Below are 41,517 nucleotides of genomic sequence, written 5' to 3'. Positions count from 1 at the left end.
GGCCGCCAGCGCCGCCGATGCCGCCTGCGCCGCGGAGGCGGCCGAGGCGGCTTCCGCGGCCGCCTGGGCGGCGAGCTGCTCGGCGGACGGCTTCGAGGACGGCCACAGCGCCCAGATCGCCAGGATCAGCACCAGCGCCGCCACGCAGCCGGCGACGCCGAGCCGCGCCGGATCCAGCGCGCGCTGGCCCAGCACCCGGTCCCGGCGCCCCACGAGGACGCGCCGGCGGGCCGGGCCCGCATCGAAGGCGGCGCTGAGCAGCACCAATTCCATCGGCCATGCACCAGCCTGGTTCGGATCGCCGGCCAGCGCGCGCTCGTCGATGTCGACGCGGCGCAGCGGCAACTCGTCCGGCGCATGGGTGAAGCCGTGGTCGAGCGCCATCGCGGCGACGGCCGGGCGCTTCAGGCCGGGGATGAAGTCGTCGACCCAGGCTGGCCGGGGGCCGGTGGCCGGGGTCTTGTTCAGCCAGGGCAGCCGTTGCCAGGGCATCCGGCGGGCGGCCGGCGGCGGCGTGGCGGCCGCGGCGTCCGGCGCGGCGCCGGCCTCCAGGCTCGGCTCCTTGGGCAGCGCCTGCGCCATGAAGGGCAGGGCGACGGCACCGACGGTGTGGACATCGGCGATGCCGATGCGCCGCGCCAGCGGGTGCTTGTTGTGCCAGTTCACCAGCAGCCAGGCGACGACGTCCGGCGACGGGCCTTCCCACGGCACGGCGGGCGCGGCGGCGGGGGCCGGCGCGGCGACGGTCGCCTCCGCGTCCGCGGCCGGCGGGGCGTTGAGGTCGATGTCGGGCGAGGCGGGGGTATCGTCCATGGCGCCGGCCATTGTGCGTCAGCCCTCCGGGCCCCGATCGCCGCGCGACCGGGCGGAACGCCCCGGAATTCGCGGCTTCAGGCCGAGCGCCGACGCGCCGCCCGCGCCCATCCGCGGCGCTTGAGAAGCGGGCACGGGACTTGTATGTTGGATCGCATGCCGACCCCGCCGCCCGCCGATCCGTCCGAGCTTCGTCATGACGTCCGTCGTGACGTCGGCCAGGACGTCGACCTCGCCTCGCGCCGCGATGCCCGGCACCCCGCCCGGGCGCGGCTGCTGCTCGTGCAGGCGCTGTCGGTGCAGCCGCTGGCGGCGGTGCTGGAGGAAGCGGGCTACGAACTGCTGCGCGCCGCCGATCCAGTCGCCGCGGTCGACGGCCTGGCCGCGGGGCCGGCGTTGGTGCTGATGGACATGGCCTTGCCCGAGTTGCCCGAACTGCCCGACTCGCCCGGCCTGCCGGGGGGAGGTCCGGTCGCGCTGTTGCGGCGGCTGGCCGGCGCCGGCGTGCCGGTGCTGACGCTGAGCCGGCCCCACGCCTCGCCGCTGCCGGACGAGCTGCGTGCGGCCGGCGCCGCCGAGTGCCTGGTCAAGCCGGTGCGGATGAGCGACCTGCTGGCGCGCGTCGAAAGCCTGCTGCGCCCGGTCCCGGCCGCGAGTCCGGCCGGCCCGCCGCCGGCGCCGACGACCGGCATGACGGTGCGCGAGCGCGACGGCCATTGCAGCTGGCAGACGCCGCAGGCGCGGGCGCTGATGGCGGCCTATGTCGCGCCGCCGTGGTCGGACCATGCCCGGCTGCCGCCGGAGGTGCTGGCCTGGTTGCACCGCGAGGCGCTGCGGCGGCGGGCCGGCGCCCCGTCGTCGACGCTGACGATCGCGCCATCCGCGCGCGCGCCTGTTGGCCCGGCGGGCCCGGCGCGGCGCCGGCTGTGCTTCACGCTGATGCCGGCTGACGCGTCGGTCGTCGGCGAGGGCCACTGGCTGGTCGGCCTGTGCGAGGTGGACTGAGGCGCGACCTGCGACCTGCGACCTGCGACCTGCGACCTGCGACCGGTGGTCGGTGGTCGGTGGTCGGTGGCCGGGGGCCGTGGCTGGCAACTGGTGACTGGTGACTGGTGACTGGTGGCCGGTGGCCGGTGGCTGGTGGCTGGTGGCCGGTGGCTGGTGGCCGGTGGCTGGTGGCATATCCCGCCCACTGTGGTCCTGGACGCTTTGGCGGGACAATCGCGGATTCGCCGCAGGACTCCCGATGTTCAGTTCCCTCGTTGATCCCGACACCCCGGCCGCGCCGCCGGACGACCGCCAGCGCTTCCTGCGCCTGCTGCGCACCGCGCTGGCCGAGCGCCGTTTCCAGCGCCTGTTGCTGAACCGTCATGAGGGCGAGGACACGTCGATCGAGCGCCTGACGGTGCGCGACATCGAGTTGCGCGGCGAGCGCGCGCTGAGCTTCCTGTGGCGGCACAAGACCAAGGACGTCACCAAGAACCATTCGCTGGACGAGGGCCTCGCGCTGGTCGAGGCGCTGCTGGGCCGCGACTTCCAGCAGGCCCACCTGGACACGCTGGGTGAGGAGGTGCAACTGCGCTTCAGCCGCAAGGGCAAGCCGCTGCTGCAGGTCGGCCGCAAGGGCGCGGCTGCCGGTGCCGCCGGTGCCGCGGGTGCCGGCGCGAAGGACGCGGACGGTGCCCCGGACGGCCAGGCCGGCGGGGCGGGTGACGCCGATGTCGCCGGTGGCGCCGGCAATGCCGGCCCGAGGCCCCCCGCCGGTCACGACCGCGCCAAGCCGCGCGAGCTGGCGATGGACCGCCCGTTCTGGCGCGACCTCGGCGTCACGCATGAGCTCAAGGGCCAGGCCGCGCTGGTGCCGGCGATGGCGCGCAAGTGGAAGCAGATCAACAAGTTCATCGAGATCTTCGGCGCGGCCGTGCGCAAGGCCGGGCTGGACGCGCCGGGCACGCCGGTGCGGCTGGCCGACTTCGGCTCCGGCAAGGGCTACCTGACCTTCGCGATGCATGACTGGCTGCGCGCGCAAGGCCTGGCGCCGCGGGTGCAGGGCGTGGAGCTCAAGCAGGACATGGTGGCGCTGGGCAACGCGGCGGCCGCGCGGCACGGGCTGGACGGGCTGAGCTTCGAGCACGGCGACGTGCGCGAGCGCGGCGACCAGCCGCTGGACGTGATGGTCGCGCTGCATGCCTGCGACATCGCCACCGACCACGCGATGCACTTCGGCCTGCGCAGCGGCGCGCGGATCATCATGTGCGCGCCCTGCTGCCACAAGGAGATCCGGCCGCAGATGACGACGCCGGCGGCGCTGCGGCCGCTGCTGCAGCACGGCATCCACCTGGGCCAGGAGGCGGAGATGGTGACCGACTCGCTGCGCGCGTTGCTGCTGGAGCTGATGGGCTACGACACGCAGGTGATCGAGTTCATCGCGCTGGAGCACACCAGCAAGAACAAGATGGTGCTGGCGGTGAAGCGGGCGCAGGACCTGACCGCGGCGCGCCGGGCCGAGCTGCTCGCGCAGCTCGAGGAGATCAAGCGCTTCTACGGCCTGCGCAGCCAGGCGCTGGAGACGCTGTTGCGCGTGGAAGGGCGGCTGGAAGCCGCCTGAGCGGCGCCTGCGCCTGCGCCCGCGCCTCAAGCGGGCAGCAAGCCTGCCGCCACCGCCTTGGCCACTTCGTTCCGGTGACGCTCGCGCGCGTCCGCGATGTGTCGCGGCACCGCCTTGGCTTCGCCGCGAGGCGCCTTCGGCATCGCCGGCTGCAGGATCCGCCGCAGCGCGGGGGCGTCCAGCAGGCCGTCGCGGTGCATGCCGGCGGCCCAGGCGAACACCGCGCCGATCACGGCCGGACGTCCCTTCAGCAACGCTGCGGCGACCAGCGGGACCGGCTCCGGCGCGCGATCCGGGCTCTCGACGCGCAGCATCATCTCGATGTCCTCGCTCCCGAGCGCCAGGGCCTCGGCCAGGCGCCGTATCAGCGCCAACTCCGCGGCCATCCCGCGCTCGCTGCCGACGAACAGGGACGACTCCAGCGCGCCGGCCAGCCCGCCGTCCTCGCTCAACAGCGGCACGGCCAGCTTGCCGCCGATCGCCTTGCGCAACCCGTCCAGCGATCCGATGACAGCACCGAGGGACCGTTCGTCGATCGCGTCGCGCGCCCGCCCCAGCGGATGCCGCCCGGCGAAGGCCCGCAGCGCCTGGCGGCAAGGCGTCATCGGCACCGGCGGCTTCGCGCTGGCGAGCATGCCCTCGATGCGATCGAGCAGCTCGCGCTGCGCGTTGCGCCTCACGCGCGCGGGATCGCCGTCCTTGTCGATGCCCTTGACGCGGCGATCCTGGTTCATCGCGGCTCCGATGCCGGCCTGGCGGACCACCTGGCGCGACCAGCTGGACGGGAAGCCCGGGGTCCGCCAGTCGCGCAGCAGCACGCCGAGCGCCTCGGCCGCGCGCCGGCGCAGGATCGCGTCGAAGGCACGGTCGAGCACCTCCGCCGACCACTGGCCCGGCAGGTCGCGCATCCAACCCGCCAGCGTGTCGTCGTCCAGTCCGAGGCGGTCGATGACGTGCTCGACGGCGTTCGGCGTCGGCAGTTCCGCCGCGATGGTGCGGACCTTCGACGGCGATGCCATCGAGACCATGTGGTCGACGAGCACCTCCTGCAAGGCCGCATCCATCGGCGCCTCGTCCGGCCGGACCGGTCCGAGCTGCAGGCGCTCGATCTGGCGACCGACCTCCGCCGGCGTCGGCGGGCGCAGGCGGGGTATCGCGCCACCGGCCGCGGCCTCCGTGCGCACGTACAGGCGGCGGTCCTCGAAACGTCCGAGTCGGTGGCGAAGCCCGTCGCTCTCCCAGGTCTCGAGGAGCTGGTCGCGCGGCGGCGGCGCGGCATTCAGGCGCGTCATGTTGTGCCGCAGGTCGATGGCCAGCATGCGGGCGTCGTCGGCCAGGCGCAGCGGCGTCCAGCTGTCCGCCTTCAGGCAGGTCGCGCTGATCGGGTTCAAGGGGCCGAAGCGCGAGCCCAGCGCCAGTGTGGCTTCCTGCAGCGCCTCCAGGTGGCCTTCGCCGCCGACGAGGTCCGGCGTCATGCCGCCGAGGCGTTCCGATACCGCGGCTTTCAGCGACGCCAGGCAGCGGTCCGCCAGGAGGTCGGCGATCGCCAGGCTGTCGATGCGCCGGCCCAGCGCCTGCGCGCAGCGGTCGACGATGTCCTGATGGGCGCGGATGTCGACGGTGAAATGGTCCGCCGGCGTCCCGGGATGGACCAGGCCGGGGAGTCGCAGCGCCTTGGCGAAGGGCAGCAGCACGTGCGGCGTGGCGGCCTCGTGATCGCCCAGCCCGGGCTCGGTCTGCAAGAGGTCCCGCAGGTGCGCCTCCCCCAACTCCGAAAGGGCCTTGCCCAGTTCGGCGGTCAGCGAGCTGCGATGGGCACCGAGCTCCAGCGCGACCCGTCGGCACTCCGCGAGCTGGCGCTCCAGGCACAGGTCGAGCTCGTCCAGGCTGTTCAGGATCTCCTGCCGGACCCCCAGCGGGATGCGCTCATCGCGCAGGTGGCCCGCGATCGCTTCCAACGACTGCTTGTAGTCTGCGCGCAGGTAGTTCATCACCCCCCCGGGGCCGCTGTTCGGGTTCTTGTTGTGGCGCCCGGCGAGCATCGCCATCAGTTCGCGTTCGGCCTTCCCGAGGCGATGCTCTCGTGCGAACGCGAGGATGTCCTGGAAGGTCTCGTCCCATTCGGCCAGGGCCGCCTCGCCTTCCTTGCTCGTCAGGAAGGCGTGACGGACCCTGCCGGTCTCCGCATGAGGGTCCAGCGAGCGGTCCGGCGCGTAATGGCGCGCCTGCCCGTCCGGTCGCACCGGTTTGTCGGGGCCGGCGGCGGCTTGCGCCTCGGCCTCCATCCGGTCGAAGAACGCCGGCTCGAAGCCGTACGTATGGCGGGCGGTCAGGGGCAGGGTCATGGGCATGGGTAGGCCCCCGCCCGGGACGGTTCCCGCGGACGCGGAACGAATCTTGCCGTCCCAGGGGTTCCTCCGCTTCGTTCCTCCGGCGCATGTCCTCCGTCCTCGCTCCGATTCCCGCCCCGGTGCCCTGGCTCGCCCGCCTGCTCGGCGCGGCGCTGCTGATCCTTGGCTTCGTCATGCTGGCCGCCGGGGGCTGGCTCGCTTCGCTGGGCGGCAGCTGGTACTACGCGCTGTCGGGCCTGGCCTGGGTTGTCATCGGCGCCTTGATGTGGGGCCGGCTGCGCGAGGCGGTGCTGGCCTACGCGCTTTACTTCCTCGCCACGCTGGCGTGGAGCCTGTGGGAAGCGGGCCTGGACTGGTGGCCGCTGGGCGCGCGGCTGGGCGTGCCCTTCGCGATCGGCGCGGTGCTGCTGGCGCTGGTGCCGACGATGCGCCGGCACCTGCCGCCGGACGACCCGCGGCGCGTCGCGTGGCGCAGCCCGCCGGCGCTGGCGCTGGCCGCGGCGCTGGGCGCCTTCGTCGTGGTGGCGGTGCTGTCGTGGACGCACGACCGACATGCGCTCGAGGGCACGATGCCCGCCAACGGCCCGGCGCGGCCGCCGGGGGGCGCCGCGTCGGGCGCCGCGGCGATCCCGGACGGCGAGTGGCAGGCCTACGGCCGGACCGGCCTCGGCCAGCGCTGGTCGCCGCTGGCGCAGATCACGCCGGCCAACGTCGGCGAACTGAAGCTGGCCTGGGAGTTCCGCACCGGCGACGTCCGCGGCCGGCCCGGCGATCCGAAGGAGACCACCTTCGAGGTCACCCCGCTGAAGGTGGGCGAACGCCTGTTCCTGTGCACGCCCCACCAGACGGTGCTGGCGCTGGACGCGACGACCGGCCGGGAGCTCTGGCGCTACGACCCGCAGGTGCGCGGCGCACTGGCGCTGCAGCACCTGACCTGCCGCGGCCTGTCCTACCAGCCGCCGCCCGGCCCGATGGCCGCGGCCGGCGCGCAGCCGGCGCCCTGCGCGTCCAAGCTGTTCATGCCGACCTCCGACGCGCGGCTGATCGCGCTGGATCCGGTCTCGGGCAAGGTCTGTCCCGCCTTCGGCAAGGCGGGCGCGGTGGACCTGTGGGCCGGCATGCCCAACGCGAAGCCGGGCGCGTACTACTCGACCTCGCCGCCGGTGGTGACGCGGCGCCTGGTCATCGTCGGCGGCACGGTGCTGGACAACGCGTCGACGAAGGAGCAGTCCGGCGTGATCCGGGCCTACGACATCGACACCGGCGCGCTGGTGTGGAACTGGGATTCGGCGAATCCGGAGGCGACCGCGCCGCTGGCCGCCGGGCAGGCCTACACCGCCAACTCGCCCAACAGCTGGTCGGTCGGCAGCGTCGACGAGGACCTCGGCCTGGTCTACCTGCCGATGGGCAACCAGCCGCCGGACCAGTGGGGCGGCAAGCGCTCGGCCAGCGTCGAGAAGCACTCGTCGTCGGTGGTCGCGCTGGACCTGGCGACGGGCCGCGCGCGCTGGGTCTTCCAGACGGTGCACCACGACCTGTGGGACTACGACGTGCCGGCGCAGCCGGTGCTCGTCGACCTGACGGTGCGCGGCGAGCGCGTGCCGGCGCTGGTGCAGTCGACCAAGCAGGGCGAGCTGTTCGTGCTGGACCGGCGCGACGGCAAGCCGGTGTTCCCGGTCACCGAGAAGCCGGCGCCGCAGGGCGCGGCGGCGGGCGACTTCACCGCGCCGACGCAGCCGGTGTCGGCGATCTCGTTCAATCCGCCGGTGCTGCGCGAGCGCGACCTCTGGGGCGTGACGATGTTCGACCAGCTCTGGTGCCGCATCGCCTTCCACCAGCTGCGCTACGAGGGGCGCTTCACGCCGCCGTCGACGCAGGGCTCGCTGATCAATCCCGGCAACTTCGGCGTCTTCAACTGGGGCAGCATCGCCGTGGACCCGGTGCGCGGCATCGCGTTCACGACGCCGGCGGTGCTGGCCTTCACCTCGCAACTGGTGCCGCGGCGCGACGCGACCTCGCTGCTGGTGCAGGACGACGGGCCGCCCAGCGGCTCGCTGCCGGCGCTCAACGAGAACTTCGGCGCGCCCTTCGCGTCGAAGATGAAGCCCTTCACCTCGCCGCTGGGCGTGCCCTGCCAGGCGCCGCCCTGGGGCACGGTCGCGGGCGTGGACCTCAACGAGGGCAAGGTGGTCTGGCGCCATCGCAACGGCACGGTGCGCGACCTGTCGCCGCTGCCGCTGCCCTTGCGGCTGGGCGTGCCCAGCCTGGGCGGTCCGCTGATGACCGCGGGGGGCGTCGCATTCCTGTCGGGGAGCATGGACAACTACGTGCGCGCCTATGACGTCAACGATGGCCGGACGCTGTGGGAAAGCCGGCTGCCCGCGGGCGGCCAGGCCACGCCGATGACCTACCTCGGCGCCGATGGGCGGCAGTACGTGTTGGTGGTGGCCGGCGGGCACGGGTCGACGGGCACGAAGCCCGGCGACCATGTGCGCGCCTATGCGTTGGAGAAACGCTGAGCGCGCAAGGCGCCGCGGCGTGGCGTGGCCGGGCCCGCCGGTCGCATGAGGCGCGTCAGGCGTCAGGCGCCCGTGTCAGGGCGCCGGTGCGGACCGGCGTGTCGCCAGCGCGCGGCACGAACTGCAGGAGATGGTCCGCCGTGGCCGTGCTGATCCGGCCGTCCTCGACCGCCATGCCCAACGCATCGCGGACGACCTTGGCCTGGGCCGGACTGCATCGCGTCAGCGCGGGGTGGCCGTCGTCGCCCAGGGCCAGCATCAGCTTCAGCAGCTTGCCCGGGGTCATGCTGTTCGCGCCTCCCAGGGTCGCGACAAGCAAGCTGTTCAGATAGGCCGCCAGGGCTTGCGGCGGCGCATCGGCGCGGCACAGCGTCGCCAGCAGCGGTCGGGTGCCTCGGCCCGCCGACAGCAGGTTCAGATAGTCCTCGTCGTTTGGCAGCGCGCCCCCGCGTCGCGCCGCGTGGACGGCGTGGATGTAGGCCGAGACGCCTCGCGGGTCGCTGTCCTGCGCCGCGGCGTGCAGGGCCGTGGTGCCGTCGTTGCGCCACCCCATCATCATGTCGCGCAACTGGGACGAGACGACCAGCTTCTCCCGTCCGGCGTGGGCATGGCCCTCGATCACCGCCTGGAAAGTCGCCACGTTCAGCCGCTGCGCGACGCGCACCGGGGGACGATCGGGAGCGCCTTCGAGCAGAAGGATCGCGCGCTCCCTGGAGATCAGGTCCGCCTTGGCGGCCGCGACGACGCTCCGGATCCAGCCGGCCGTCCGTTCCGCGCCGTCACGGGTGAGCGTCACGTCGTTGATGCCGCCTCCGAAGGGCTGCATCGACTGCAACAGGCCGGGCAACTGCGCCCGGGCCAGCCGCTTCACGCCGTCGTTGCGGCACATCGCCTTCACGCAGGCCTCGAGCGCCGGCGCGCTCCTGGACGTCGCCGCCAGCATGCCGTCGCGCAGCAGGTCGAAATGCGTGTCGGCGTCGAAGCGCTGCCTCCCCCAGCCGTCCCGGCGGTCAGCGATGGCGTCGACGAGCACGCGCGTCATGTCGACGTCGCCGTCGGCGACCGCATGGGCGAGTGGCGTGAGATGGGGACCGTCCGCGTGTCGCGGCGTCAGCGCGACGCGGAAGGCCTGGGTGGGATCGTCCGGGAGCGGCCGCCGCGACAGCACGTCCTTGACCCGCGCCGCCTGGCCCTTCTCGACGGCCTGGGCGAATCGTTCGAGCGCGCTCGGCGGTTCGTGCACGACACGAACGGGATCATCCTCGGGGCCGTCGCCTTCGACGACAACGACATCGGTGTTCAGGAACGGAACGGTGTGCACCGGCATGCGGGCTCCGGAAATGGAAAGGGTGTCAGTCGGGCACCCCCGGGGCCGGTTCAGGAAAAGAGGCCCGGCCCTCGGGAAGGGCCGGGCCGGGCTCAGGCGCGGAGCAAGCCGAGGATCCTCCGCGCCGCGGTCTCGGACATGCGCCACTCCGGCGCCGCCGCCACCACGCGCCGGATCGCCGCGGCGTGCGCGGGACCGGCGCGTTCGATGGGGAACTTCCCGGTGTCGTCCCGCTCCAGCAGGACGCCGGCCAGCGTGTCGTGCGGGACGCGGCCCGTTCGCTCCGCCTCTTCCAGCGCGAGGAGATAGGCGCTCAGGCGCGCGGCGTCTTGCCGGGGCTGCTGGCAGAGATGGGGCAGCACGGGATGGCCGGACGCGGTCTTCGTGACCAGGTCCAGGTACTCCCTCTCGGTCAGCGCATCGGCCAGGCGCGCGCCGAACGCCATGTCGAGGAAGGCCTGGAGGTGCCGGAGGTTTCCCTGTCTGTACACGACGTCCGGCAGGCTCAAGCCCTCATCGGTGGTGGACAGCAGCCTGAGGAAGTCCGGCCCCTTCAGGGCGCCGACGGCGGCGCAGTCCTTGAAGCCGGCCATGACGGCCGCGAACTCCCGGCCTGTCGGATCGCCCTGCTTCAGCGCCCGATGCGGGAGCGGCGCCGCGGAAGGGGCGCCCAGCAGCATGCGGACGCAGGCGTGCGGACTGATCAACCCGGCGGCGGCGAAGGCGCTCACCCGGCCCATCCATCGCGCCGTGGCGGCAGGGCGCCGGCTGTCGACGGCCCAGGTCTTGTGACGCAGGGCGTCGGGACAGGTCAATGCCAACGCGGAGCCGACGTTCGCCTCCGACCACTTCGCGGCGCCCCGGACCAGCAGTCCCGAGCGCTTGGTCTTGATCCGCGACAAGGCATGCAGATAGGGGGCGGCCGCCGGGTTGTCGGGCCGCAGGTCGCAGTCGCCCATCGCGCCGAGCAGCCGGGTGAGGTGGGTGGCGGGATCGATCTCGCGCCGGTCGGCGGCCTGCCGCAGGTCGGCGATCAGGCGTTCCAGCGTGACGGCGTCGCCGACGCGCAGCGCCGCTCGCAGTTCGGTGTCGGCCCGCGCGTCGGCGCCGTCGAGTGGGTCGAGCTGGTCGAGGTCCTCGACCATGTCGTAGCCGGGCTCGACGGGAACGGGCGAGGGGGTGGGGGAAACAGGGAAGACCGGCGGCATGGGCATCTCGGCAAGTGACTGAAGCCAGTCAGTTGACGAGCTCGTCCGCCGCGGTTCGCGACGTGGCGCAAGGTCGACGCGGGAACAAAAAAGCCCGACCCATCGTCGACGGGTCGGGCAAGAGCGCTGCGGACGCCGCCTGGACGCCCCGGACTGCGTGGGACGTGGTGCTGCGGCGTGGGCACGTGTGAGCGCGTGGAGCGCCGGCCATCGGGCGACCCCGGGGGGACGCGGCCTGGGCGCTTCAAGGAGCGGCGACGCTCAGGACCGGTGCGGTCCCGAGGCCGGTGAGGGCTGCCTGGGGCAGGGACGCCAGGGCGTGGTCTGCGCGGGAGGAGCGGTTCGGCGTGTCGTCATGCTTCGCATCATCGCCGTCCGGCGGCTGGACCAGCCGTGGAGAACAGGCCCGAAATCCGGCCAAACAACTGGCCGGATTTCACGGCCATTTCCCGGTGCCCGCCGCGGCGGTGCGCCGCCGGCGCGATCTGGACGTGAAAAGGCCCGGCGCGTCGGGGACGGGCCGGGCCTCGGGGGACGCGCCGCGCGGGGCGGCGACGTGCCGCCCGCGATTACTTGACGTCCATGCCGAAGGTGTTGGCGATGAAGGCCAGGATGTCGGCGCGCTCCTCGATGATCTTGGAGGTGGGCTTGCCGGCGCCGTGGCCGGCCTGCGTCTCGATGCGGATCAGCTTGGGCGCCGGGCCGGTGTCGGCGGCCTGCAGCGTCGCGGTGTACTTGAAGCTGTGGGCCGGCACGACGCGGTCGTCATGGTCGCCGGTGGTGACCAGGATCGCCGGGTAGCGCACGCCCGGGCCGCTCTTGATCGTGTGCAGCGGCGAGTAGGCGCGCAGCCACTTGAAGTCCTCCGCGTTCTCGGCGCTGCCGTAGTCCGAGGTCCACGCCCAGCCGATGGTGAACTTGTGGAAGCGCAGCATGTCCATCACGCCGACCTGCGGCACCGCGGCGCCGAACAGGTCGGGGCGCTGGTTGACGACCGCGCCGACCAGCAGACCGCCGTTGGAGCCGCCGTTGATGGCGAGCTTCGCGGGTTGGGTGTACTTGTTGGCGACCAGGTACTCGCCGGCGGCGATGAAGTCGTCGAAGACGTTCTGCTTCTTGGCCTTGGTGCCGGCCTCGTGCCAGGCGGCGCCGTACTCGCCGCCGCCGCGCAGCACGGCCAGCACGTAGACGCCGCCCATCTTCATCCAGGTCGCGGCGGTGACGCCGTAGCCGGGGGTCATCGGCACGTTGAAGCCGCCGTAGCCGTAGAGCAGCGTCGGGTTGTTGCCGTCGAGCTTCAGGCCCTTGCGGTGCGCGATGAAGATCGGCAGCTTGGTGCCGTCCTTGCTGGTGACGAAGACGCGCTTGCTCTCGAACTGGCTGGCGTCGAACGCGGTCTGCGTGCGCTTGAACAGCTCGGTCTTGCCGGTCTTGGCATCCAGGCGCCAGATCTCGCCCGGGGTGGTCAGGCTGGTGTAGCCGAAGAAGGTCTCGGGGTCGTTCCACTTGCCGCCGAAGCCGGAGGCGGTGCCGACGCCGGGCAGCTTGATGTCGCGGACGTGCTTGCCGCTGGGGGCGTGCACGCGCACCAGCGTGGAGGCGTCCTGCAGGTAGCTCAGCACCAGCTGGCCGCCGACGCCGCTGGCGGCGTTCAGGGCGTCCTGGGTCTCGGGGACGAGGGTGGTCCAGGTCTTGGGATCCTTGGCCTGCCAGTCCTTGTCCAGGTCGATGGCGATCAGGCGGCCGCGCGGCGCGTCCTTGTCGGTCTTGACGATCAGGCGCTGGCCGTCGAGCACGACGGGGCTGTACTCGGCGTCGAAGGCGGTGGTCAGCGGGATCGCCTTGGCGCCGGCGTAGCCGCCCTGGCCGTCCAGCGGCAGGACCATCAGGCCGTTCTTGCGGGCGGAGCCCTTCCAGACGTTGATCAGCGCGAGGCGGCCGTCGTCGGTGACCTCGACGTTGAAGCCCCATTCCTTCTCGGCGGGGTTCTCCAGGACCAGCGCGTCGGCGGACTGCGGCGTGCCCAGGCGGTGGTAGTAGACCTTCTGGAAGTAGTTGGCGCCGGTGAGGGCCGCGCCTTCCTTGGGCGCGTCGTAGCGCGAGTAGAAGAAGCCCTTGCCGTCCGGGGTCCAGGAGGCGTTGGAGAACTTCACCCACTCGATGGTGTCGGGCAGGTCCTTGCCGGCGTCGAGGTCGCGGACCTTCCAGGTCTGCCAGTCGGAGCCGGCGCCGGCGGTGCCGTAGGCCATCAGCTTGCCGTCGCGCGAGACCGCGCCGCCGGTGAGGGCGACGGTGCCGTCCTTGGACAGCGTGTTGGGGTCGAGCGCGACCTGCGGCGTGTCGGCCAGGCCGCGGGCGGTGTAGAGCACCGCCTGCTGCTGCAGGCCGTCGTTGCGGGTCCAGAAGTAGCGGCCGCCTTCCTTGTAGGGGACGCCGAACTTCTCGAAGTTGTAGAGGTCGGTGTAGAGCTTGCGCGCGGGCAGGCGCTGGGGCATCGCGGCGAGGAACTTGTCGGTGACGGCGTTCTCGGCCTGGACCCAGGCCTTGGTGTCGGCGGCGTTGTCGTCCTCGAGCCAGCGGTAGGGGTCGGCGACCTTGGTGCCGTGGTAGTCGTCGGTCTGGTCGACCTTGCGGGTGGCGGGGTAGGCCAGGCCCTGCGAGGCGGTGCTGGTGGCGGCGGCGGCGGTCGCGGGGACCGCGGCGGTCTGCGCGGTCGCGGCGGCGCCGGCGCCGAGCCCGACCACCAGGGCGGCGGTCAACGAAAGACGGGATTGCATGCGGTGTGCTCCTGAGAGTCGGGGAGCCGCCCCGGGGCTCGTGGCCGCCGGGGCGGTGGGCGGGGATTGTGCCGCGCGGCTCCTGGGGTGCCTTTGGTCAGTCAGGGGAAGTACCGAGGCGCCGGCTCAGTAGTCCCACCTCGCTTCCACCTGGAATGTCCGTCCCGGGTAGGGATGGAAGTTCCAGTACTGGTAGTCGTTGAGGTTGTCGATGCCGGCGGCCAGCGTCCATTGCCGGTCGACGCGCCATTGCGCGCGGGCGTCGACGGTGAAGTACTTGCTCGACGCCATGTAGGCGAGGCCGTTCACGTCGCTGTTGTCCAGCGTGCCGAACTGCTTGCCGCTGTAGCGCGCCCCCAAGCTCAGGCTCAAGTCGTCCCGCGCTTGCCACTGCGCCAGCAGCGTCGCCCGCCAGCGCGGCACCCGCGGTTGCCACTTGCCGACCGTGTCGCCCGGCACCGTCGCGTAACCGCTGTTGGCCAGGATGACCGAGTCCGCGAAGGTGACGCTCCCCGTCAGCGTGATCCGACGCGGCAGCGAGGCGGTGCCGCTCAGCTCCACGCCGCGCGTGCGCACGTGGTCGATGTTCTGCACCGTGCTCGTGGACGTGCTCACCCCCGGGTTGATCTGCGAATACAGCGCATCCCGGCTGTCCTCGTGGAACAGGGTGACGCGCAGGTTGTCGCGGCCGGCGCCGGTCCATTCGGCGCTGAGCTCGCTGGTCCAGCTGCGCTCGGGCTTGAGCGACGGGTTGTTGTTGATGAAGTTGCCGGCGGTGTCGAAGCCGCCCTGGAACAGCTCGCTGACCGTCGGGAAACGCACCGCGCGGCCGGTGCTGGCCTTGAGCACCCAGTGCTCGCCGACGCCGTAGGACAGCGCCGCCTTCGGCGACCAGGCGGTCTTCGCGCGATCGGCGTGCGGGTACGGCGTCGCGTCGGACGCCGTCTGCGTGACGCCGTCGAAGGCCTGCCAGCGTTCTCCGCGCAGGCCCAGTACCGCCGTCCAGTCCGGCGCGAAGGTCCACGCGTCCTGCGCGAAGACGGCCCGCACCCGCGTGTCGCCTTCGAAGCGCGAGGTCTGCGCGCCGGCCGCGCCCGAGCGCCAGTCGCTCAGGCCGAAGACGCGGTTGCGCAACTGGTAGCGCTCCTGCGACACGCCCGCGTCGATCGCGTGATCGCTGCCCTCGGGCGTCCAGGTGAGCTTGGCCGACAGCGTGTGCCAGCCGGTGCCGGACTGGTCCGTCAACCGGCCGCCGTCCGTCGCCTTCGCCGTCGGGGCATAGGCGCGCGAGCGGTCCGCGAGGTAGTCGTAGACGCTGCCCGACAGCTCCCAGCCGAGGCCCTCGCGCACGCGCCGCTTCAGCGACAGCGCGTGCATGCGGTGCTCCAGCTCGTCGCGGGTCTGCGGGAAGTCGCTGCCGGCCAGCGTGTAGAGCTTGCCGTCGATGGCGACCGGCTGCGTGATGCCGCCACCGGACCGGTTGTCGATGGGGCGTCCGGCCGCATCGCTCAGGAAGCTCCGCGAGCGTCCGTCCGAGCGGTTGCTCCACAACCCGAAGACGTACAGCGCGCGCAACCCCGGATCGAGGTCGTAGGCCAGCTTGACCTTGGCCTGATCCTGCACCGTGTCGTACTGCGTGCCGCTGCCGATCAGCAGCCAGGGCTGGTTGTTGCGGTTCAGCCCCGGGACCGCGCCGGTCACCGGCACGGTCCCGGCGGGCGCCGGCGCGCTGGCCGGCGACCGGTTGGCGAAGGTCTGCGGCTGTCCCTCGCTGTCGGTGCGGCCGGCGTGGATCCACCACGAGAAGGCCCCCTCGGCGCTGCCGATCGAGGCGCTGGCCTGCTTCGCGTCGTAGTTCCGCCGGCGGCCGTAGAGGTCGTTGGGCTGGTGGCTGTAGCCGACGCGCGCATGCGCCTCGAAGCGGGTCGGCATCCGGGTCTGGTAGTCCACGACCGCGCCGACCGCATTGCCGGAATACGCCGCCGAGAACGGCCCGTACATCACGTCGACGCGGGCGATCTCCTCGGGCGAGACCAGGCCCCAGCGCGGCGCGAAGGTCGCGCCGTTGCCCAGCAGGTTGGACAGCAGGATGCCGTCGGCATAGACCAGCGAGCGCGCGCTGTTGCCGGTGCCCGAGGCGCGAGTGGACAGCACCGCGTGGTTGTAGTCGCCGATGTAGCGCTTGCGCACCAGCAGGCTGGGCAGGTACTTCAGCGCGTCCTCGGCGTCGGTGGCGTTGATGTCGCGGGCGATGGCCTCGCCGCTGACGCCCTCCATCGTCGTGGGGATGCGGCTGGGCAGCGAGGTGGGGGCGGCGCCGTCGACGCGGACGATGCCCAGCGAATGGGCGCGGGAGGCGGCGTCGTCATCGGCGGCCAGGACGGGGAGGCAGGCGGCGGCGCAGGCGGACGCCAGCGCCGTCAGCGCGCCGACTCGCAGTCGACGCGCACGGGAAATGGAATGCATGGAAGGACAGCTCCAACGGAATGAAGGAGCACCGGACGTGCCGGTGCGGCGGCTTCAGACCGGCAGGGGCGGGGCCCGGGCGGGCGCGGCGCGCCAGGCATGGGCGGTGACCGGGGCGCTGTAGAAGCGCTCGGGCAGGCCGTGGCGCAACTCGGTGCGCAGCGGCAGCACTGCGGGGACGGGCGGCATCGGCAGCGCGTCCTGGTGCAGGTGGCAGAACGCGCAGTGCTGGAACAGCGCATGGTCCTGGTCGTCGACGCCGTTGTCCGACAGCCCCTCGCGCAGTTCCGCCGCGCGCGGTCCGACGACGCTGGAGCGGCAGATCTGCGTCCAGGGCGCGAGGTCGCCGTTGAGCGCCTGCGCCGCCATCGACATCGCCGGCAACAGCGCCGCCAGCAGGAAGACCAGGACGGTCATCCAGCGGGCGAGGGCGGTGGGGGCGGGCAGTCGCATGACGCCGCGGATTCTAGGCGTTGGCGTGTCGGTGCCGAGCCCCGACGCCGAGGCCGAGGCTTGGACATCGACACGTCGATAGGTCGATACGTCGACGCGTCGGCGCGGGGCTCAGGCGGCGAGCAGGTCCCGCAGCGTGCGGGCGACGACCTTGGTGGCGCGGCGCAGGTCCTCGAGCTCGACGCGCTCGTCCGAGCGCTTGGCGTGGGACTCGAGCACGGTGCGGGGACCGGCGCCGTAGATCGCGGCCGGGATGCCGTGCTCGCCGTAGAGCCGCACGTCGGTGTAGAGCGGCGTGCCGGAGGTCGGAATCGGCTCGCCGAAGACCGCCTCGCCGTGGCGCTGCAGCGCCTCCACCAGCGGCCGGTTGCCGGGCAGCGGCTTCAGCGAGCGCGCCAGCAGCAGCCGCTTCACGTCCACGGCGATCCCGGGGAACGACGCCGCGGCCCGCGCGATGGTGTCGCGGATCTCGGCCTCGACGACGACCGGGTCCTCCTCGGGAATCATCCGGCGGTCCAGCTTGAACGCGACCTTGCCCGGCACGACGTTGGTGTTGGTGCCGCCCTCGATGCGGCCGACGTTCAGGTAGGGATGCCGGATGCCCTCGACCGTCGAGGTCACCTGGCGATACGCGAGGTTGCGGGCGTACAGCGCGTTGAGCAGCACGACCGCACCCTGCAGCGCGTCGATGCCGGTGTCGGGGATGGCGGCGTGCGCCATCTTGCCGTGGACCGTCACCTCCATCTGCAGGCAGCCGTTGTGCGCGGTGACGACCTGGTAGCTGAAGCCCGCGGCGAGCAGGAAATCAGGCTTCGTCAGCCCCTGCTCCAGCAGCCAGCCCGGGCCGAGTTCGCCGCCGAATTCTTCGTCGTAGGTGAAGTGCAGCTCGATGCCGCCGCGGAGCGCCGCGCCCCGGGCCTGCAGCGCCTCCAGCGCCCGCAACGCGAAGGTGTAGGTCGCGAAGTCGCTCTTGCTGACCGCCGACGCGCGGCCGTAGAGCTTGCCGTCGACGACCTCGCCGCCGTAGGGATCGTGGGTCCAGCCCTCGCCGGGCGGGACGACGTCGCCATGCGCGTTCAGCGCGATCACCGGGCCGCCCGCGGCGGCATCGCCGAACCGACGCCGCACGATCAGGTTGGTCAGCGATTCGAGGCCGTACGCGCGCACCTGCGCTTGCGGCACCGGATGCCGTTCGGTGTCGAAGCCCATGGCGGCGAGCAGCTCGGCGGTCCGCTCGGCATGCGGCGCGTTGTTGCCGGGCGGCGTGTCGGTGGGCACGCGCACCAGCGCCTGCAGGTAGCGGACCTGTTCGTCGAAGTGGGCGTCGATCCAGGCGTCCAGGGCCGCGTGCTCCGCGCCGGCGTCATGCGCGGCGCCGACGGTGGTGTCGTTGGCGTTGGCGTTGGCGGCGGCGGCGCCGGCATCGGTGGAGGCCGCGGCGGCGGCAGGGCGGGCATCGGTGGTCATGGCGGGTCCGGAGAGGAAGTCAGAGGCCGTCGAGCAGCGCCTGGAAGGCGCGCACGCACAGCTCGGTGTCGTCGTTGCTGATCGCTTCGAGCGGGTTGTGGCTGATGCCCAGGTTCAGCCCGCGCTGGAACAGCATGGCCTGCGGCATCGCCTGGTGGAGCTTCATCGCGTCGTGGCCGGCGCCCGAGGGCATGCGGTGCACCGGCAGGCCGAGCGCGCCCACCGCCGCCTCCCAGCGCGTTTGCCAGGCCGGCGCGCTGGGCGCGGCGGCGGCGGCCTCGGTGCGCTCGAGCGTGAAGCTCAGGCCGCGGCGCTCGCAGATCTCGGCCAGCCGCTGGCGCACGTCGACGTCGAGCGCGTCGCGCGCCGCGTCGGTGGTCGCGCGCAGGTCGAGGCTGAATCGGCAGCGGCCCGGGATCACGTTGATCGAGCCGTTGGGCACCTGCAGCTGGCCGACGGTGCCGACGACCTCGGGGACCGCGCCGGCGCGTTCCTCGACGTACAGGATCAGCTCCGCCACCGCGGCGGCGGCGTCGCGGCGGCTGCCCATCGGCGTGGTGCCGGCGTGGGAGGCGAGGCCGCGCACCTCGCCGACGTAGCGCAGGCTGCCGTTGATCGAGGTGACCACGCCCAGCGGCAGGTCCAGCGCGTTGAGCACCGGGCCCTGCTCGATGTGGACCTCGACGACGCCGAGGTAACGCGCCGGATCGCGCTCGAGGGCGCGGATCGCGTCCATCGTCCCGGGCAGGCCGGCCTCGCGCATCAGCTCGCGCAGCACGACGCCGTCGGCATCGGCCTGGTCGAGCCACGCGGGATCGAAGCGCCCGACCAGCGCGCTGGAGCCGAGGAAGGTCGCCTTGTAGCGCTGGCCTTCCTCCTCGGAGAAGCCGACCACCTCCAGCCCGTGGCGCAGGCGCCGGCCCTGGCGCTTGAGCTCGCGCACGCAGGCCATCGGCACCAGGATGCCGAGCCGGCCGTCGTACTTGCCGCCATTGCGCACGGTGTCGTAGTGGCTGCCGGTCAGCAGGCGCGGCGCGTCGCGGTCCTGGCCGTGATAGACGCCGACGACGTTGCCGACGGCGTCGAGCGACACCTCGTCGAAACCGCACTCGCGCATCCAGTCGGCGAGCTGCGCGGCGGCGGCGCGGTGCGCCTCGGTCAGGTAGAGGACGGTCAACTGCCCGTGCTCGGCGAAGCCGGGATCGGAGAAGCGCGCCAGCGATTCCGCCCAGTCCCAGACCTGGTTGCCGAGCGTGGGCGTGACGCCGAACTTGTCGTTGAGCCGGATCTCCGCGATCCGGTGGATGTTGCGCAGGCACTCGGCGCGCTCGATGTCCGGATGGGCGTTCAGCCGCCGCGCGAAGGTCTCGATGATCTGCCCGCGCGAGAGGCCGTCGCCGCGCGGACCGCGCACCGCCAGGATGAAGGGCCAGCCGAAGCGCGCGTTGTAGTCGGCATTGAGCTGCTGCAGGCGCGCGAACTCCTCGGGCGTGCAGTCGGTGAGGCCGGCCTTGCCTTGCTCGTTCGTCGACTCGGCGGTCAGCGTGCGCGCGACCATCGCCTTGCCGGCGAGTTCCGGGTGGGCGCGGATCAGGCCGAGCTGCTCGTCGAGCGCGGCCTCGCGCACCACCGTCGCCATCGCGTGCTTGAGCGCGGCGAGGCTGGCGAAGCCCGCCGCCGGGCGCGCCGCGAAGGCGCGCCGCGCGATCCACGGCGAGTGTTCATAGATCCCGTCGAGCAGCGCGACGAAGCGCGTCTCGTCGGCGGCGTTGAGCAGGTCGAGGGTGAGGGCGGGAGCGGGCGTGGTCATCGGAAGCTCGTGGGGCGGAAGCTCGTGGGGGACGCTCGAAGGACTCGTCGGCGCTCAGCCCCAGACGAAGGCGGTGTCCGCATCGAACGGATGCGTGGCGCGCCAGTGACGGGCGATGTCGACGCGGCGGGCGACCCAGACGCGGTCGTGTTTCTCGACATGGTCGAGGAATCGCTGCAGCGCCCGCATCCGGCCCGGCCGGCCGAGCAGCCGGCAATGCATGCCGATGCTCATCATCTTGGGCGTCTCCGCGCCCTCGGCGTAGAGCACGTCGAAGGTGTCGCGCAGGTACTCGAAGAACTCGTCGCCGTGGCTGAAACCCTGCGGCAGCGCGAAGCGCATGTCGTTGCAGTCCAGCGTGTAGGGCACCACCAGGTGCGGCGCGAGCACGCCGTCGGTCTTGCGCACGTTGAGCCAGAACGGCAGGTCGTCGCCGTAGTAGTCGCTGTCGTACTCGAAGCCGCCGAAGTCGGCGACCAGGCGGCGCGTGTGGGGACTGTCGCGGCCGGTGTACCAGCCCGACGGGCGCTCGCCGGTCAGCCGCTGGACGATGTCCATGCCGATGTCCATGTGCTGGCGCTCGGTGGCCTCGTCGACGTTCTGGTAATGGATCCAGCGCCAGCCGTGACAGGCGATCTCATGGTTCAGCTCGACGAAGGCCCGCGTCAGCTCCGGATGCCGCTCCAGCGCCATCGACACGCCGAAGACGGTGAGCGGCAGCGCGCGTTTCTCGAATTCGCGCAGCAGGCGCCAGACGCCGGCGCGCGAGCCGTATTCGTAGATGCCTTCCATGCTCAGGTGGCGCGCGGGGTAGGCGGCCGGGTTGAACATCTCGGACAGGAACTGCTCGCTGCCGGCGTCGCCGTGCAGCACGGAGTGCTCGCCGCCTTCCTCGTAGTTGAGGACGAACTGCACGGCGATGCGCGCCTGGCCCGGCCAGCGCGCCTGCGGCGGGTGTTCGCCGTAGCCGATCAGGTCGCGGGGGTAGCCGGGGGAGACGACGGGTTTCATGGTCGTGGGGCGAGGGCGGTCGGGGTCAGAGTTGCAGGACCGACTTCAGGTCCTGCACGCGCGGGTCGAGCCGGAGGTTGGCCTCGACGTTGCCGAGGTGCGCGTCCAGCAGCTTCAGCGCCGCGCGCTTGTCGCGGGCTTCCAGCGCGTCGACGATGGCTTCGTGCTCGGCCTGGGATTCGGCGGCGGAATGGGAGCTCTGGTACATCAGCGCGATCAGCGAGCTGCGCGACAGCAGGTCGGTCAGCAGCTGGGCCAGCACCTCGTTGCCCTGCATGCGGGCGAGCACCACGTGGAAGTCCGCCAGCAACCGCGTGCGGCCGGGCACGTCGGTGCGGGCGACGGCTTCGCGTTCCTGCTTCAAATGGGTGCGCAGCTGCCGGACCTGCGCCGGCGTGATGCGCTGGCAGAGGTCGGCCAGCATCGCGGCCTCGAGCATCTTGCGCACCTCGAAGACCTGGCGCGCTTCCTCGACGCTGGGCTGCGCGACGAAGGCGCCCCGGGCCGGTTCCAGCCGCACCAGGCGGTCGCGGCTGAGCTGGTTGAGCGCCTGCCGGACCAGCGTGCGCGAGCAGTCGAAGATGTCGGCCAGCTGCTGCTCGACCAGCTTGGTGCCGGGCATCAGGCGGCGCTCCACGATCGCCTGCGTGATGGCGGTGGTGATGCGCTCGGTGACGGAGGCGCTGGCGTCGGGATCGCGGGCGTTCATGGCAGGAGCGTTTTTGTGTCCGGGAGTGTATACACTTTGCGATTTCACCCGAACCGAATCCCGATGGGCAAGCTCACCACCCACGTCCTGGACACGATGCATGGCAGCCCGGCGGCCGGCATGGCGGTGCGGCTGTACCGCCTCGAGGCCGGCGAGCCTCGCTTGCTGCAGGTGCTGACGCTCAATGCCGACGGACGCGCCGACGGGCCGCTGCTCGAAGGCGCGAGCTTCCAGCCAGGGCGCTACCGGCTGGTGTTCGAGGTGGCGGACTACTTCCGCGCCCGGCGCGTGACGCTGCCGGAGCCGGCCTTCCTGGACGAGGTGCCGCTGGATTTCGGCATCGCCGATCCGCAGGCGCATTACCACGTGCCGCTGCTGGCGAGCCCGTGGTCGTACTCCACCTACCGCGGGAGCTGAGGGCCTGGCGATGCGCGCGTGGCAGACCCTGGCGCTGAGGCTCGCGCGCGAGCCGGCCGTGCTGGTGCGCGTGGACGAGCTGCAGGGCAGCGGGCCGCGCGAGGTCGGGGCCTGGATGGCGGTGACCGCGTCGGACGTGGTCGGCACGATCGGCGGCGGGCAGCTCGAGTTCGACGCGATCGCCAAGGCCCGCGCGGCGCTGGCCGCGGGCCGGGTGCTGGAGGCGCGGCAGCGTTTCGCGCTCGGGCCCTCGCTGGGGCAGTGCTGCGGCGGGGTCGTGTGGCTGACCTTCGACTGGCTGGACGCGCAGTCGATCGCGGGATTGGCGGATCGGCTCGGCGATCAACGCGACTGGCGGCGTATCGCGCTGTTCGGCGGCGGCCACGTGGGACGCGCGATCGTGGACCTGCTGGCGAAGCTGCCGGCGCGGGTGCACTGGATCGACAGCCGCGAAGGGATGTTCCCGGAGCCGCTGCCGGACAACGTCCGCGCGGAGCAGTCGGAGCCGGTGCAGGGCGCGGTGCCGACGCTGGCGCCGGGCTCGCATGTGCTGATCATGAGCTTCAGCCATGCCGAGGACCTCGACATCCTGGCCGCCTGCCTGAAGCGGCAGCGCGAGGCGAAGGACCTCCCGTACATCGGCCTGATCGGCAGCAAGAGCAAGTGGGCGACCTTCCGACATCGCCTGGAAGCGCGGGGCTTCGGGCCCGACGAGCTCGCTCACGTGACTTGCCCGATCGGCATTCCCGGCATTCCTGGCAAGCAGCCGGAGATGGTGGCGCTGTCGGTGGTGGCGCAGGCGATGCAGGAGTTGCCGGAGGCGCGTTGATCCTGTCGCGAGGCGGCGGTGCGCGCCGGACTGTATACACTTCGCGCCTTGACGTCGCCGCGGCGCCCCGATTCTTCAGCGCGACGCTTGCCGGTTCACAGCGCCCGCAGTGGTGGTCCGGACCTTGCATTCCCTTCGTTGATGGACAGCTACCTGCTCGACTGGGCCAATCTGCTGCTGCGCTGGCTGCACGTGATCGTGGCCATCGCCTGGATCGGCGCCTCCTTCTATTTCGTCTGGCTGGACAACCACCTGGTCAAGCCGCGGGCCGAGGACCTGACCGCCAAGGGTGTCGATGGCGAGTTGTGGGCGGTGCATGGCGGCGGCTTCTACAACCCGCAGAAGTACATGGTCGCGCCGGGCAACCTGCCGCGTGACCTGCACTGGTTCTATTGGGAGAGCTACTGGACGTGGATGAGCGGCTTCGCGCTCTTCGCGCTGCTGTACCTCTTCAATGCCGACACCTACCTGATCGACAAGCGCGTGCATGACTGGAGCGCGCCGGCGGCGGTGGCGGGGGCGCTGGGGTTCCTCGCGGGCGGCTGGATCGTGTATGACCAGATCTGCCGGCGCTTCGGGCGCAAGGCCGATGGCTCGATCGGCAACGACGGCGTCGTGCTCGGCCTGATTGCGGTCGTGATCGTGGCGGCGGCGTGGGGCGCGAGCCAGCTCTTCGCGGGGCGGGCGGCCTTCCTGATCACCGGCGCGATGATCGCCACGATGATGAGCGCGAACGTGTTCTTCTGGATCATCCCGGGCCAGAAGCAGGTGATCGCCGACATGCGGGCGGGGCGGCCGGTGGATCCGGTCCATGGCCAGCGCGGCAAGCAGCGCAGCGTGCACAACACCTACTTCACGCTGCCGGTGCTGATCGCGATGCTGTCCAACCACTACGGCATGCTGTACAGCCACCCGCGCAACTGGCTGGTGCTGGTGGTGCTGATGCTGGTCGGGGCGCTGGTGCGCACCTGGTTCGTGAAGCGCCACAAGGGCTTCGACGCGTGGCCGCTGCTGGTGGCGGTGGCGATGCTGCTGGCCGGCCTGATCACGGCGCTGGCGCCGTCGCCGGCGATGGTGCCGGTGACCGCGCCGCCGGCGGCGGGGACGACAGTGGGGAGCGCGGGATCGGCCGCGCCGGCTGCTACGGCGGGCGAGGGCCCGGTGAGCGTCGAGCAGGTCCGCCAGATCGTCAACGCGCGCTGCCTGGCCTGCCACAACGCGGCGCTGGCGCCCAAGCGCATCCAGTTCCACGAGCCGCAGATGATCGAGCAGCACGCGGCCGAGATCTACCAGCAGGTGGTGGTGCAGAAGACGATGCCGCTGAACAACGCGACCGGCATCACCGACGAGGAGCGGGCGACGTTGGGGCGGTGGTTCAAGGAGCGCTAGCCGGGCGTGAGGACGCTACGATGCGCAGCCCGCGACGCGGGGAACGGCCGGGGAGGTCGTTCGAACCACTCCGACAACGAACGAGGACCCCTCGCATGAAACGAGCACTGATCCGATCCGTGGCCTTGGCCGCGCTGACGACGACCTTGCCGCTGGCCGCATGGGCCGGGAATGCCTACGGCAAGATCCTGATGACCGAATCGCAGGCGCACGGCCTGTTCCTCTACCTCGACGTCGCGTCCAGCGGCACGCCGACGTGCGGGACGGAGACCGTCGGCTCCCGCCGCTACGTCATCCGGATCACGACCCCCGAGGGCAAGGCCATGGCAGCCAACGCGTTGATGGCGTCCGCCACCGGCAGGCAGGTGCTCATCACGGGGACCGGGAGCTGCCCTGACTGGGGAGACACCGAATCGATCCAGTGGCTGCGCGTCTACCAGCAGTGAGCCAACGAGCAACCCCGCCGTCCCCGCCCTAGTTCTTGGGGATGACGCCCGACACCCCGCGCGCCAGACTCGCGCGGGGTCTGCTGTCCACGGACCCGGGAGGGTCCCATGGCTAACAGCAACGCACCGTTCCATCCCATCATCTACGTCCGCGGCTTCGCGATGACCCGCGGCGAGATCGACGAGACCAGCGCCGATCCGTTCTGCGGCTTCAACCTCGGCTCGACCACCATGCGCGCCTCGGCCAGCGACAAGAGCCGGCCCCGGAAGTTCGTCTTCGAATCGCCCGTCGTGCGTCTCGCCTCGGACTTCGGCTACGCCGATGTCTATGAGGACGGCCTCGACATCGTCGACCCCGGCTGGGAAGTCGACGCCGCCGGCAAGCCCACCGACAACGCGCTCGGCAGCCGCGCCATCGTCATCTACCGCTACTACGACCCCGCCTCCACGCTCTTCGGCACCGGCGAGACGCCCTCGATCGAGGCCTTCGCGAAGGGGCTGTCCGAGCTCGTCGCCAAGGTCCGCCAGCTCGTCGTCGCCAATCCGCGCAGCGGTGTCGACACCGCGGCCGACTTCCGCTGCCACCTGGTCGCGCACTCGATGGGCGGCCTCGTGTGCCGCGCCTTCCTGCAGAACCCGGCCCTCGACCCGCAGGGCGTCGCCGGCAGCGTCGACAAGTTCTTCACCTACGCCACGCCGCACAACGGCATCGACATGCTCGGCGTCAACGTGCCGACCTGGTTCTCGGCGATGGACATCAGCAACTTCAATCGCGGCGCGCGGATGGCCGACTACCTCGACCTGAAGGCCGCCTTCAAGCGGCATGGCGCCGTCGACCTGCTGCCCGAGGCGCGCTTCCCCTCGCAACGCGTGTTCACCATGGTCGGCACCAACCGGATGGACTACGAGGCCGGCGCCGGCCTGTCGCGCACCTTCGTCGGCAACGGCAGCGACGGCCTGGTGAAGATCGAGAACGCCACGCTGCGCGGGCTCAACGCCGACGGCAGCATCGGCGCGCCGTGCGCCAAGGCCTTCGCCTACCGCTCGCACTCGGGCTTCTACGGCATCGTCAATAGCGAGGAGGCGTTCCAGAACCTCACCCGCTTCCTCTTCGGCGACGTCCGCGTCGACGTGTGGATGGACATCGACGAGATCCGCCTGCCCCAGGACGTGCTCAAGGCCGCCGACGACGCGCCGAAACGGATCAACGCGCTGTACCAGATCGAGATGCAGGCCGCGCCGCGCGGCAAGCTCTGGTACCTGACGCGGCGCATGGCGGAGGAGGACTCCGTCGCGGTGGTCGCGCACGCGGACTGGCTCCAGCGCAAGGGGCCGTGCACCAACTACCTGTCGACGGTGTTCCTGGCCAATCGGGCCAAGGTCAACCCCAGACGGCGCTCGCTCGCCTACGGGCTGACGCTGGGCGTGCGCGTGCCCGACTACGAGATCGACCAGCGCCTGTGGCTCAACCAGCACTTCGAGGGCGGCTACCTGTTCCGCAACGCGCTGATCCTCGAGCTGGAGCCACCGCGCGCCGACGGCACGCCGTGGAAGGTGAAGTACGCGTGGCAGGACGCAGGTGTCGCCTCGGCCAGCACGGGGCTGACGCCGCAGCAGATCGCCGACCAGGCGGTGGAGGTCGCGGTCGACTTCGACAGCACCACCATCGCCCCCGATGGCTCGCGGCATCCGACCAGTCCCGGCATCAAGGGCAAGCTGCGGTTCGTGATCCGCGGATGGAACCAGGGGGCCGATGCCGGTTGACGGCGACGGACCGACCTCGACCGACCTCGACCGACCTCGACCGATGTTGATCGACGTCGACCGAGACCCGCCACGGGTCGCTGCCGCTCAGAGCAGATCGTTCATCGCCTCCGCCGGGATGATCGCGCCGGGATGGCGGATCACGCGGGCCGCGACGCGATTGCCGTGCAGCGCGGCGCTCACCGCGTCGTCGCCGCTCAGCCGGCGCGCCAGGTAGCCCCCGGCGAAGGCGTCGCCCGCCGCCGTCGTGTCGACGACGCGATCCACCGCCTGCGTCGGTGCCTCCGCCCATCGGTCCGGCGCCTGTGCCGACCGGACGAGCGTCGACGCCGCGCCGCGCTTGATCAGCAGCTCCGGCGACGGCAGCGAGCAGGCAAGGGCGAGCGCCGCCTCCAGGCTGTCGAGGCCCATCAGCGCCTGGTGATCGTCCGCCGTGACCAGCGCGATCGTGGCGAGCGAGAACGCGCGCTCGAAGGCCGCGCGCGCCCCGGCGCGGTCCGGCCACAGGCGGGGCCGGAAGTTGTTGTCGAAGATCACCTGACCGCCGCGCTCGCGCACCGCCGCCATCAGCGCGAAGAGCCGCTCGCGTCCGGGCGGCGGCAGGATGGCCAGGCTGATCCCGCTGAGGTACAGCGCGTCGAAGTCGGCGGCCTGCGCCTCGAGCGGCGTCGAGGGCTCGTCGAAGTAGGCCTTCGCCGCGGCCGTGTCGCGCCAGTAATGGAAGCTGCGTTCCCCGCCGGCGTCGAGCTCGATCATGTAGAGGCCAGGCATGCGTCCCGGGACGCGCCGCACCAGCCGGGTGTCGAGCCCCTGGGCCTGCCATCGGTCCAGCAGGCCGGTGCTCAGGCCGTCCTCGCCGAGCGCGGTCGCGTAGGCGACCTCGATGCCGGCCGCGGCGCCGCAGCGCCGCAGGTACACGGCGGTGTTGAACGTGTCCCCGCCGTGACCCAGCGTCATCGCGCCGAAGGCTTCGCCCTTGAGCTCCAGCATGCATTCGCCGATCACGGCCACGCGTCGTGTCATCGAGGTCTTTCCTGTCCGGGTCCGGGTCCGGGTTTGGGTCTGGGTCGGTCTCAGCGCATCCAGCGGCTGAGCTCGGGCATCGCGACGGTCAACTGCCCGGCCACCATCGACGAGAACACCTGCGCGCCCTTGGCGCCCAGATGCGTGCGGTCGAAGACCGGGTTCGCGGCGCCAGCGCGCTCGGGGGCGGAGGCGCCTTGCGCGGGCGCGTTGACGGGCTTGGGCGCCATGGCCAGCGTGTCGGCCTCGGTCTCGCCCATCGCCTGCACCGCGGCGTGGCTGAGCGCGTTCAGGTCGATCACCGGGATCCCGCGTTCGGCGCCGACGCGCAGCGTCGCCTCGGCCCAGGGGCGCAGCGCGTTGTCGAGCGTCCCCTGGGCATCGAAGCCGCGGCGCGTCAGCGGCGTGAGCATCACCAGGCGCGCGCCGGTGGGCGCGACGTCGTCGATGTAGCGGGCGAGGTTGGCGGGGAACTCGGTCCGCAGGTCGGTCGAGCGGCCCGGCTTGCCGGGCTGGTCGTTGTGGCCGAACTGCATCAGCACGAGGTCGAGCCGCCCGGGTTGGCGGTCGCGCAACAGGGCCATGACCTGGTCCCAGAGGCCCTCGGCGCGGAAGCTCTTCGTGCTGCGTCCGCCCTTGGCGAGGTTGAGGCAGGACACCTCGGGCTTGAAGCGCGCGCACAGGGCGTCGCCGTAGCCGCTCTTCGTGGCCGTCGTCGAGTCGCCGACGAGGATCACTCGCAGCGCCGCGGCGGGCGGCGAAACCGGCGCGACTTGTGCGTGGGCGGTGGCGGCCGCGAGGACGAGTGCTGCGAAGGCTGTTCTCATCAGGAAGTCTCCGTGGCGGGCGACGACCCTCACCCCAACCCTCTCCCGCACTGCGGGAGAGGGCGGGGGGTGAGGGTTCTCCCGCTCAGAACTTATAGCTCGCTCCCAGCAGGTATTCGCGACCGGTGACGTGATACACGACCGGGCTGTTCCTGGCCCTGGAGATGAACTGGTCGTTGACCTCGTTGGTCAGGTTGACCCCTTCGAGCGTGATCGTGAGCCGGTCGTTGACCTTGTACGAGATCGACGCGTCCACGTTGAGCGTGGCGTTCTTCCCTTCGACGTCGTTGTTGTTCTGCCCCGGCACCCGCGTCAGGAAGGACGAGCGCTTGGACGCCGAGACCCGCGCGCTGAAGGTGTCGTCGTCGTAGTACAGCGTCGCGTTCCACGACTTCGGCGACATGTTGAGCAGGTCGTCGGTGATGGTGGAGTCGCTGGTGGGCGAGACCAGGTAGGTGATCTTGGACTTCACGTAGGTGTAGTTGAGCACCGTGCCGAAGTTGCGGGCCCAGCCTGACAGGAAGGTGAACGGCTGCTGGTAGTTCAGCTCGATGCCGCGCAGCTTCCCCCCGGGCGTGTTGATCGGCGTGGTGAGCTGGAAGACTTCCTCGCCGGTGAAGTTGGACGGCAGCAGCGACAGCGGCAGCCCCGTCTGGTTGAACGGCGCGTTGGTGCGCAGGCTCTGGATGTAGGTGTCGATGTTCTTCTGGAACACGCCCACGCCGATGAAGGCGTTGCGGCCGAAGTACCACTCCAGGCTGCCGTCGAAGGTCTTGGCGCGGAACGGCTTCAGGTAGGGGTTGCCGGTGGTGATCGACAGCGTGCCGGTGGTGCTGATGGTGCCGCCCGGGTTCAGGTTGCCCAGCTGCGGCCGCGCCATCACCCGGGCCGCGGCGAAGCGCGCGATCAGGTCCTTGGTCAGGTTGGCCGACACGTTCAGCGCCGGCAGCCAGTCCTTGTACTTCTGCCCGATGACGACCTCGGTGCCGCCGCCGGTGGCCAGGTAGCCGGTCGCGTCCTGCTCGGTGACGACGTAGCGCACCCCGACGTTGCCCTGCACCCGCATGCCGGCCAGGCGCGTCTCGAAGTCGGCCTGGACGAAGCCGCCGCGGTCGCGCTCCACGACCGCGCGGTTGTTGCCGCGCGCGTTGCCGTTGGTGGTCGAGGACAGCGTGAAGTCGCCGGGGCCGCCCGCCGGGCCGCTCTTGAGACAGTTGCAGTAGATGTCGTAGGCCGACGCGATCGCGTTGAGGTCGGGGATCACCCACGAGGTCGCCGTCCCCTGCGGCAGGCTCAGCCCGCGGCCGAAGCCGGTCAGCATCTTCGTCAGCACGCCGGCGCCGGCCGCCGGCGAGAAGATCGTGTCGTTCTGGTTGACGCGCCGGAACTCGTAGGTGTCGAACGCGTATTTCTTGTAGTCGTAGCCCGCCTTCAGCGTCAGCGTGTCGGGCAGGACCTCCCAGGCCAGGTCCAGGTGCGCCACGTCGTTGCGGTTGTTGGCGCCTTGCGGACGGATGCGGATCTCGCTGGTGGTCGTGTTGGCCACCGTCGTCGGCTGCGTGCCGGTCGTCACCTGCGGCACGCCGACGACCTGCAGCGCGCCGTTCTGCGCGGTCGGATCGAACGGGTACTTGATCACCGGCAGCCGGTCGTTGCCGCGGAAGTCCAGCGTGTAGCCGTTGACGTTGAGCGCGTCCAGCGTGACCGTCGTCTGCACCGGGTTGCGGAACTTGGAGTCCGCGCGGCCGACCTTCGCATTGAGCTTGAGGTGCTCGGTGAGGTCCTGCTCCAGCGTCAGGCTGGGCTGGCGGAAGGTGGTCGACAGCTCGTCGTAGCGCGACTCGGCGCGGATGTCGACGCCGTTGAACACGCCGTACTGCAGCGCGCCGTTGGGCGCGTACTGCGCCTCCACCACGCTGGTCTGCGGCTTGCCGCCCTGGCTGGCGGTGCGGCTGAAGGAGATGGCCTCGAGGAAGTCCTCGCGCCGCGTCGCGTCGAGCTTCGAGTACAGCATGTCGAAGGTCAGCAGCGTGCGCTCGCTGGGGCGGAACTGGATCGAGCCCGTCAGGCCGAGCCGGTCCTGGTCATGCGTGAGCCGGCCGTAGCGCGGCAGCCGCGGGTGGAAGTTGTCGGCGCTGGCGGCGGCGCTGTAGGCCGCGGTCGCGCCGGCGGAAGCCGGCAGGCGCGGCACGTTCTGCGCGGCCGGGCCGCACATCGTCGCGGTCGTGGCCGGGTTGGCCGGCGTCGTGCCCTGCGGCGAGCACCAGCCGCCCGAGGACGGCCCGTTGTCCCAGCGCACCGTCGAGAAGCCTTCCTCGTTCAGCCGGCGCTTCGAGTAGGCGCCCGAGACCAGCACGCCCAGCGTCTTGTCCAGGAAGACATCGCTCACCAGGAAGGCCATGCGCGGGTCGGTCTCGCGCGACAGGTCGTTGTAGCGGCCCTTCACCGAGCCGGTGATGACGCGCTTGTTGAAGTCGAACGGCCGCGCGGCCTGCAGGTCGACGGTCGCGCCGAGCGAGCCCTCGTCCACCTCGGCCGAGCTGCTCTTGCGCACGGTGATCGTGTTGAACAGCTCCGAGGCAAAGACGTTGAAGTCGAAGCCGCGCGAGCGGTTCGCGCCGCCGGAGCTGTCGGTGCCGCCGGTCGTGGCCAGCGCCTCGATGCCGTTGATCCGCACCCGCGTGAAGTCCGCGCCCAGGCCGCGCACGGTGATGTTGCGGCCCTCGCCGGCGTCGCGGTCGATGACCACGCCGGGCACGCGCTGCAGCGATTCGGCCAGGTTGGTGTCGGGGAACTTGGCGATGTCCTCGGCCTTGATGACGTCGACGATGCCCTTGTCCTGGCGCTTGGCGTTGAGCGCGCTCTCCAGCGACGCGCGGATGCCGGTCACCACGACGGTGTCGAGCGACTTGTCGGCCGCCTTGTCGGCGGCCGATGCGGCGGGGGCTGGCGCGGCGGCGGCCTGGTCCTGGCTCCAGGCGGGCAGCGACAGCGTGGCCGTGCCCAGCAGGCAGGCGGCGAGGCGGGTCAGGCGGGGCGCCGGCGCGGCGCCGTGGCGCGGGCGGTCGGACGCGGACGTCCCGAAGCGAGTCCCATGACGGTGGGGCATGACGTTGTCTCCAAGGGCTGGGGCGGCCGCGGGCGCGGGATCGTGGCCCGTCGCTCTCGCGGCATGGGGTCGCAGGCGCGCGCAGGGCGCCGGCAGGGGAGGGAGCGGAAGCGCTGCAGTGCGACGCCGCCTCGGTACTGCTGGACAACTGCGATCCGCGCGGACGCGGACCCTGGGGATTCAGTTCAGAGGTAGTCCTCGCGCCGCGGCGAGAACTGGTCCAGCAGCGTGCTGCCGGCCTCCAGCGCCACGACGCCATGCGGCGTCAGCCGCGGCGCGACGAAGGCGTCGCCCGCGCGCAGCACCCGCTTCACGCCGCCGACGTCGCACGCGAACGAGCCGCTGATCACCATCGCGATCTGGTCGTGGGCGTCGTGCGCGTGGGGCGTCCCGATGGCGCCCTGGTCGAACTGCACCAGCACCGACATCAGCTCCGGCGTGTGGCCGACGATCTTGCGGCGGATGCCGTCGCCGAGCTCGGTCCACGGCGTCGCGTCGTTCAGGAAATACGGGTTCATCGAGGCGGTCTCCTGGGCAACCCGAGGGCTTTTCCCCCGTCGTTGCGAGCAACTATAGCGACGTCGCGAAAAATTGAAACAGCGGTTCACTAGATGGAAACCATAGTTCCGGGAAAGTCCGCAGGCCCGTACGCTGCGATCCCATCGGAGCTCGCCAGGGCGCCAGGACAGCCAGGAGACGACATGGAAATCCGCCAACCCATCCACAGCGAGCACGCCCGCACGCTGGACACCGACGGCCTGCGCCGGCAGTTCCTCGTCGAGGACCTGTTCCAGCCCGACCAGGCGACGCTGACCTACAGCCAGATCGACCGGATCATCGTCGGCGGCATCATGCCGGTGACCCGACCGGTGACCTTCTCGGCCGAGCTGGGCAAGCACACCGGCACGGACTACTTCCTGCAGCGCCGTGAGCTGGGGCTGATCAACATCGGCGGCGCGGCGCGCGTCTTCGTCGACGACACGCAGTACGAGGTCGGCCCGCGCGAGGCGCTCTACATCGGGCAGGGCGCCAAGATCGTCGAGTTCAAGAGCGTCGACGCGGCCCGGCCTGCCAAGCTGTACTTCAACTGCGCGCCGGCGCACACCGCCTATCCGACGCGCAAGGTCACGCTGGCCGAGGCCTCGCCGGAGACGCTGGGCTCGCCCGAGACCAGCAACCGCCGCACGATCCACAAGTTCCTGGTGCCCGACGTGCTGCCGACCTGCCAGCTGCTGATGGGCATGACGCAGCTCGAGCCGGGCAGCCTGTGGAACACCATGCCCTGCCACCAGCACGACCGCCGCATGGAGGTCTATTTCTACTTCGACATGAAGGACGACGCGGTCGTCTTCCACATGCTGGGCGAGCCGACGCAGACCCGCCACCTGGTGGTGCGCAACGAGCAGGCGGTCATCAGCCCGAGCTGGTCCATCCATTCCGGCGTGGGCACGCAGGCCTACACCTTCATCTGGGGCATGGTCGGCGAGAACCAGGTGTTCAAGGACATGGACCACGTGCCGATGACGACGCTGCGCTGAGGCGCGGACGGCTGCTCGCCCGGGCGCGCCGCGCCGGGGCCCTCAAGGGAACGAACGACATGATCCTGGACAACTTCCAACTCGACGGCCGCGTGGCCATCGTCTCGGGCTGCAACACCGGCCTGGGGCAGGGCATGGCGGTGGCGCTGGCGCAGGCCGGCGCGCACGTCGTCGGCGTCAACGTCTCCGATCCGGCCGAGACCCGGGCCGAGGTCGAGCGGCTGGGCCGGCGCTTCCTGGACCTGCGCGCCAACCTGGGCGACATCAGCTGCATCGAGGGCCTGGTCGCCGAGGCCAAGTCCCTGACCGGTCGCGTCGACATCCTGGTCAACAACGCCGGCATCATCCGCCGCGAGGATGCGATCCGCTTCAGCGAGAAGGACTGGGACGACGTGGTCGACCTCAACCTGAAGACGGTCTTCTTCTTCTCGCAGGCGGTGGCGCGGCAGTACCTGGCGCAGGGCGGCGGCGGCAAGATCATCAACGTCGCGTCGATGCTGTCCTTCCAGGGCGGCGTGCGGGTGCCGTCGTACACGGCCAGCAAGAGCGGCGTCATGGGCATCACCCGGCTGATGGCCAACGAATGGGCCGCGCACGGCATCAATGTCAACGCGATCGCGCCGGGCTACATGGCCACCAACAACACCGCGGCGCTGCGCCAGGACGAGCACCGCAACGCCGCGATCCTGGACCGCATCCCGGCCGGCCGCTGGGGCAGCCCGGACGACCTGGCCGGCCCGGTGGTGTTCCTCGCGTCCAAGGCCTCGGACTACGTCAACGGCTACACCGTCGCCGTCGACGGCGGCTGGCTCGCGCGCTGACATGTACGAGAACAAGCGCCTGGGTTTCCTCTTCGTCCTGCCCTTCGTGCTGGGCGTGCTGCTGTTCAAGCTCTTCCCCTTCGTGATGAGCTTCGCGCTGAGCTTCACCCAGTACGACCTGATCGACCCGCCGCAGTTCGTCGGGCTGCGCAACTACGAGGAGCTGGCGACCGCGGATCCGCTGTTCCGCCAGTCGCTGGGCGTGACGCTGCTCTTCGCGCTGCTGGCGGTGCCGCTGCGGGTCGGCTTCGCGCTGTTCATCGCGCACGTGCTCAATTTCAAGCTGCGCGGCATCAACTTCTTCCGCGCCGCGTTCTACATCCCGTCGATCCTGGGCGGGTCGATCGCGGTGGCGGTGCTGTGGCGCTTCGTCTTCGCGCGCAACGGCCTGGTCAACCTGGTGCTGATGAAGCTGGGCTTCGAGCCGATCGCCTGGCTGGCCGACGAGCATTACTCGATGTGGACCATCGTGCTGCTGTTCACGTGGCAGTTCGGCTCGGCGATGGTGATCTTCCTGGCGGCGCTGCAGAACGTGTCGATCTCGCTGTACGAGGCGGCGGAGTGCGACGGCGCCAGCAAGGCCCAGCAGTTCTGGCGGATCACCGTGCCGCTGATCACGCCGGTGATCTTCTTCAACGTGATCATGCAGATGGTCCACGCGTTCCAGGAGTTCAACGGCCCCTACATGATCACCGAGGGCGGCCCGCTGCACTCGACCTACGTGCTGGCGCTCTACATCTACGACCAGAGCTTCCGCTTCTTCAACCTGGGCTACGGCGCGGCGCTGTCGTGGGTGCTGTTCGCGCTGGTCGGCGGCCTGGCGGCGCTGTCCTTCTGGAGCTCGAAGTACTGGGTCTTCTACTCGGGCGAGAAGGAGACGCGGCGATGAGCCGTCCGTGGCGCTACCTCGCGCTGGCGGCAGTCGCCATCGTGATGCTCTACCCGCTGTTGTGGCTGGTCGGCGCCTCCTTCAAGGGCAACGCCGAGATCTTCAGCTCGGCGGGTTTCTGGCCGGAACGCTTCGACTTCGGCGCCTATGCCAAGGGGTGGAAGACCAGCACCGAGTACACCTTCGCGACCTATTTCCTGAACAGTTTCCTGATCACGATTCCGCGCATCGTGGTGACGGTGATCTCGTGCGTGCTGGTGGCCTACGCGTTCGCGCGATTCGAGTTCTGGGGTCGCAAGCTGCTGTTCAGCGTGATGGTGGCCACGATGATGCTGCCGCTGATCGTGCTGCGGCTGCCGCAGTACCTGGTGTTCCGCGAGATCGGATGGTTGGATTCGTACCTGCCGCTGATCGTGCCGTCGGCGTTCGCGACGGACACCTTCTTCGTCTTCATGCTGGTGCAGTTCCTGCGCGGCATCCCGCGCGACATGGAGGAAGCGGCGCAGATCGATGGCTGCAACGCCTTGCAGCTGCTGTGGCACATCATCGTGCCGCTGCTCAAGCCAGCGATCGTCTCGGTCGTCGTCTTCCAGTTCATCTGGACGATGAATGATTTCATGGGCCCGCTGATCTACCTGGCCTCGGTCGAGAAGTACCCGGTGTCCCTCGCATTGAAGATGAGCATCGGTGCCACCGAGGAAGTCGAGTGGGCCAACGTCATCGCGATTTCGGTCGTGGCGCTGATCCCTTCGATTGCTGTCTTCTTTGCCGCGCAGCGGCATTTCATCGAAGGCGCGACCTCATCCGGGGTGAAGGGATGAGGGTGGGGCGTCGGTGTCACGCGTCGGAACGCGAGCTGGGCCCCTCACACGGAAGTATTAGGAGGAGCCCGCGGAGCGGGCGGGGGACATGGAGTGGGAGGGGCCCAGATTGCGTTCCGACCCTGCTCCGACGAATGAAGTACGACAGCTGGAGACAAGCACCGTGGCAAGAGTGAGCCTGAGCAAGGTCGAGAAGGTGTATCCCAACGGCTTCAAGGCTGTGCACGGGGTGGACCTGGAGGTGCGGGACGGCGAGTTCATGGTTTTCGTGGGCCCGTCGGGTTGTGCGAAGTCGACGTTGCTGCGGATGATCGCGGGCTTGGAGAGCATCACGGGCGGCGAGTTGCGCATCGGCGATCGCACGGTCAATGGCCTGCCGCCGAAGCAACGCGGCATCGCGATGGTGTTCCAGAACTACGCGCTGTATCCCCACATGAAGGTCTACGACAACCTGGCGTTCGGTCTGAAGCTGGCCGGGACGCCGAAGGCGGAGCTGGACCAGCGCGTGCGGCATGCCGCGTCGCTGCTGGAGATGGAGCATTTGCTGGATCGGTATCCGAAGCAGCTTTCCGGCGGCCAGGCGCAACGCGTGGCGGTGGGTCGTGCGATCGTCAAGAAGCCGGACGTATTCCTGTTCGACGAACCGCTCTCCAATCTGGATGCGAAGTTGCGCGCCGCGATGCGGGTGCGGCTGACGGAGCTGCACCGCACGCTGCGGGACGGTCGCCAGCCGGCGACGACGATCTACGTCACCCACGACCAGGTCGAGGCGATGACGATGGGCGAGCGCATCTGCGTGCTCAAGGACGGGGTGATCCAGCAGGTCGACACGCCGACGGCGCTGTACGACCGTCCGGCGAATGCGTTCGTCGCGGGGTTCATCGGATCGCCGGAGATGAACCTGCTCGCGGCCCGGTTGGAGGCGACCGACGCGGGCCTGGCGGTCGAGGTCGGCGGCGCGCGACTGATGCTGCCGGCCGACAAGGCGGCGGGCCTGGCCGCGCTGCCGCGGCCCACCGACGGTGCGGTGACCTTCGGCCTGCGGCCGGAGCACATCGGCCTGTCGCCGCGCGCGCAGGGCGACAGCGTCGCGGTCGATGCGCGGCTGCGCTTCACCGAGCACATGGGTTCGGAGGTCTACCTGCACGCGGAGCTTGGCGGATTGCCGATGACCGCGCGCATCCCGGCGGAGCAGGCCGTGGTGCTGGCGGGCCTCGCGCGTGGCGACAGGCTGACGCTGCACCTGCAGATGACGGCTTGCCATCTCTTCGACGCGACGACCGGCGTGAACCTGCTGCCGTCGGTTGCTTCAGGGACGTCCTCGACCTTGTCGCCAGCGACGGCCGTGCACTCAGGAACCTACGCATGAGCCTGCCGCGACGACAGCTGCTCGGCATCGCCGCGGGTACGGCCGCGGTGGCCGCGACCGCCGGCGTGACGGCGGCGCTGACCCTGCCTGGGATCCTGCGCGCGCAGGACAAGCTCCCCACGCTGCGCTTCGCCTGGTGGGGCGGCGCCGGCCGCCACGAGGCGACGCTCAAGGCGCTGGCGCTCTTCGAGCGCCGCCACGGCGTGCGGGTGAAGGCCGAGTACATGGGCTTCAACGGCTACCTGGAACGGCTGACCACGCAGATCGCCGGCGGCTCCGAGCCCGACGTCATGCAGATCAACTGGGCCTGGCTGGCGATGTTCAGCAAGCGCGGCAACGGCTTCGCGGACCTGCACCGCCACGCGGCACGCCTGGACCTGTCGCAGTTCGACCGCGAGGACCTGGCCTACGGCGACGTCGACGGCAAGCTCAACGCGCTGCCGGTGTCGTTCAGCGCGCGGGTGATGCTCTGGAACCAGGCGGCCTTCGAGCGCGCCGGCCTGGCGCTGCCGCGCACCTGGGACGAGCTCTTCGCCAGCGGGCCGGCGTTCCGGCGGGTCCTCGGCGAGGACGCCTATCCGCTCGACGGCGAGCTCTACGACATGATGCTGCTCGCCCAGGCCTGGGTGCAGCAACGCCACGGCACCGCCTACGTCGATCCGTCGCAGCCGCGCGTGGCGATGAGCGAGGCCGCGGCGCTGGACTGGGTGCGGGTCTACAAGCGGCTGGTCGGCGAGCATGTCGCCACGCCGCTGCCGCTGCGGGCCAGCCTGGGCGGCGCGGAGAAACCGACCGAGCAGCAGCCCGACTGGGTCGTCGGGCGCTGGGCCGGCAACTACACCTGGGACTCGGTGATCGCGCTGCGCGCGTCGACGCTGGACGCGCGGCAGAAGCTGGTGCTCGGCGAGTTTCCGACGCTGCCGGACGCGCTCGACAGCGGCATGTTCGGCCGGCCCACGGTGATGTACGCGGTGAGCCGGCATGCCGAGAAGAACGGCCGCGCCGAGATGGCGGCGAAGCTCGTCAACTTCCTGCTCACCGACCCGGAGGCCGCCGCGCTGCTGGGCCGCACGCGCGGGCTGCCGTCGGCGCGCGGGCCCTTCGAGCAGCTGAAGGCGGCGGGCACGCTGCCCCCGCTGGAGGTCGCCGCGCACGACCAGATCCGCGCGCGGCGCGTATCGGGCCGGCTGCGGCGGCCGGCGCCGCTGTTCGAGCATGCGCGGCTGCACAAGTTCATGCGCGAGGTCTTCGAGACCGTCGCCTACGGCAAGACCGGCGACGCCGACGCGGCGCGACGGCTCGTCACCGAGGGCCAGGCCCTGCTGCAACGGATCAAGTGAAAGCGATCACAGCGACCATGAAAGCCAACGAACGCCAGCTCCGCTTCGTCACCCGCGAGGATCCCGACACCGGCGCGCGCGTCACGCGCCTGACGCCGCCGGAGGTGACCTGCCATCGCAATTACTTCTATCAGAAGTGTTTCACCAACGACGGCGCGACGCTGATCTTCGGCGCGGAGTTCGGGCCCGGCACGAGCTGGAACTACCACCTGCTGGACCTGCGCACGCAGGTCGCGACCCAGCTCACCGACCAGCCGGGCGAGAACACCTTCGGCGGCTTCCTCAGCCCCGATGATCGTCACCTGTACTTCGTCCGCGCGGAGCGGCAATTGATCCGGCTGTCGATGCGCGACCTGGGCGAGGAGGTGGTCTACACCGTGCCCGAGGGCTGGGTCGGCTACGGCACCTGGGTGGCGAATTCGGCCTGCACGAAGATGGTCGGCATCGAGATCGCGGCGAGCGACTGGTTCCCGCTCAGCGACTGGCAGAAGTTCCACCAGATGTTCCATGCGAAGCCGCGCTGCCGGCTGATCCGCATCGACCTGGCGACCGGCGCGCGCGAGGTGATCCTGGAGCAGCAGGGCTGGCTCGGCCATCCGCAGTACCGGCCGGGCGACGACCACACGGTGGCTTATTGCCATGAGGGACCGCACGACCTGGTCGACGCGCGGATGTGGTTCGTCGACGAGGACGGCCGCAACGTGCGCTGCGGGCGCCGGCACGATGTCGGCGAGAGCTGCACCCACGAGTTCTGGGTGCCGGACGGCTCCGCGATGATCTATGTGTCCTACCTGAAGGGGCAGCGCGACCGCTGGATCTGCGCGCTGGATCCGGTGACGCTGGCGTCGCGGCGGCTGGCGCGGATGCCGCCGTGCTCGCACCTGATGAGCAACCACGACGGCACGCTGCTGATCGGCGATGGCTGCGACTCGCCGGCCGATGTCGCCGACACCGGCAGCCACCAGATCGCCACCGATCCGTTCCTGCACCTGTTCGACCTGAAGGCCGGCACCGAGCGGCGTGTCGCCCGGCACGACAGCTCGTGGCGGGTCCACAAGGGCAACCGGCAGGTCACTCATCCGCATCCGTCGTTCACGCCCGATGAGACGCAGGTGCTGTTCAGCGCCGACGCCGAGGGCGAACCGGCGCTGTACCTGGCGGACCTGTGATGCGAGGCCGGCGTGTCGTGGTCACGGCCCTGGTCGCGGGACTGGCGGCCGGCATGAGCGTGATGGCGACGCCGATGCCGACGCCGACGCCGACGACAGCGATCCCGACGCCTGGGGACGCGGTGGCAGCGGGGCGCGTGCTGGCATCCGCGCGGCCGCAACTCGACGAGGCCGCGGCGGCGACCGCGACGGTGGCGACTTACCTCGGCGACTGGCAGCCGGCGCCGCTCGATCCGTCTCGCTGGACGCCGACCTTCGTCGTCGCGGCGGACGGCAGCGGGACGCACCGGACGGTGCAGGCGGCGATCGACGCGTTGCCCGCCGCAAGAGCCGGCGCGCAGGCCGGCGCGCTCCCACGCACCTACGTGCTCATCAAGCCGGGCACCTACCGCGGCCCGCTGTGCGCGCAAGGCAAGGCGCCGTTCACGCTGTACGGCCCCGGCGACCCCTCGGCGGTCGTGCTGGTCGACGGCCGCTACAACGCGCTGCCGAAGGCGCCCGACGCGCCGGCGCAACCCTGTCTTCCGGCGTTGGGCAGCGACATCGTCGGCACGGCCGGCAGCGCCAGCGTCGCGATCCTGGGCGACGACGTGCAGCTCGCGCGGCTGACGATCGCCAACGACGCGATGGATGGCGTGCGCGGCGGCGCCGGGTATCCGCCGGGCGTGTCGGAAAGCGGCGGCGCGCAGGCCGTCGCGCTGATGACGGCCGGCGACCGGATCCAGCTCGAGGACGTCCGCCTACTCGGCCACCAGGACACCTTCTACGCCGAGCAGCGCCACGGCACGCGCGCCCGCGTGCTGGTCCGGCGGTCGGAGATCCGCGGCGATGTCGACTTCATCTTCGGCGCCGCGACGCTGGTCATCGACGACAGCCTGATCGTCAGCCGCGCCGGTCGCCGCGCGGCGGGGCAGGGCGGTCACGTGCTCGCGCCGAGCACGCCGGCGCTGCGTTCGGACGGCTTCCTGGTGATCAACAGCCGGCTGCTGGCCGAGCCCGGCGTCGCGCCGGGCAGCATCAGCCTCGGCCGCGCCTGGGACCACGGCGTGAAGGCCGGCGCCTGGCGCCGCGCGCACGAGGCGCCCAACGGCCAGGCGCTCATCCGCGACAGCCTGCTCGGGCCGCACCTGGCGCCCTGGGCCGCCTCGACCTCGCGGCGGCCGTTCAGCGCCAGCGGCGAGGACGCGAATCGCCTGGCCGAGTACCGCAACCTCGCCTTGCCCGCGGCCGCTTTCGACGCGGTGGCGCCGGGCGACGGCTGGGCGTCGATGAACGGCGGCACCGTCGGCGGCGCGAAGGCGGCGCCCGCGGCGATCCGCCTCGTGCGCACCCGGGCGGAGCTCGATGCCGCGCTCGCGCTCGGCGACACGCCCAAGCTGATCGCGCTGGCCGCGCGCATCGACCTCGCGGCCGACGCGTCCGGACGCCGGCTCGGCGTTGACGACTTCCGCGATCCCGCCTTCGACCTCGACGCCTTCGTCCGCCAGTACGACCCCGCGACCTGGGGCCGGGACGCGCCGCGGGGGCCGCTGGAGGACGCGCGCCGGCGCTCCGCGAAGCGCCAGGCGGCGCGGGTCGTGGTGCCGGTGCCGTCCCACACGACGATCGTCGGCATCGCGCCCGACGCCGGCTTCGACGGCGGCTCGCTGATGCTCGAGCGGGTCTCCCAGGTGATCCTGCGCAACCTGCGCTTCTCCGACGCCTACGACTTCTTCCCCGCCTGGGACCCGCGCGACAACGGCCACGGCGAGTGGAACTCCGAGTACGACACCGTCTCGCTGCGAGAAGCCACGCAGGTGTGGATCGACCACTGCGCCTTCGACGACGGCGAGCGCCCCGATCCGCGCGAGCCGGTCCTGCTCGGCCAGCGGATGCAGCGGCACGACGGCCTGCTCGACATCACGCGGCGCTCCGACTTCGTGACGGTGTCCTGGAACGTCTTCCGCCGGCACGACAAGACGATGCTGATCGGCGGCGGCGACGGCCATCGCGACGACCGCGGGCACCTGCGCGTGACGCTGCATCACAACCTGTGGGAGCAGCTGAAGGAACGCACGCCACGCGTGCGCTACGGCCAGGTGCATGTCGCCAACAACCTCTACGTCGCCGCGCCGGACGGGGACTATCCCTATGGCTACTCGATCGGCGTCGGCATCGAATCGCGGCTGCTGCTCGAGGGCAACGCCTGGGAGGCCGCGCCGGGCATCGCGCCGGAGCGCCTGGCGCGCTGGCTCCAGGGCGACCGGA

At 71.1% G+C, this 41,517-nt stretch carries 30 protein-coding genes and 1 pseudogene (1 of these 31 cut by a window edge); 16 read left to right on the top strand and 15 right to left on the bottom strand.

Annotated elements, in window-relative coordinates; genetic code table 11:
- A pseudogene (locus N5D62_RS08780) lies at nucleotides 1-813 on the bottom strand (hypothetical protein); the annotation flags it as partial.
- Nucleotides 814-969: 156 nt separating this feature from the next.
- Here N5D62_RS08780 and N5D62_RS08775 point away from each other — a divergent pair.
- Both N5D62_RS08775 and N5D62_RS08770 read left to right on the top strand, forming a co-directional pair.
- Nucleotides 970-1,818 (top strand): hypothetical protein, encoded by an 849-nt coding sequence (locus tag N5D62_RS08775; RefSeq protein WP_279757323.1) that lies wholly within the window; start codon nucleotides 970-972, stop codon nucleotides 1,816-1,818.
- Nucleotides 1,819-2,059: 241 nt separating this feature from the next.
- Nucleotides 2,060-3,421 (top strand): SAM-dependent methyltransferase, encoded by a 1,362-nt coding sequence (locus tag N5D62_RS08770; RefSeq protein WP_279757321.1) that lies wholly within the window; start codon nucleotides 2,060-2,062, stop codon nucleotides 3,419-3,421.
- Between the two features lie 26 nt (nucleotides 3,422-3,447).
- On the opposite strand, the gene N5D62_RS08765 is transcribed toward N5D62_RS08770, so the two are convergent.
- The gene (locus N5D62_RS08765) at nucleotides 3,448-5,766 is read right to left on the bottom strand and encodes a hypothetical protein (protein WP_279757320.1); all 2,319 of its coding nucleotides are present in this window, start codon (nucleotides 5,764-5,766) and stop codon (nucleotides 3,448-3,450) included.
- Nucleotides 5,767-5,858: 92 nt separating this feature from the next.
- Here N5D62_RS08765 and N5D62_RS08760 point away from each other — a divergent pair, with 92 nt between their 5' ends.
- Nucleotides 5,859-8,291, top strand: coding sequence for a membrane-bound PQQ-dependent dehydrogenase, glucose/quinate/shikimate family (locus tag N5D62_RS08760; RefSeq protein WP_279757319.1), 2,433 nt, complete (start codon nucleotides 5,859-5,861; stop codon nucleotides 8,289-8,291).
- 55 nt (nucleotides 8,292-8,346) lie between these two features.
- On the opposite strand, the gene N5D62_RS08755 is transcribed toward N5D62_RS08760, so the two are convergent.
- From N5D62_RS08755 to N5D62_RS08715, 9 genes are all read right to left on the bottom strand, one after another.
- A complete protein-coding gene (locus N5D62_RS08755) occupies nucleotides 8,347-9,765 on the bottom strand; it encodes a hypothetical protein (protein ID WP_279757318.1) in 1,419 nt (472 codons plus the stop codon).
- On the bottom strand, nucleotides 9,711-10,826 hold the full coding sequence (locus N5D62_RS08750) for a hypothetical protein (RefSeq protein WP_279757317.1): 1,116 nt from the start codon (nucleotides 10,824-10,826) through the stop codon (nucleotides 9,711-9,713). The genes N5D62_RS08755 and N5D62_RS08750 overlap by 55 nt, the downstream gene beginning before the upstream one ends.
- A 569-nt stretch (nucleotides 10,827-11,395) precedes the next feature.
- The gene (locus N5D62_RS08745; protein WP_279757316.1) at nucleotides 11,396-13,603 is read right to left on the bottom strand and encodes a prolyl oligopeptidase family serine peptidase; all 2,208 of its coding nucleotides are present in this window, start codon (nucleotides 13,601-13,603) and stop codon (nucleotides 11,396-11,398) included.
- 126 nt (nucleotides 13,604-13,729) lie between these two features.
- Nucleotides 13,730-16,069, bottom strand: a complete 2,340-nt coding sequence (locus N5D62_RS08740) for a TonB-dependent receptor (RefSeq protein ID WP_279757315.1) — start codon at nucleotides 16,067-16,069, stop codon at nucleotides 13,730-13,732.
- Nucleotides 16,070-16,123: 54 nt separating this feature from the next.
- Nucleotides 16,124-16,522, bottom strand: a complete 399-nt coding sequence (locus tag N5D62_RS08735) for a DUF2946 family protein (RefSeq protein ID WP_279757313.1) — start codon at nucleotides 16,520-16,522, stop codon at nucleotides 16,124-16,126.
- A gap of 111 nt (nucleotides 16,523-16,633) precedes the next feature.
- Nucleotides 16,634-17,989 (bottom strand): M20/M25/M40 family metallo-hydrolase, encoded by a 1,356-nt coding sequence (locus N5D62_RS08730; protein WP_279757312.1) that lies wholly within the window; start codon nucleotides 17,987-17,989, stop codon nucleotides 16,634-16,636.
- A gap of 19 nt (nucleotides 17,990-18,008) precedes the next feature.
- Nucleotides 18,009-19,799 (bottom strand): 2-oxo-4-hydroxy-4-carboxy-5-ureidoimidazoline decarboxylase, encoded by a 1,791-nt coding sequence (gene uraD / locus N5D62_RS08725; protein ID WP_279757311.1) that lies wholly within the window; start codon nucleotides 19,797-19,799, stop codon nucleotides 18,009-18,011.
- Nucleotides 19,800-19,853: 54 nt separating this feature from the next.
- Nucleotides 19,854-20,810, bottom strand: a complete 957-nt coding sequence (gene puuE / locus N5D62_RS08720; RefSeq protein WP_279757310.1) for an allantoinase PuuE — start codon at nucleotides 20,808-20,810, stop codon at nucleotides 19,854-19,856.
- Nucleotides 20,811-20,835: 25 nt separating this feature from the next.
- Nucleotides 20,836-21,519: a GntR family transcriptional regulator gene (locus N5D62_RS08715; RefSeq protein ID WP_279757309.1), complete on the bottom strand. Its 684-nt coding sequence runs from the start codon at nucleotides 21,517-21,519 to the stop codon at nucleotides 20,836-20,838.
- 63 nt (nucleotides 21,520-21,582) lie between these two features.
- Here N5D62_RS08715 and uraH point away from each other — a divergent pair, with 63 nt between their 5' ends.
- From uraH to N5D62_RS08690, 5 genes are all read left to right on the top strand, one after another.
- Nucleotides 21,583-21,936: a hydroxyisourate hydrolase gene (gene uraH, locus N5D62_RS08710; RefSeq protein WP_279757308.1), complete on the top strand. Its 354-nt coding sequence runs from the start codon at nucleotides 21,583-21,585 to the stop codon at nucleotides 21,934-21,936.
- A 10-nt stretch (nucleotides 21,937-21,946) separates the two neighbouring features.
- Nucleotides 21,947-22,765, top strand: coding sequence for a xanthine dehydrogenase accessory protein XdhC (gene xdhC, locus N5D62_RS08705; protein ID WP_279757307.1), 819 nt, complete (start codon nucleotides 21,947-21,949; stop codon nucleotides 22,763-22,765).
- Nucleotides 22,766-22,906: 141 nt separating this feature from the next.
- Nucleotides 22,907-24,154, top strand: a complete 1,248-nt coding sequence (locus N5D62_RS08700; RefSeq protein ID WP_279757306.1) for a urate hydroxylase PuuD — start codon at nucleotides 22,907-22,909, stop codon at nucleotides 24,152-24,154.
- Between the two features lie 95 nt (nucleotides 24,155-24,249).
- Nucleotides 24,250-24,600: a hypothetical protein gene (locus N5D62_RS08695; protein ID WP_279757305.1), complete on the top strand. Its 351-nt coding sequence runs from the start codon at nucleotides 24,250-24,252 to the stop codon at nucleotides 24,598-24,600.
- Between the two features lie 108 nt (nucleotides 24,601-24,708).
- On the top strand, nucleotides 24,709-26,364 hold the full coding sequence (locus N5D62_RS08690) for a hypothetical protein (protein WP_279757304.1): 1,656 nt from the start codon (nucleotides 24,709-24,711) through the stop codon (nucleotides 26,362-26,364).
- A gap of 87 nt (nucleotides 26,365-26,451) precedes the next feature.
- Here the strand turns inward: N5D62_RS08690 and N5D62_RS08685 are convergent, their stop codons facing one another.
- From N5D62_RS08685 to N5D62_RS08670, 4 genes are all read right to left on the bottom strand, one after another.
- Nucleotides 26,452-27,387 carry a sugar kinase gene (locus tag N5D62_RS08685; RefSeq protein ID WP_279757303.1) on the bottom strand — a complete coding sequence of 312 codons (936 nt, stop codon included), beginning with the start codon at nucleotides 27,385-27,387 and terminating at the stop codon, nucleotides 26,452-26,454.
- A gap of 50 nt (nucleotides 27,388-27,437) precedes the next feature.
- Complete coding sequence (locus N5D62_RS08680; RefSeq protein ID WP_279757302.1) at nucleotides 27,438-28,214, bottom strand: rhamnogalacturonan acetylesterase; 777 nt, start codon at nucleotides 28,212-28,214, stop codon at nucleotides 27,438-27,440.
- Nucleotides 28,215-28,299: 85 nt separating this feature from the next.
- Nucleotides 28,300-31,323: a TonB-dependent receptor gene (locus N5D62_RS08675; RefSeq protein WP_279757301.1), complete on the bottom strand. Its 3,024-nt coding sequence runs from the start codon at nucleotides 31,321-31,323 to the stop codon at nucleotides 28,300-28,302.
- A gap of 185 nt (nucleotides 31,324-31,508) precedes the next feature.
- Nucleotides 31,509-31,841, bottom strand: a complete 333-nt coding sequence (locus N5D62_RS08670; RefSeq protein ID WP_279757300.1) for a cupin domain-containing protein — start codon at nucleotides 31,839-31,841, stop codon at nucleotides 31,509-31,511.
- A 183-nt stretch (nucleotides 31,842-32,024) separates the two neighbouring features.
- On the opposite strand from N5D62_RS08670, the gene kduI reads away from it, so the two are divergent.
- The 8 genes from kduI to N5D62_RS08630 all read left to right on the top strand — a co-directional run.
- The gene (gene kduI / locus N5D62_RS08665) at nucleotides 32,025-32,861 is read left to right on the top strand and encodes a 5-dehydro-4-deoxy-D-glucuronate isomerase (RefSeq protein ID WP_279757299.1); all 837 of its coding nucleotides are present in this window, start codon (nucleotides 32,025-32,027) and stop codon (nucleotides 32,859-32,861) included.
- Between the two features lie 59 nt (nucleotides 32,862-32,920).
- Nucleotides 32,921-33,682, top strand: a complete 762-nt coding sequence (kduD, locus tag N5D62_RS08660) for a 2-dehydro-3-deoxy-D-gluconate 5-dehydrogenase KduD (RefSeq protein ID WP_279757298.1) — start codon at nucleotides 32,921-32,923, stop codon at nucleotides 33,680-33,682.
- A gap of 1 nt (nucleotide 33,683) precedes the next feature.
- Nucleotides 33,684-34,571, top strand: a complete 888-nt coding sequence (locus N5D62_RS08655) for a sugar ABC transporter permease (protein WP_279757297.1) — start codon at nucleotides 33,684-33,686, stop codon at nucleotides 34,569-34,571.
- On the top strand, nucleotides 34,568-35,392 hold the full coding sequence (locus N5D62_RS08650) for a carbohydrate ABC transporter permease (protein ID WP_279757296.1): 825 nt from the start codon (nucleotides 34,568-34,570) through the stop codon (nucleotides 35,390-35,392). Before N5D62_RS08655 ends, N5D62_RS08650 begins: the two co-directional genes overlap by 4 nt.
- A 163-nt stretch (nucleotides 35,393-35,555) precedes the next feature.
- On the top strand, nucleotides 35,556-36,761 hold the full coding sequence (gene ugpC, locus N5D62_RS08645) for a sn-glycerol-3-phosphate ABC transporter ATP-binding protein UgpC (RefSeq protein WP_279757294.1): 1,206 nt from the start codon (nucleotides 35,556-35,558) through the stop codon (nucleotides 36,759-36,761).
- Complete coding sequence (locus N5D62_RS08640) at nucleotides 36,758-38,101, top strand: ABC transporter substrate-binding protein (RefSeq protein ID WP_279757293.1); 1,344 nt, start codon at nucleotides 36,758-36,760, stop codon at nucleotides 38,099-38,101. The genes ugpC and N5D62_RS08640 overlap by 4 nt, the downstream gene beginning before the upstream one ends.
- A 17-nt stretch (nucleotides 38,102-38,118) precedes the next feature.
- Nucleotides 38,119-39,270 (top strand): oligogalacturonate lyase family protein, encoded by a 1,152-nt coding sequence (locus N5D62_RS08635; protein ID WP_279757292.1) that lies wholly within the window; start codon nucleotides 38,119-38,121, stop codon nucleotides 39,268-39,270.
- 17 nt (nucleotides 39,271-39,287) lie between these two features.
- Nucleotides 39,288-41,517, top strand: partial view of a pectinesterase family protein gene (locus N5D62_RS08630; RefSeq protein WP_279757291.1) — the 5' portion only. The gene runs 188 nt beyond the window's last position; 2,230 of the gene's 2,418 nt are visible here — the first part of the coding sequence; the start codon lies at nucleotides 39,288-39,290; the stop codon falls past the right edge of the window.

It is taken from the genome of Mitsuaria sp. GD03876 (assembly GCF_029840635.1).
GTDB lineage: Bacteria > Pseudomonadota > Gammaproteobacteria > Burkholderiales > Burkholderiaceae_C > Roseateles.
Note: the sequence above shows the minus strand (reverse complement) of the source record. Positions and strands in the feature narration are given on the sequence as shown.

Coding starts and splice junctions, on each gene's coding strand:
- N5D62_RS08775 (WP_279757323.1), top strand. CDS start 970: ATGCCGACCCCGCCGCCCGCCGATCCGTCCGAGCTTCGTCATGACGTC.
- N5D62_RS08770 (WP_279757321.1), top strand. CDS start 2,060: ATGTTCAGTTCCCTCGTTGATCCCGACACCCCGGCCGCGCCGCCGGAC.
- N5D62_RS08765 (WP_279757320.1), bottom strand. CDS start 5,766: ATGACCCTGCCCCTGACCGCCCGCCATACGTACGGCTTCGAGCCGGCG.
- N5D62_RS08760 (WP_279757319.1), top strand. CDS start 5,859: ATGTCCTCCGTCCTCGCTCCGATTCCCGCCCCGGTGCCCTGGCTCGCC.
- N5D62_RS08750 (WP_279757317.1), bottom strand. CDS start 10,826: ATGCCGCCGGTCTTCCCTGTTTCCCCCACCCCCTCGCCCGTTCCCGTC.
- N5D62_RS08745 (WP_279757316.1), bottom strand. CDS start 13,603: ATGCAATCCCGTCTTTCGTTGACCGCCGCCCTGGTGGTCGGGCTCGGC.
- N5D62_RS08740 (WP_279757315.1), bottom strand. CDS start 16,069: ATGCATTCCATTTCCCGTGCGCGTCGACTGCGAGTCGGCGCGCTGACG.
- N5D62_RS08735 (WP_279757313.1), bottom strand. CDS start 16,522: ATGCGACTGCCCGCCCCCACCGCCCTCGCCCGCTGGATGACCGTCCTG.
- N5D62_RS08730 (WP_279757312.1), bottom strand. CDS start 17,989: ATGACCACCGATGCCCGCCCTGCCGCCGCCGCGGCCTCCACCGATGCC.
- uraD (WP_279757311.1), bottom strand. CDS start 19,799: ATGACCACGCCCGCTCCCGCCCTCACCCTCGACCTGCTCAACGCCGCC.
- puuE (WP_279757310.1), bottom strand. CDS start 20,810: ATGAAACCCGTCGTCTCCCCCGGCTACCCCCGCGACCTGATCGGCTAC.
- N5D62_RS08715 (WP_279757309.1), bottom strand. CDS start 21,519: ATGAACGCCCGCGATCCCGACGCCAGCGCCTCCGTCACCGAGCGCATC.
- uraH (WP_279757308.1), top strand. CDS start 21,583: ATGGGCAAGCTCACCACCCACGTCCTGGACACGATGCATGGCAGCCCG.
- xdhC (WP_279757307.1), top strand. CDS start 21,947: ATGCGCGCGTGGCAGACCCTGGCGCTGAGGCTCGCGCGCGAGCCGGCC.
- N5D62_RS08700 (WP_279757306.1), top strand. CDS start 22,907: ATGGACAGCTACCTGCTCGACTGGGCCAATCTGCTGCTGCGCTGGCTG.
- N5D62_RS08695 (WP_279757305.1), top strand. CDS start 24,250: ATGAAACGAGCACTGATCCGATCCGTGGCCTTGGCCGCGCTGACGACG.
- N5D62_RS08690 (WP_279757304.1), top strand. CDS start 24,709: ATGGCTAACAGCAACGCACCGTTCCATCCCATCATCTACGTCCGCGGC.
- N5D62_RS08685 (WP_279757303.1), bottom strand. CDS start 27,387: ATGACACGACGCGTGGCCGTGATCGGCGAATGCATGCTGGAGCTCAAG.
- N5D62_RS08680 (WP_279757302.1), bottom strand. CDS start 28,214: ATGAGAACAGCCTTCGCAGCACTCGTCCTCGCGGCCGCCACCGCCCAC.
- N5D62_RS08675 (WP_279757301.1), bottom strand. CDS start 31,323: ATGCCCCACCGTCATGGGACTCGCTTCGGGACGTCCGCGTCCGACCGC.
- N5D62_RS08670 (WP_279757300.1), bottom strand. CDS start 31,841: ATGAACCCGTATTTCCTGAACGACGCGACGCCGTGGACCGAGCTCGGC.
- kduI (WP_279757299.1), top strand. CDS start 32,025: ATGGAAATCCGCCAACCCATCCACAGCGAGCACGCCCGCACGCTGGAC.
- kduD (WP_279757298.1), top strand. CDS start 32,921: ATGATCCTGGACAACTTCCAACTCGACGGCCGCGTGGCCATCGTCTCG.
- N5D62_RS08655 (WP_279757297.1), top strand. CDS start 33,684: ATGTACGAGAACAAGCGCCTGGGTTTCCTCTTCGTCCTGCCCTTCGTG.
- N5D62_RS08650 (WP_279757296.1), top strand. CDS start 34,568: ATGAGCCGTCCGTGGCGCTACCTCGCGCTGGCGGCAGTCGCCATCGTG.
- N5D62_RS08640 (WP_279757293.1), top strand. CDS start 36,758: ATGAGCCTGCCGCGACGACAGCTGCTCGGCATCGCCGCGGGTACGGCC.
- N5D62_RS08635 (WP_279757292.1), top strand. CDS start 38,119: ATGAAAGCCAACGAACGCCAGCTCCGCTTCGTCACCCGCGAGGATCCC.